Raw genomic sequence first — 57,671 nt, 5'->3', positions numbered from 1 at the left:
GTGGGAATTTGGGGATCACCCATGATGTGATAAGGTTCAACTTTATCAGCAATTTCTTCTGTGGTGGCGATCGCTTCAGCAATGACATCATCGGGTAAATGGTCACGGAATAACTGGTGCATTTCCTCTGATGATTTGAGGTATTCTGTGCCGCTATATCGCATTCTTTTATCTTCGCTGATGAGTTTGCCGGTTTGAATACATAGCAAGGCATCATGGGATTCTACATCAAAACAAGAAATAAAATGGGAGTCATTTGTAGCAATAAATTTAATCCCTAATTCTCTGGCAATTTTGACAATTTCTACATTCACAATCCGGTCTTCTTGAGAACCATGATCTTGAATTTCTAAATAAAAATCTTCCCCAAATACTTCTTTATACCATTTAGCAACTTTTCTGGCTGCATCTGGCCGATTACTCAAAATTGCTTGAGGAATTTCTCCCCCTAAACAAGCGCTAGTAACTATTAAACCTTTACGATATTGTTTGAGTAAATCTTTGTTAATACAAGGACGGGAAAAAATGCCTTTACCTTGTACTCCTTGAAGATGGGAAATTGTGGTGATTTTAACTAAGTTTTTATAGCCTTGAGTGTTTTTGGCTAATACGACTTGATGATATTTGGGACGGCGTTCTTGTTTGTCAATATCACCGTTTAGGATATACATTTCGTTGCCAATTATTGGCTTTATAGTCTTACTGCGGCAGATTTTAATGAGTTCAACTGCCCCATACATGACACCATGATCTGTGAGGGCGATCGCTTTCATTCCTAATGCGATCGCTCGATCTACCAATTCTGGTAGTTGACTAGCACCATCAAGCAAGCTGTAATCACTGTGAATATGTAAAGGAACAAATGACATATTAGTATTTGGTAAAATAAGGGGATTTTAAATTAACAGTTTTTAGTTAATATCTTGTGCTGGGAAGGGAGTAATTAACCGAGTATGATATATCTGAAGTCAAGTAAGCGATCGCTTTTTTAACTATTCTTCTAGTTTCAAATTGGTCTTTTCATAATACAGGTAACTTCACCATAACCAGGATTACCAGTTAAACCTTGTAAATTATTATGCTCTATATCTTCGTCTTGACCTAGCTTACTTGTCCATTTACCATCAGGTAATTGTCTAGCAACGTGGGTTGGTGTTTTATTGGAATTAACGTATATTGCTATTTTTTGAAATCCTGGTTCTAAAGTATCATCTTCACAGACTTCATAACCAAGAGTTTGAAATGCTTGCTCAAAAGCGTTAATGGTCTCCTCTCTAGGAACATCTGGAGGCCAGTATTCTTCATTTTGAGCATCTGTCCACCACCAATTTTGATCGTCTTCTGCTGCCCAAGCAACACAATTGTAATCTGTTGTATCTGGGCTTGTAAGCTTGTATCCGTGGATGACTAGGTTAGGAAAATCTCGTTCAATAAATGTTTTTACATAGTTAACCCAGGCGTTATTACTTACCAATTGTAGCCCCTTTGCTTTCCCCATTCGAGCCATGCTTTAGTCATTTTTTCTGTATTTCCTCTGTACTCTGGAGGTACAGGATCTTCTCTGGAAATAGATTTTAATGCCCAAAACCAGCGTCCAGATTTCTTTTCAAGCTCTCTTAGCAGTAGAGGTATGACGACTTCACCCATGCCTATAATTTGTTGATAGGCAGGGTGCATACACATTTGGTTAGTTGATGATATACCACGATTTTCTTCCCGCCATTGATTGGCAAGTGTGATGAAAGTTGCTTCTATTTCTGCCTGTCTGGAGGCGGTTTGTAGTTTTTCCATATTGCTGCTACTGTACATGATTTAATTTTAGGATATATGGGGTTACTATAGATTACTAAACCTATCGCTTTATGGTGATTCCGATTTTCTATTTACTCGTACTGCATAAACAATAGCAGCTTTGACATCTTTTGTGCCAAGATGTATAGTATAAAATTTTCACACCGATAACTGTTAGCTTGTACAGTTTTTAGCTAAAACATTATATACCACAAACAAGATCCCCGACTTCTTAGAGAAGTCGGGGATCTGAAACTCTCTGAAACTCTCGAAAACTATACTTCAACAATTCTAGGTTCTGAATTTTTGTGACAACACTTGTTGACAAAATAACTAGCTAAATCCAATAATTCCAAATTATCAATATCAAGATCAATATCACTTACTAACACATCTTTCACAGCCGATATTTTGTCATTTTCTCTAGAGATTCTCAAACATTCTTCTAAATCTACTGCTAAATCAAACAATGATGTATCTCCCACATAATTTCTGATTTTGATAGCCACATCATCATCACTAACTAAAAAGTCTTTAATAGAATCAAATAAAGGATTAGATATTTCATCATCTCCCCAGGTTTCTAGCCAATCACCTTCCACATCTTCGACATAAATATGAACAAAATTTAGTCCATAATTTAACCAATCTTGCTGCATATTCCGGGCTGCTGCTAACGCTTCTGTCAGGTTTTCGAGTTGAGCGCTATTATTAGTCTGTTGTTGGTTAACCATAAATGGTGTTTTCAGCGGATTAATGATGTTAGCTAGGACACAGATTTCGATTTCAATATTCGGGAATCAGGAAAAATTCATATACTTCCCTTCCGCAAGATGATCACTGTTATACAGTGCAACATTGACTAACTGATGAATAAAATCATTGTCTTGGGGATTGTAACTGAGAAATAATCCTCTTTCTATTTCCCACAATTGCAGTGAATTTTGCCACTTTTGATACTTGGTGTTATGAAATTCTTCACTGACACTGGTAACTTGAATACAGAGTGGTTTATTTTGGTGATTGCTAACTATCAGGTCTGTTGCCATAGAAAGGTCAGCTATATAACGCCGCCAAAAATCCCCTTCTCGATGAACAACATCCTGAGCTATATATTTAATGATATCACTATCAGCCTGATTAAATTCCCCCGCCATCATTTTTTTCTTCCAAATATAAAATTTGGTATCTGTGGCGTTTATCCATTTAGGAAATAGACAACTGTACCAATATCTTTCATTGGCGGTCATTTGCTCAAACTGGAGTTTTTGGTCTTCCTCTGAAGGTAAAGATTTAATTGCTAACCAAACCTTAGAGTCCGTAATTACTTCTAATAAAAAAGCGACAACGATGGGTTTGGATATCAGTGAACCAAGCTTGATATGTTTAATCCAACGGTTGATATCTCTTAATTTTATCGTGAGACTTGGATCTATTTCAGCGGCTTGCTCGATTAGTAAATTTAGTTTATCCTTAATTTCTCTGGCTTGCAAACTATACCCTATTGTAAAACACTAACACAGCATCTAAAGAGTGATATCCTACTAAATCGGTAAATAAGGTTGTTAAAAACATGATCATTATTTTATCTTAGGGTGTACTGAATAATTCAGCATTAACTAATTGTCGGACTAGAGTAGGACTAGTTGAGCAGATCAGTAAATAATCTTTACACTCAGCACAACTTCGTTAAAAATAGTTTTCAGTCACAATATCATTATCATTTGCATCCATCATTATGTCTCAACCAACCATAGAATCCATTTTACAGGAAAAGCGGCTATTTCCGCCTAGCAGTGAATTTTCAGAAAATGCCCAGATCAAAAGTTTAGCAGATTATCAGCGACTTTACGACAAAGCCAAAGCAGATCCTCAACAATTTTGGGCAGAATTGGCGGAAACTGAGTTACACTGGTTTCAAAAATGGGACACTGTCCTAGATTGGCAACCACCTTTTGCTAAGTGGTTTGTCAACGGTAAGATTAATATTTCTTACAATTGTCTTGACAGACATCTCACTACTTGGCGGAAAAATAAAGCTGCATTGATTTGGGAAGGAGAACCGGGAGATTCACGGACGCTGACTTATGCCCAATTGCATCGGGAAGTGTGCCAGTTTGCAAATGTATTAAAGCAGCTAGGAGCAAAAAAAGGCGATCGCATTGGGATTTATATGCCAATGATTCCCGAAGCTGCCATTGCTATGTTAGCCTGTGCGAGAATTGGCGCACCTCACAGCGTTGTTTTCGGTGGTTTTAGTGCTGAAGCTTTGCGCGATCGCTTGAATGATGCCGAAGCTAAGTTAGTGATCACAGCCGATGGTGGTTGGCGCAAAGATGCAATTGTTCCCCTCAAAGAGCAGGTAGACAAAGCTTTAGAGAATAATGCAGTTCCCAGTATTACAGATGTGCTAGTTGTCAAACGCACAAATCAAACAACACAGATGGCAGCAGGACGTGACCATTGGTGGCACGATTTACAAAAAGGCGTTTCTGCTGATTGTCCCGCTGAACCAATGGACAGCGAAGATATGCTGTTTGTTCTCTACACTTCCGGTAGTACAGGCAAACCGAAAGGAGTAGTCCATACCACAGGCGGTTATAACTTATACAGCCATATCACTACCAAATGGATTTTTGATCTTCAAGATACTGATGTATATTGGTGTACTGCCGATGTCGGTTGGATTACGGGACATAGCTATATAGTTTATGGTCCCCTGTCCAACGGGGCAACGACTCTCATGTATGAAGGTGCGCCCCGTGCTTCTAATCCTGGATGTTTCTGGGATGTAATTGAGAAATACGGTGTTAATATTTTTTATACTGCACCAACGGCAATTCGCGCCTTTATCAAAATGGGTGAACATCATCCTAAAAAACGTAATCTTTCTTCTCTGCGATTACTGGGAAGTGTAGGTGAACCCATTAACCCCGAAGCTTGGATGTGGTATCACAAAATCATTGGTGGTGAACGCTGTCCAATTGTGGATACTTGGTGGCAAACGGAGACAGGTGGGATTATGATTACACCTCTACCTGGGGCAATTGCCACTAAACCAGGTTCAGCCACTCTCCCATTCCCCGGTATTATTGCGGATGTGGTGGATTTAGACGGGAATTCTGTCCCTGATAACGAAGGTGGTTATTTAGCAATTCGTCATCCTTGGCCGGGAATGATGCGGACTGTGTACGGTGATCCTGATCGTTTCCGGCGGACTTACTGGGAACATATTCCGCCCACAAATGGTAATTATACGTATTTTGCCGGTGATGGGGCGAGAAAGGATGAGGACGGCTATTTCTGGGTCATGGGGCGCGTGGATGATGTCCTGAATGTCTCTGGACACCGCTTGGGGACGATGGAAGTAGAATCTGCCCTAGTGTCTCATCCGGCGGTGGCTGAGGCTGCGGTGGTGGGTAAACCGGATGATTTGAAGGGTGAGGAAGTTGTGGCTTTTGTAACTTTGGAAGGGACTTATCAAGCCAGTGAGGAGTTGAGTAAGGAACTGAAAAAGCACGTTGTCAATGAGATTGGAGCGATCGCTCGTCCTGGTGAAATCAGGTTTACTGATGCTTTACCGAAAACCCGTTCTGGGAAGATTATGCGGCGTTTGTTGCGGAATTTGGCATCAGGACAGGAAATATCGGGGGATACTTCGACTTTGGAAGATCGCAGTGTCGCAGTGTTTTGGATAAGTTGCGGGAAGGTGCTTAGTTTAAGGTAGTTTCGCGCAAAGACGCTAAGGAGCAAAGGCGCAAAGTAATCTGGGGTGGGCAATTTTGCCTACCCTATATTGTGTGAAGAAAACTATAACTTGAACTATGATAGGGGTATATATAAGAAAATGAGGGATGCACTAGGACGAAGAGGTGAATCGCTATTTGACCTTTTAATAACAGAATTTCACTCTGATGCTGGTCCAATTTTTAAGCCACAGTTTTTAGGAGAGAAATGGCAGTATGTTGATTTTATTGTTGAGTTAGTAGGTGCTGGTTCTTATATTCCTTATTTTTTTGTACAAGTTAAAACTACTAGGCAAGGTTATAGTAAAAAAGATAAACGTCTGAAGGTGAAAGTAGAAAAGGAATCTATAATTGGTATAGCATCTTATCTAGCACCAACTTATATAGTTGGGATTGATGACATTCAAGAAGTTGGTTATTTAGTTTCTGCTAATGGAGAAAATTCAAAATCTCTCTCAAGTCTATCTACTAACTTTCCTATTAATAAACAGAATAGAGAAATTCTTTGGCACGAAGTAAATAATTTTTGGAGTCAATACAGCCGGAAAAATTTAGTTTCGCAATTTTCTGATCAACAGTGGAGATAAAACAATGCAAACAGAACAACCTTGGTACATTGGTTTACGTTCAGAAGCTTTGGCAGTTGTGTACTTAACTCGTCGTGATGATTTAATTGTTTCTCAACAAAAACAAGGACAAGGAGGTTTAGATTTTTCAGTTACAATCACTAAAGATGGTAATTACACTGGGAGAATTTTTGGGGTAGAAGTGAAAGCAACAGTTTCTAGTTCTGAAGTAATTCAGCATGATGATATTTTTCAGCTAAAAAATAACAAATATAAGAATTTGAAATTTTTCAGAGATTTACCATTTCCAGTGTGCTTGTTTTTCTTTACGCTAGATAATGATAAAGGATATTATAAATGGATTTTAGAACCTATTATTAATGAGGGAAATAACGTGGTATTGAAATTTAATCAAAATGAAGAATTAAAAACCCTGAATGATGAGGAAATAGACAATATTATTGCAATGGTTAATAGCTGGTATGACCATAAAAGCAATTTAGTACCAGTATAAGATTCATGGTTGTTGAAAAAATGATCGCTCGTCCTGGTGAAATCAGGTTTACTGATGCTTTGCCTAAAACCCGTTCTGGTAAGATTATGCGCCGTTTGTTGCGGAATTTGGCATCAGGACAGGAAATATCGGGGGATACTTCGACTTTGGAAGATCGCAGTGTGTTGGATAAGTTGCGGGAAGGGAATTAATTTAGATTAGTTTCGCGCAATCTCTCTTAGAGATCCCGAAGGGTAGACGCTAAGGAGCAAAGACACAAAAAACACTTTGCGTCTTTGCTTCTTGTATTTTCAGTATTTTTGTACTATAATATAACCTGTGTAAAGGTAAGTATCTTAACAATGAATACAATGCTAAATATTAAGCCAAAATTAAAAGTAGTAGTTCCTAAACAATGGAATAATGATAGGATAGGTAAGTTTTGGGAAAAGATTACAGCAAGTTTATTCAGTGAATTTCATTGGGAAGTAATCACCAATATTGAATTTGAAGGTATGCAAACTGATATATATATTAAGGAATTAATGAGCGGAAAAAGAGGATTGGTAGAGTGTAAATTTCAAGAAGACAACATTTCTCCTCGTATAATACATCAACTAATGGGACAAGCAGAAGATGAAGAAGTGGAATATGCTTATTTAATATCAACTTCAGAACTTACCCCCAAAGCAAAAGCTGTTATGGAAAAACATAAAAAAAAGACCCAAAAATAAAAAAATATCATTTAGAGTTTTTTGGTCCTGAGAGACTAGCAGAATTATTTATTAAAATTAACAGTTTTCATTTACCTGATTTTGCAAAATTAAATATAAATACATACAAAATTGATAAACTGACGTTATTATTAACTCACGAAAGAGATTTTTTTTGGATTGCAGATGAAATTGGCATAAATGGTAATGTTGATAGAGCTATTATTTTCTCAACGACAAATAATAATTTATCTATAGATGAATGGAAACAATATTTTTCACAGCACGATCTTTATTGGGGTAATCTTGATATTGCTGTTGTTGATGACAGAAAAAATATATTACAAGATAAAACATTTATAGACAATACTGACATAACAATTTCAGCAATTAATGAAGCAGATAGTTTTGATGACTACCATCGTCCTTGTCGTCCAGATGATTTCTTTGGAATGAATAACACTCAGGATAAGTTTTGGGATTTCATCAAAAAAGTCAGAGATAAAAAAACAAAACTTAGAGTTGTTTGTTTTTCTGGAATAACAGGTATTGGCAAATCATCTTTAGTGCTGAAATTAGCGTCAGACTGTTTATCTATCCAAGAATATCAAAATAGTTTCTACATATATCATGTTGATGTTACCAGTGTTGATCCTTCCCAGTCAACGCTTTTTATTCCCAAAGTTCTTACCAAAGCATTACAGACGGCTATTAATGATAAATTTATTGACCTACCAAATCATAAAATATCTACTATCCTTGAACCTCCCTTCTTTTGTACTGAATCAATTCAATTAGCTCTTGATAAGCTCAAAAATAATAATAGAGTCTTAATTATATTTTTTGATCAATTTGAAGAAATTATAATTAAAGAAAATTTATCATCTCTATTTAATGTTTTTAAGAGATTGGCCTATGATATTGATAGCTTAAAAGAAAATATAATTTTAGGATTTTGCTGGAGAACGGATATTAATATTTCAATGGAAGATCCTCGATATCACGACTGGCAAGAATTAGTAAAAATTAGAAAAGATATTGAATTCGATAATTTCTCATATCAAGATTCCCTGAAACTACTTGATAGGTTTTCAGAATATCTAAACCAAAATGGTAAACGCTTAGATCCAAAAATAGAAAAATGGTTATCTGAAAATTGTCAGAATTTACCTTGGTTGCTCAAGAAATTATGTGGTGATATTTATAATCAAAAGATTGATCAAAGGCAAATATCTTCAGGAAATAAAAAATTAATTACTAAATTTGATATCCAAAAAATATTTGATTCTGACATTCAAAGATACATAAATAGTAGTCCAGGGCATTCTAATTGCTTAGAATATATTGCTAAACAATCCCCAGTTCCTAAAATTGAAGTATGTCAGAAATTTAATTCCGATGTAATTAATAGTCTTATAAAAGCAAAACTAATAATTGAAACTGGAAAAAATTATAAAATATATTGGGATATTTTTCGGGACTTTATCATAGATGGAACTTTGCCTAAAATTACTATAACTTATAGACCTAGAACAAAAATTTCAACCTTACTGAAAATTTTTAGGCTAATTAACCCTACTACAACTTCATCAGAACTGGTGGAAATAACTAAATATAAGAAAAGTACAATTAACAATGCTATTCAGGATTTACAAAATTTCTTTCAAGTAGAAAAAGATATAAAAAGCAAGAAAATAATTGCTCCAAATAATTTAATTAATTTACAGGATTATGAACTCGCTGAACATTTAGCTGACCAAATAGAGGATCACATTGTTATTCGAGAAATTTATGAAAATCTTATGCCAGATCAATATATATGGGAGGATGATTTCAAAAAATTATTGCGAAAGATATATTCTGAGCAAGGTAGTATCAAGCCAGAATCAATAGAAGACTATACTAGCAAAATGCTTTCATGGTTTTGGTTTACAGGGCTATTAGAAAAAAGACAAACTTGGTTAATAGCAAGACCTCTTAGACTTAGACACGGGAAACAGAAAGGGAAACCTTCTGAATGCGACCGTGATAAATCGAAAATATCTAAATCTTATGTGACTCCAGGACACCCAAGCTTATTAGATTTATTAGATTCATAATTCCTATTAGATTAACATCTATTACTCCATAAAATCCACTCCACCCTTCAGACAGATGAACAGGCATAGATTCCGCATCTAGAATATCAAAGCCCGATTGATACCACTCAATTTCTAGGATAATTGATTTTGATACAGGATGATTGGATCAAAGAAATTAGGGATATTTTAGATATGGGTAAAAATAATGATGTGAATAATACAAAATATTACTATATATGCGCGGACAAATTCCCACTCATAACACAAGTACAATGTAAGTTTTGCATCTTGTCAAGTCTTAAAATGTAAAATAGCTCAAAACAAATACAGAGATTCAGATCCCCGACTTCTTTGATTAATCTTTTCATTCACACAATTAATTATGTTTAGAAGTCGGGGATCTTTGACCACAAACTAAAATCCTGTAAATCCTAAAATCCTGGATATCCTGATTCAGACAGTTGACCCTCAAAAACATACCCCACACCTCAAAGAGATGAACAGATATAGACTCAACATCTAGAATATCAAAGCCAGGAATATAGGATTTACTTTTTTCTTGTTTTTATAAATTAGTGCAGATTTATCGAAAATTATTACCAATACACTACAAATTCAACAGATTAATTGTCTTGAATAAGTTAAAAAATGTGTTCCTTGTCACAAAAATCAACCAATTGTGAGGGGATCATGATATGAATTGCTCACTATTCATAAAAACTTATATAAATTAAGATCGCGATATATATACATCACGAAAACGACTGTTCAGAAATCCTGATTAAAAAAGATTGCCAGAACTTGATTTAGTTGCTAATGTGTGTAGGTACGACAGCACTGGTGAATGCTCGGAGCAAATAGAGAGGTAAAATCAATGAGCTTTATCCATCCTGCCAACAGTCTTTTATGTTGATTAAACAATCCTGACAACGAGGAATTTCTGCTGTCGAGAAGCAATAAAGGGGTATTGCAGATGAGCAGAAAAAGTATCTTCGTTCCTGTCGCTGAATTGAAATTTGATTTTTGTTTACCGTTCATCAATCGTCTTCCCTGTTGATTGCCAAGAAGGCAAAAGGAAGATGAAAAATGAAGAATTTAGAGGTGAAAACCGATGAAGATTCAAGGAAAAGTTGCACTCATTACCGGGGCTTCCCGTGGCATTGGTAAAGCGATCGCATTAGAATTAGCCAAACAAGGCATGAAAAGGTTAATATTAGTAGCACGCGATCGCCAAAAGTTAGCCGAAGTAGCCGCCCAAATCGAAGCCCTGGGCGTAGAAACTACAATCATGGCCTTAGACTTAACTCACTCAATCAACGTCAACATAGCCATAGCCCAACTTTGGCGAAGTTATGGACCCATTCATCTCCTCGTAAATTGTGCCGGAGTCGCACATCAAAACTCATTTCTGCAATCAAAACTTCCCCAACTGCAAGAAGAACTCTCCGTCAATTTGATGGGAATGTACACCCTCACCAACTTGATAGCCAAACGCATGGTTAGTCAAAAAAGGGGGATCATTGTCAATGTCTCCAGTTTAATGGGGAAAGTTGCCGCCCCGACAATGGCCACATATTCCGCCACTAAGTTTGCCATTGTCGGATTTACCCAGGCACTACGTCAAGAACTTGCCCAACACAATGTCCGTGTTATCGCCTTACTCCCTTCTCTGACGGAAACAGACATGGTGCGTGACTTGCAATCATTTCGAGGAGTGATCCCCATGACACCCGAACAAGTCGCCCAAGCCCTCGTTATCGGCATAGAAAACGATACCGCAGAAATCCTAGTCGGCTGGCAATCTCACTTAGCCGTATTATGCCAACGTCTCGCCCCTTGGTTACTAGAAATCATCCTGCAACTAGCAACACCGAAAAAACCATTACCTGATGCTGCGGGATAACATTCAATCTAGTTAAGTTTTGTTTCGCGCAAAGACGCAAAGGAGCAAAGGCGCAAAGTGTTTTTTGTGTCTTTGCGTCAAGTAAAGTTAAAAAATGGTAGGTTGGGTTAAGCGAAAGCGCAACCCAACTGAAAATTTGATAATGATAAGGAAGAAATGACACTATCGCTAACCCTGTAATGATAGTGCAGAATCATAATTGATCTTACTGTAGCGATCGCTTGATCATCAAAATAGTTGCTACGAGATAATTATATTATTGTCTGGATCAGGATATCCAGGATTTTAGGATTAACAGGATTTTGATTTTATTTGTGGTGTACTAATATTTTAATTTGTCAGAATCAGGATGTCCAGGATTTTAGGATTTACAGGATTTAATAAAGTTATCAACCTCAATTATTTTGTGATGTAAAAAGCGAAGCTTACCAAAGATATAAACTCAATTTCCTATCGTGATAATTTATTTTGCATCAATAATTAACCCGATAGGAATTTGTCTTAGTTATTTATCACCACCTCTAGCTAAATGTTCATTTAACAAAACATGGCTTGCTAGTCTAGCCATAGATGGACTCGTTTTTCTACAACCAGATGCTGACTGAGATAAAACTGATCCAGCTAATTGTTTAGCCATATAGTAAAGTTCAAGAGAATTAGGGTCATGGTGAAAATTCTTCATGTTCTTTATTTTTTGTAAATTATGATAACGATCATAGCAAATTAGTTTTTAAAAACGAGGATTTTCCAAAATATCAAGATTTTATTTAGATTTGTATAAACGGGATATCAGTTTAAATTGGGGTTTGCTGGTAATGAGGCTTATATTTTAAAGTTTACAAGTCTCGACGAGAGAGAAGAGACCACAGCACAGAAACGTCAGAGAAAGTCACCCACTCACCAGGGAGACGGCCTGTTTTAATATCCCTGTAGTACAACAAACTTCCTCCTTTTGTCCATCCTACCTGATCACCAAAGGTTTGCCAGATTTTCTCATCATAATTTCTAGTTCCACCTAAATCTTGATAATCTTCACGAAAAACTTGCAAGATTTTCTCACATAAACCTTGATAAATCCTTTTCTGCACAGAAAAACCAAACTTACCATTACTGTATCCCACCCACAATTGGTCAATGGTGCGGAGGTCTGTACAGGGAAAATTATCAATGTGTTCAACATCTAAGCAACCTTCCTTTTCCCGTTTTGCAACTGCTAACATTACCCGTCTGGTTTCTTCATCTGCTTCTTTCCATTTCCCAGCTTTGAGTAAATCACGCAGTTTACTATAATCCATCAATTGTATCTCTTGGTTTACAGGTTGTGGTGTGGGTATAATTTGTGGTTGTCTTTCCTGTGCTACAAAAAGTTTATAAGTCTCAACGCGAGAGAAGAGAACAATAAAATATAACCAGTGACCACTACCGACCATCCATAATTCACGCCGTGGGAGGTGGCCTGCTGGTGCTTTATTGTCAAAAGTAATATCACTGTAGTACAACCAACTTCCTCCTTTTCTCCATCCTACCTTGTCCCCAAACTTCTCCCAGATTTCTCTGCTATATCCTCTCGTTCCACCTAAACCTTGATAAATGAGATTTTGCACAGAAAAACCAAATTTACCATCGCTGTATTTTACCCACAACTGGTCAATGGTGCAGAGGTCTACCCAGGGAAAATTATCAATGTGTTTAACATCTAACCAACCTTCTTGTTCCCGATTCGCAACCATTAACATTACCCGTGCTGTTTCCTCATCTGCTTCCTTCAATTTTCCAGCTTTGAGTAAGTCACGCAGTTTTCTATAATCCATTCCACGGGATGATTTTAATTGTATCTCTTGGTTTACGGGTTGTGGTGTGGGTATAATTTGTGGTTGTCTTTCCTGTACTGAAACAAGTTTACAAGTCTCGACACGAGAGAAGAAACAACCCACCAACAACAACCACAACCTCCCCCATCCTTGCGCCTCCCTCCCCCAACAATTTGGGAGGTTTCCTTCTGGTGATGCCTTATCAAAAGTAATATCGCGATAGGATAACCATCTTTGTCCTTTTCTCCATCCTACCGTGTCTCCAAATTTCTGCCAGATTGCACTTTTATATTCTCTTGTTCCACCTAAACCTTGATAAATGCGTGTCTGAACTGAAAAACCAAATTTACCACTGCTGTATTGTACCCACAGATGGTCAATGGTACGAAGGTCTTCACAAGGAAAATCATCAATACTTTTAGTATCTAAATAACCTTCTTGTTCTCGTTTCCCAACTGCTAACATTACCCGTCTTGTTTCTTTATCCGCTTCTTCCCAGTTTCCAGCTTTGAGTAAATTATCCAGTTTCCTATAGTCTATTCCACAGGATAATTTTAATTGTACCTCTTGGTTTACAGGTTGTGCTGTGGGTATAATTTGCGGCTGTTTTTCCTGTACTAGAAAAAGGTTACAAGTCTCGACGCGAGAGAAGAGAATCACCACATCCTCAACCCAACACCACCCAAAACCCCACCAACACACCAAAAAATCCGGGAGGTGGCCTTCTGGTGCTTTTAAATCATAAATAATATCATTGTAGTCAAACATCCCTACGTTTCCATATCCTACCTTTTGTCCAAAGGCTTGCCATATTTTCTCATCGTACCTTCTCTTTCCACCCAAACCTTGATAAATCCTTTTCTGCACGGAAAAACCAAATTTACCGTTGCTGTATTCAACCCACAACTTGTCAATGGTACGAAGGTCTTCACAGGGAAAATTATCAATATGTTGAACATCTAACCGACCTTCATCTTCCCGTTTCGCAACTGCTAAAATTACCCTTGCTGTTTCCTTGTTTGCTTCTTTCCATTTTCCTTTTGCAAGTAAGTAACGCAGTTTTCTGTAGTCCATTCCTACGGCTGATATTAACTCAATATCATCTAATTCTATTAATTTATTATTTTGAATATTAGACTTTTGATTAGGATAACAATTTTCAATAAGAGAGAATATATCCCATCCTACATTTATATACTCAAAACTGCTCATGACTTTAAATATCAAAACCCAGATACAAGCTGGAAATTGACCTTTTGGTGCTTTTATATCAAAAATAATTTCTCTGTAATACAACCAATCATCTGTTATCCTCCATCCTACAATTTCACCAAATACTTCCCACATTTTTTGATCATAATATTTCGAGCCTCCTAAAGCTTGATAAATCTGTTTTTGTACAGAAAACCCAAATTTACCATTACTGTATTTTACCCATAATTGGTCAATGGTGCGAATTTCATCACAAGGAAAATTATCAATATCTTCTATTCTTAACCAACCTTCCTCTTCCCGTTCTCCCACACACAACATTAACTGCAATGTTTCCTCATCAGCTTCTTTCCATCTTCCAGCTTTGAGTAAGTCACGCAGTTTACTATAATCCATCCCTATGGCTGATTTTAATTCTACGTCATTACCATTATTACCACTACTTAGATTAGGAAATAAAGCTACCCATTTCTCTATACTTTGCGGACGGTTTTTAGGTTCTAATTCTAAACCTTTAATAATCGCTTTATTTAACTTATCACTAATTTTTGAATTTATTGTTTTTGGTTCTATTAAATCATTATTTAACATCTTCCTGGCTAAACAAGGTGTGGGAGTATCTCCAGTCAATAAATAAAACAAAGAAGCAGCTAAAGTATAAACATCAATACTTGGTGCTTTCTCTACTTCTACGATTTGCTCCCAAGGTGCAAAAGCCCGATTACCAGTTTGATTAATACTTTGACTATTCACATTTCCGGCTAAACCAAAATCTATTAAAATTACAGTATTGCTATTTTCTCTTAATATCATATTCCCAGGATGTGCGTCCCGGTGAATAATGCCATTTTGATGACAGATAGATAAAGCGTCAGCAATTTGTTTAATATAATCAATAGCAATTTTTTCCGATAAAATGCCCTTGTCTTGGATTAAATGATATAAATTTTCACCCTTAACAAAATCCATGACTAAACATGGTAAATTATCTTCTTCAAAAAAGTCTATAATTCTGACAATATTAGGATGATGATTTTGAGAAATTTTGGCTAATGTTCTTCCTTCCTTGCGAAAACCTTCCACATATTTAGGATAATTAACATCTCTACACAACCAACTATTAGGAGTTTTAATAACAACGGGAAAATTCAAATCTTGATGTCTAGCTTTATAAGTAATTCCAAAACCTCCTTCTCCAATGACTTTTTCTATAATGTATTGGGGACGTTGTTTTAATGGTTTTCCTGGTTGTAACATGATGAAATAGTATTTTGTGTGAATCAGGATTAACAGGATTTAAGGATTAACAGGATTTAGATCCTCAACTTCTAGGATAATTGATTTTGATACAGGATGATTGGATCAAAGAAATTAGGGATATTTTAGATATGGGTAAAAATAATGATGTTAACAATACAAAATATTACTATATATGCGCGGACAGATTTCCACTCATAATATAAATATAGCGAATATTTTGCGTCTTGTCAAGTCTAAAAATGGAAAATGGGTAAAAAACCGACTTCCCCAACAGTTTCTTTTTTCTGGCTTGGCCTTTTGTTTATACTTTTTGCTAAACTTTTGCTAAAATCATATTAGACATCCATTAAAATACCATCACCTTATTTATGCAAACCAAAGAAATAATTATACAAGAACTACAGCAAATACCAGAAATTGAACTAACCCAAATACTTAATTTCGTTCGTGCTATCAAAGAAAAAAACAACTTGAAACCAACTGAATATAAACCTATTTGGGAAGTAGCTGATGATATTATTAAAGACATTCCTGAAGAAGTTTTAGAAACACTTCCTACTGATGGAGCAGAAAAACATGATTACTATCTTTATCAACAAAAATCCATACAATAATAGACAATAAATAATGAAAAGAGTTTTTGCAGATACATTTTATTGGATAGCATTGATTAATAAAAGTGATTCATGGTATCAGCGTGTAAAAAGCTATAGCGTTAATCTTGAAAATATTGAAATTATTACAACAGAGGAAGTTTTAACAGAAACCATAAATTTTTTTGCTTCCTTTCCCACACCAATGAGAGCAGCAGTTTCTCAGCTAGTAGTTCAAATTATTCAAGATCATAATATTCAAGTAATACCTCAAACCCATGAATCATTTATAGCTGGTTTAGAGTTATTTCAACAAAGATTTGATAAAGGATATAGTTTAACAGACTGTATTTCTATGATAACAATGAAAAATCTCAATATCATAGATATTTTAACCCATGATAAACATTTTACACAAGAGGGATTTCTCATCTTGTTTAAAGATTAAAAGTCAAATTATGTATGGGTTTATGAAAAGCGATATTGCTGACATATCCTACCATCTAACCACCCTAAAAAACCCACTCCACACCTCAGACAGATGAAAAGGCATAGACTCGGCATCTAGAATATCAAAGCCCGATTGATACCAAAAGTATGAATTCAAACTTTCATATTTGGACGCTGACACCTACAGATGTCTACAAGACTCTAAAAACTACTCCTTAAGGTATCAGCGAGGCAGAAGCTAATTTAAGATTAAAACAATCTGGTTATCACGAACTTCCCGAACCCCAAACACCGGAATTAGGTTGGGCAATTTGGGCAGTAATTTGGGTTAATATTTTTTTATTTAGCACTTCCCCCAATCAATATTATTAAGTGAAATTTGAAACCGCCAATTTATCTTTTTTTCTCCGGTAAATTACGAGGGGGGATAATTCTTCCCTCATAAAACTCCCTTTCCAACTGACTTAATTTCCACCATGCTGCACCCAATAAAAGAGGAATAAATGTTTCTACCAGCACTAATAAAATTGATTTTGTTTCTACCAAAAAAGCCAACAAAGGACTACTAGCTAAAGCAACGATAGTAAGAACACCACACCAGAATTTTAACTGTTGAACTCTTTTTAAAGCCTGACGACAACTGGCACATTTTTCTGTGTGAGAATGATATCTTTCTAGCAATCCTTCCTTATTCAATAAAAGTGGTGGTAAAGATTCCCCTGGAAATGTTTCCCCATGAAATTGATTTACCCATTTACGTAACTCAGCCACAAAAGTATCTGCTTTTGTCGCTAGATAAAAAGCCTTATTAAAATTAGCACTACCACCTTTATCCGCTAAATAACGTTCTTGATAATGGAGAAAAATTTGATCATCTTCTAAAACGCCATTTTGTCCAATATGGACATACCAACGAGGACGAATTTTAATAAAAAATCCTGGAATTTGAGACTTGAACTTAAAAGGAAACCGGGCAATAATTCGACATTCACCTTTGCGAATGGGGACAGCATAAACAACAGTTAAAATTCTGCCTTTTTCCGCATTAATATCATGCCACATCAAACCAGGAGCAATAAATGTTGTGGAAAGTTTTCCCGATTGTCCCGCTTTTAATCCTTGTTTCCAAATCCCTTCAAAACCATGTTTTCCTGATTCAACTATTTCTAATTCTAAAGGTGCAGCATTGGCACGATTTCCCACTGTAAGATGATGCGTAAAGGCAATATGACTAGGATCAAGGATATTTTCTAATAATGTTAAAGCATCATAAGGAACATCTCGAAAAGTGTTCATGATTACCCATCCTTCTGGTGCTGATTCGATGGGTTCAACTACAGGAACTTTCGTATTTACAGCTTTTTCTGGATTACCAGCATAGACAAATAATAATCCTTGTTTCTCTGTTGTTGGTAAGGATGAAACACAAGCTCTTGGAGAAGTTTCTGCTTTTCCACCAGCAACCTGTTGGGGAATTTTTTGACAAGTTCCATCTCCAGCAAATGACCAACCATGATAAGGACATTCTAATAGTCCATCTTCATTAATTCTGCCTTCAGAAAGAGGTGCAAGACGGTGAGGACATTGATCTATAAATACTTGCCAAGATGAGTTTTTTTGATCCCACCAAATCACAATATCTTTACCCAAAAGAGTGAAAGGTGTGGGTTTGGATTTGTCTAAATCTTGAAGGTAGTGAACTGGATACCATGCTTCTGCTAATTCAAAAGCATCTGGGTTACTCCCTCCAGGTAATATTTCTGTGATAGAATTATCGTTGATCAGAGATTGTGTTTGCACCATTTTCTGTATTGATTAATTTCCCATAACTTCTAATTGAACATTCTAGCAAGAACCATCCCTAATTGAACACTGATAATTCCTAAAATTGTACTACCTGAAAAATAACCAGCAGCAGCTAACCAATTACCACGTTGTAACAAGCCAACTGTATCTAACCCAAAAGTAGAAAAAGTAGTATATGCACCTAAAAATCCTGTAGCGGCAATCAACTTAACTTCTGGGGAAATCATCGCTGTTTTTTCCATAGCTAAAGTTGCGAAAAACCCCATTGCTAAACAACCACTAATATTAATAAAAAAAGTTCCATAGGGAAAACCAAAACCAAAGCGGTTTGTCAACCACAAAGTTAAATAATAGCGACTTAAAGCCCCAGCTATTGCCCCTAAACTAATGGCAATGGGAACACGAATTTCTGTCTGTTGTAACATTATTAGTCTTTTTTTGAATCAGCCTCAAACGGAAAACCGTACTTTGGTGACAGGTTTTCATCACTGTACCTCAAAATTGAACTCGATACAATCAAGAGGTGGCTAAAAGGATGCTGTTGTCCAGACAAAGTTATAAAAATTAATACAGCACAAGTAGGAGAGTTATCAAGATGGGAAATCAACTGAAAACGGCTATTTTACTAGGGACTCTAAGTGGCTTATTGATAGCAATTAGTTACTGGGTAATTGGTGGTACGGGGGGCTTGATTATAGGAATTGGGTTAGCAGCAGCGACTAATTTATTCTCCTGGTATCAATCAGATAAGATTGCTTTAGCCGTATATAACGCCCAGCCTGTCACCGCAGCGGAAGCACCAGCACTGTATCGTATTGTCCAAAAATTATCTAGCCGTGCCAATATTCCCATGCCGGGAGTGTACATTGTTCCTAGTCCCACTGCCAACGCTTTTGCTACAGGACGAGATCCTGAACACGCGGCTGTGGCTGTCACCGCCGGGATTTTAGACATCCTCCCAGAGGATGAATTAGAAGGCGTAATTGCCCACGAACTTACCCACATTATTAATCGTGATACCTTAACTCAAGCGGTGGCGGCTACTGTGGCTGGGGCTGTTTCTTTCCTAGCACAAATGCTCAGTTATAGTCTGTGGTTTGGTGGCGGTTCACGGGATAATGAAAGAGGTGGCAATCCTTTAGGTGTATTAGCTACAGTTATTTTTGCCCCTATGGCTGCAACAATTATTCAGTTGGCTATTTCCCGCACTAGAGAATTCTCCGCTGACGCTGGTGCGGCAAAATTAACAGGTAATCCTCGCGCCTTAGCTAGGGCTTTACAAAGGTTAGAATCTACAGCTAGACAAATGCCTTTGAATGCTAACCCAGCTTTTGAACCATTATTAATTATTCATCCCATTTCTGGGCAGTTTTTGGGAAATCTTTTCTCTAGTCACCCAGCAACTGAAGCAAGAGTAGAAGCTTTACTACAATTAGAACGGCAACTGATTAGTCGTTAATAATCTATCTTTGGTCATAAGTATATTCATAAATCCCCAATTAACTGATGACCAAATTATGATGATTACAGGTGCAATATTCATCCACAAGTAAACTTTACCAACAGGATCTGGCAACTATGACTACTAACAATATTGAATCTATAGAAATCGTAGAAATTAGTCTTCATACCAGCGAAAATGGGGAAATAGATGAAGTTAAACAGGAAACTACAGCATTATTAGAGGCGATTAAGAACCGCGCCCAAGCTGAAGCTGAATCGGCTGGAACTATTACCCGTGAAACCTATTTAAATGCTGTGCGTCAGGTACGAGAAGCTATTGAAAAAGACAAACTGATCGAAAGAGACCGCTTAGAATATTCTTGGGCTAAAATTCAAGAAGAATTGGAGCATAATTGGAACTTACTGCATAAGGATGTCACAGATTTGAGCGACAGATTCCAAAATGCTGCTAAGGCTGCTTGGGAAGCTTTCAATGCCCCTCGTGATTAGGATTGATAATAACAATAAGTAGGGATATAGCATAACTCATTGGTGTCAACTTAGGTTACAGATGGCTTATTTGCTTGGCTTCCACACCCGTCAGGGAATAAATTCCCTGTCTCATAGCTCAAGTCCGTTAAAACGGACTAATGAATTTTCCTAGTATTTAGTCATCTTTTAGATGACTTTCGCTATTAGCAAGGAACTTGAGTTTCTTGCGGGATGAAGATTTTGCGTTAAGTTGACACCAATGAGCATAAATGTATCCCTCATCAAAAATCGGATGGATAAGGATAGTCAAAATGTGATTATAATTATCTGCTTCTGATAAACCTGAAATCTCTCAAGTGATAAAAGAAGCAAATGGACTATTAATTTAACATCAATAATCCCAAAAATCATCAAAATCCTAAAAATCACAGTTTAGACATTTTATCTAACAAAACACTAACCTTTTTAGCCCTTTCTGGTTGACGCTGTTTTTGCAATAATTCCTTTGCTTGAACTAAATTACTTTTCGCTTCTACTTCCTGTTGTTCCTGCATGAGAATATTCGCTAAACGTAAATAAGCATCAGGATTTTTGGGACTACTATCAATTACTCCACAAAATAACGCTTTTGCTTCGGCAATTTGTCCCTTCTGATTTAAAATATCTCCTAACAGCAAACGTACCATATCATTGGTAGAGTTGATAGCAATGACTTTTCTCAAAGCTATTTCAGCATTTTCAAAATCTTTAGCTTGATAAAAATTGATGCCTTTTTGAAATAAATTAGAAGTAATCAATGTTTTGATACTTAAATAACCAAGAATGGCAAGACCAAAAATGACTACGGAAATGGCGATAATATTGGAAGTAGGAAATGTTGCTAACATGAGTTTAAGCTAATAAACAGGAAACAGGAAAAATTAGATATTCAATGAAAAACAATTTCCAGATAAATTGATAGAAATTAGTAATGGCTTGTTTGTCTTGTAAATCAACTCCAGCACCTTGCCACCACATCACAATTAAAGCTACTGTATGAGTGATTAAGATGAAGATAGTGTTAACTTCCGCAAGATTCAATAAAGCTACTAAAATCATACCTCCATAACAGATTGTTAATACCCAAAGTGCGAGACTAAATACTTTTTGTTGTCCGAGTTGGAGGGTGAAAGTTGTGATATTATAAACTCTATCTCCTTCCATATCAGGAATATCTTTGAAAATAGCGATCGCAAATGTAAATACCAAGATAAACACCGTTAAAGCCCAAACTGCACCCGGAATCCCTTGGCTTCTTTGCAATACCCAACTAAAATGCAAAAATAAACCTAAATTAACAATCGTTCCCCGCACCGAAAAAATACACAAAGCAGCCCAAAATGGAAACTGTTTTAACCGAATTGGTGGTAAAGAATAAGCCGTACCAATTGCTAAACTTATCGTTACCATACCCATTAAAAATGGTCCCGTTAGCCATGCTAAAGCCAAAGCCACAATACCAGTAATAATAACAATTAATTGTCCTTGTCCTCTGGTAAATTCTCCCGACGCTAAAGGTAAATCTGGTTTATTGATTTTATCAATGTCAATATCTTCCAATTGATTCAAACCAACAATATAAATATTGCCACAGATACAAGCAATCCATGTTGCTAAAATTTGACTAATATGCAAACCAGAAAACTTTGTCGAAGTGACACCCAGGGTAATTAAATATAAACCCAAAACACTCAAAGTTGTTCCCATAATTGTATGGGGACGGGAAAACTTCCAAAAAGAATAAAACCAACTTCCTGGAAAAATAGCAGAACTTTGTTTATAAAATTGATTCATTTTTTGCTCTTTTTTGTTCGTAAGCACCTAAAGGAATTGAACTTATACCATTTCTTTATGAAACTGCGCCGAATTTCCTAACCTTATCTTTTTCTTCTCTGTGTCCTCTGTGCCTCTGTGGTTCGTTTATCCTTAAATTGAGTACATCTTTAAACAGAATTGGACTTATTTTGTCCCGCGTAATAATCCAAATCTAACTAATCCAGTTTCATAACCTCGACGCATTAAACCTAAAGATAATGCCCCCTGAATTGTAGTCCAACCAGCCATTAATAAACCGATAAATGCTTGGGGTGTAAACGCTGAATCAATGACAACATTCCAAAAAGGTGCAACTGCGGTTGACCAATCAGCCGTGCGAATATTATTTAATGGTAATTGCCAAGCGATCGCTTCATACTCCGCTAAAGAAATCACATAAGGTAAACAATAGACTCGATAAATATCCTCTAAGTGCTTTTGCTCATCCGTTGTTAGTGGTGACTTATCCGTATTCCGATGACACCATGTCACCATAATCAAAGTTCCACCGGGCTTTAACACGCGATAACACTCTTGTAAAAACTTAGTTTTATCTGGCATATGTTCACCGCTTTCCAGTGACCAAACCAAATCAAAAGAATTATCATCAAAGGGCATTTCTTGGGCATTGGCAACCATGAATCTAGTCTTTTGACTCAAACTCATTGCCAAAGACCTTTCGGTGGCTCTAGCGGCTTGTACAGGACTCAATGTAATTCCCGTAGCATTGGCCCCAAACTTATCCGCCAAGTATAAAGAACTACCACCAATTCCACAGCCGACATCAAGAATATTTTCAGCACCTTTAACATCTGCCCATTTTAGCAACTCTTCAATTAAATCAATTTGTGCCTGACGGCGTTCCTTTACCTGTTTACCATCTACACCATAATAACCGTGGTGCATATGTTCTCCCCAAATCTGTTCCCACAGACTGGAAGAAGCATCGTAAAATTCCTGAATTTGTTTGTAAAGTATTTGACTCATGAATTTAATAATTAAAAAATGACAGGAAATTGAAAAAAAACTTATTCTTAGGCTACCATCTATGTTTTTAATTAGATAGGGATATTTTTCTGCCTGGGAATAACTCATTAATTCTACCTTGGTAAGATGTCAAAATAGCCTAATTGCACAAAGTTTATTTATTTTTCATTTTTAATTACTTATGACTGTTGCGCGGACAATTTGTTTGGGCTTTGTCGCTGTCATTCTCTTGGGAGCAATTCTCTTGACAATGCCTTTCTCTACTGGTAATGGTAATTGGAACGACCCAATTGTTGCCCTATTTACTTCAACTTCGGCGGTTTGTGTCACAGGTTTAGCAGTGGTAGATACTGGTACTGATTTTTCGTTTTTAGGTCAGTTGTTTATTGCCTTATTAGCCCAAATTGGTGGTTTAGGTTATATGACAACTACCACATTTTTAATGTTATTAATTGGCAGAAAATTTGACCTGCGACAAAAAGTAGCAATTCAACAAGCTTTAGACCGTCCAGGCATGAGTGGTAGCAGTCAAATTATCCGTTCTATTATTGCGACTACCTTATTATTTGAACTCACGGGAGTATTTTTATTAATGATAGTCTTTGTTCCCGAAAAAGGTTGGCAAGAAGGAACTTGGTTAGCGATTTTTCATAGTGTAAGTGCTTGGAATAATGCTGGATTTAGTTTATTTAAAGACAATTTAATTGGTTATCAATCTTCTCCTTTAGTGATTATCACAATTGGCTGTTTAATTATCTTTGGAGGTATTGGTTATCAGGTCATTTTGGATATGTATTTGTGGTTACGTGACCGCATAGTCAAAAAAACAAGTTGTTTAGTATTCTCTCTAGATTTCAAAGTTGCTACTAGCACAACTTTAATATTATTAGTGTTAGGAACAATTGCAATTCTCTTTGTAGAAATCAGAAACGATAGTGTCTTTGGACAATTAAGTTTATCTGATAAAATATTAGCCGCTTGGTTTCAGTCAGTTAGTACCAGAACCGCTGGTTTTAATAGTATTGATATTGGGAAAATGACTAATGCTGGATTATTCATTATGATTGCTTTGATGTTTATTGGTGCAAGTCCTGGAGGTACAGGAGGAGGAATCAAAACCACTACTTTACGAGTGCTTACCAGTTGTACAAATGCAATTCTTCAAGGCAAAGAAGAGGTATTATTATATAATCGCAAAATTGCCATTTCTTTAATTCTAAAAGCCGTAGGGGTGGTGTTTGGTTCATTAGCTACAGTCATTGTTGCCACAGTTTTAATTAGTATTACCGACCCCAAATTGGCTTTTATTCAAATTCTTTTTGAAGTAGTATCAGCCTTTGGCACAGTCGGACTTTCTACAGGAATTACAGGGACTGTTTCTATTGCAGCAAAATTAATTTTAATTCTCACAATGTATATTGGTCGAGTTGGTGTTTTATTATTAATGTCATCTATATTAGGTGATCCTCGTCCTAGCAGAATCCACTATCCCGAAGAAAATCTCCTTGTTGGATAATCACCAATTACCAATTGATATCGAACTCAGGAAGAACGGAAATTAGATACCACATTCCCCAGTTATTATACTCAAAACGGCTTGATTGTTTGATTCTAAACGTAGGGGTTTAGCTCTGGCTTTACCCCTACACATCTGGGTTCTTTGTCATTTGGCAAAAGTACAGAGTTGAAAAAGATTCAAAGTCAATGGGAATAAAACTATCATGTCATTTATTTAGAAGTAAATGAAGAAACAGATATTAATGATATCCTAACCCAGTGGTGAAGCAAAATGAATTCTTCCAAAAAGCACAGGCAGAGATTACAACATTATTTTAACGCCGAATTAGGGCAATTTGTCGCTCTGAATCAAGATATTTTGGCGGAATTATTGACGTTTATTGATTTCTCTGAAAAGTTCACTTTGGGATTTATTGAGATTAATTTTCCTCCTGATGGAGAGTTATTAATTGAGGCATTAAAAACAAATTCCCAATGTGAGGAAATTCAATTTGTAATTCTCAAATTTGCTGATCCTAATTTGCGCTTTTTACGTGATGAAATTGTCAAAAAATTGCCAAAAATTGAAAAAGAAGCAAATAAAAAGTTAGTATTAATTATTCAAGGTTTAGAAAAATCTATTGGTGTGTTTGGTGAATATCCGCCATTTTTACAAGATTTGAATTTTGTCAGGGATGCTTATAAAAAAACTGTCCCTTATCCTATTTTGTTCATTTTACCAGATTACGCTATTAACCGATTAGCTAAATTTGCTCCTGATTTTTGGGCTTGGCGTTCTGGTGTATTTAGATTTAAAACTTTAGAAAATCTCATTACTTAAACTTTACAAATTTGGGAATAGTAGCCGAAGAAATGCGGGAATATGCCCAAGCACGGGACTTTTATCAACTAGCTTTATCTATCTTTATCGAATTTGGCGATCGCTTTTCTCAAGCTAGAACATACCACAATTTGGGAATAGTAGCCCAAGAAATGCGGGAATATGCCCAAGCACGGGACTTTTATCAACTAGCTTTAGCTATCAAAATCGAATTTGGCGATTTTTAGAGAGATTACCAGAGTGATAAAATAAATACGGTTGTTTTGTTTGCTTTCACAACCGCCCTGAAATGAATTTCAGGGCTAATAGCCAAAGTAAACTAAAGTTTACTAAACAATTTTCAGGTTATTTAGTCATCTTTAGATGACTTTTGCTATGAGACTGGGAATTCATTCCCAGACGGGTTAAAGGTTTTGCGTTAAATAGAAAAATAATAAATTTTTAAAGCACTTCCCATTCATCTCTGTTAATTTGAGCTTGTTTTAATATCTTTGCTAATAAGCTTTTGCTAATATCTCCTTCATGAGGATTAGGAATTATTAACCTCACATCATCTCTAACCATAAATTGATGTCTTGTCCCTGAATATGGACCATCAAAGCCAATTTGTTTCAGGTAATAAATTAAATCCCGGCGACTAATAGGTGCAAAGCTTGGCATCAAGCTACATCCTTTTTCAAAGCAAGGTAAATACCATCTAACTCAGGTATATTATGTCCTAACTGCAATCCTAAAACAATCCATTCTTCTAAAGATTGTTTTAATTCTTCCCGACAATTTTCCAGTGTAGGTGCATTGGCATATAAACCTTGTAATTCAGGGACTTCAGCGTAAAAAGTACCATCTTCTAAAAGTTCATATTTAGCGCGTTTTAAGGCTGATTGAATGTAGTCTGTTATCATTTGTTTTGTCTAATAAGCCTATTTCTCTGATTAAATTGTAATCTGAAAATCAAAATCCTACTTAAATTATATCATCAACCTGATAAACGCCGTAAAAATTCCCTGTGTTCTGGTGAGTTTAATCCTGTTTGCAATACTTCTAAAACCTTAACCATATCTCCTGCTAATAATGCCGTTACAGATAACCATAATCCGGGCATAACTTGACTTTTAATAATTCCCTCTGTATCAGGTTGCAGTAATATATATTCACTGTCATGTAACCCAAACCAATCTAATTTATTTTCTAAACTCTGCCAAACAAGATATTCCTGAATGCCGTTCCGTTTATAGGCTTTTTTCTTATCATATAAATCATAAGCTGCACTGCTGGCGGCAATTTCCGCGACTAATTCCGGTGCGCCTTCAATATAATCATCATCGGTAATTCGAGATTTTCCACCCAAACTTTCATCAATTAATAAAACTCCATCGGGTTGAGGTTCATTATCTTGATCTAATCTGATGGTAGGTTCAATTCCTAATTTAATTCCAGGGGTATAAATTTGATAATTTCCTAACCAAATCATCAATTTAGCATGGGGTTCTGCATGACGTTGAAAACGTAAGGGTGAGGCCACGTAAACTACTCCTTCGATTAATTCAGCTTTTTTAATATCGGGACTTTCAGCATAACGACGTTCAAATTCATGGCGTGATAAGCGATCGCCATTTTCTAATGGTAGAATTTGAGAAGTTGGGTTAGTTTGTGGCCGCTGCATTACCATTTGCTATACCTCCAAGAATTAAGGGAACGGGGAACAGGGGAAAAAGAGAATATTTGAACAATCTAAAACAAATAACATTCAAATTATCTTCCTAATTCTCTAGCTTCTCTGATTGATAAATTACCTAATGAAATTCCGGGTTTCAATTCCTTGAGTTTCGCTTTGATTTCTAATAATTCCTGGTGATTATTTCCTGTGGAACTTTCCATTAATTCAGTCATATTCTTATCTATAGACTGAGAATGAATTTTAATTTGCTGCAACATTAAATCTGCTTTACGTTGAATTATATCATCTGCAAATAATTTAACTTACCTTTGGGGGTTAAAGTCCCCTGCTTCTACAAGCAGCGGGTTTTGCGTCGGGGTAAAATCCCCGTTGCAAAACGTAATTCTAAATTCTAAATTCTGCATTCTTTTAACTTCTTTTGTCTTGGCTACTGTTAATTGCTGTAAAATAGACTTTACCTCAGCTTGTAAAGAATGACCATGCTTTTGAGCGCGAGAATTTAGCCACTGGATAATATTTGGATCTAAGTCATCTAAAATAATTGGATTCATAAGCATTAAGTTATGTGAGGGTACAAACCTTCCAGGACGGGGAAACCCCGCCCCTACATTATAAATTATTTGGCTGGGGGTAAAGTTCCACCACTAGCAGCCGGGGGTTCAGTGTAATCGCAAAATATATTGACCCCTATTTTGAGGATATATAAAACTATAACGGTCGCAATGGCAGGATCAAGAGGTAAACCACTGGATGAAGCTAAACCCACTAAGGAAACTATCACACCTGTGAGTAAAGGAGAACTGCCCGGATTTCTGGTATATTCTCTGAGTTGACCACGAAACCCATCATCACCACAAAGTTCATTTCGCAAGGCTTTGAGGGTGATTTGTAAAAGTGATTTATCTCCCCCCATCATAGCTTGACCATTTTTTTCTTGCCATAAATCTTGAAAAGCCGTTTCCATGTCGCCATTGTGCTTTTCTAAATGATCCATTGCTTCCAGTCCGGGGGTATAATCAGGCATTAATTCCCGCATAGCTTTGATTTCGCTGTTAGTTATTTGCATAGCTAATTTAGGTGGTTTACTTAGTAGTATCAAAATCAACTACATTATGGACAGGGATTATTCATTCCGTATTTAGTGTACCAATTACCAATTACCAATCACCAATTACCAATTATGAATCTTTCATCATTAAAATTTCTTCGCAGTTTACGTAAAGATAACCACCAATTTGCTGTAATTGGGTTAGGTCGTTTTGGTCGTTCCGTTTGTTCAACATTGCATAATTTAGGTTATCAAGTATTGGCTACAGATGTGAACGAAAAGCAAGTTTCTGAAGCTTTGAACGAACAAATTGTTGGTCATGCTTTGCAACTAGATTCAACCGAACCAGCAGCACTAAAAGAAGCCGGAATTTTTGAATTTGATACCGTTATTGTCGCAATTGGTAATTACGTTCAGGAAAGTATTATTACTACTTTAAATGTCAAAGAAGGTGGTGTACCTCACGTGGTGGCAAAAGCCTCTAGTGAAGTTCACCGTAAATTATTACAACGAGTGGGAGCAGATCATGTAGTATTTCCTGAATATGAAGCCGGTTGTGCTTTAGCACGCACACTTACTAAACCGGGAATTTTAGAAAGATTTGATCTTGACCCAGATAATAGTATTGTTGAATTAATTGTTCCTGATGAATTTCATGGAAAAACCATTGCTGAACTTCAACTTCGTAACCGCTATGGTTTAAATATGTTAGCTGTCAGTCATGATAGTAAATTTATCATTAATCCCGAACCAACTAAACGTTTAGAAAAAGGTTCTGCAATGGTAGTAATTGGTTGCAATAAAGATATAAATCGTTTACCAATATAGAGAACAGGGAACAGGGAACAGGGAATAGGGAATAGGGAATAATAATTTTTTCAATTAAGTAGGTGAACGGAAAAAAACCGTAGACGCGGAGCGGCTTCTCGAAGAGTAATATGTAACGAAAAGTAAAAAGTCATCCTGAATCTAATCTCAATTAGATGATCCATTACTTCATCAAAAATTCATAATTTAATGCTTTTCCCTTCTGGTAATATCAGCATGGCATCACCAAAAGAATAAAAGCGGTATTCAGAAGTAATTGCTTCTTGATAAAGATCCAACAATCTTTCTCTACCAATCAAAGCACTAACCAGCATCAATAAACTAGAACGGGGTAAATGGAAATTGGTGATTAAACCCTCCACAACCTGCCATTTATACCCAGGATAAATAAATAAATTTGTCTTCCCCACAAATGGCTGTAAATCTCCCAATTGTGCTGCACCCTCCAAAGCCCTTACCGCTGTTGTTCCCACCGCAATAATTCGCCCCCCAGCAGCCTGAGTAGCCCGAATTTGCTCAACGGTATCAGCAGGAACTTCAATCCATTCTTCGTGCATAGCATGGGTAGTAACATCTTTTACTTCTACTGGGCGAAAAGTACCGATACCCACATGAAGAGTAATAAAAGCCTGATTAATGCCACAACTACGCAATTTTTCTAGTAATTCCGGTGTAAAATGTAATCCTGCTGTTGGGGCTGCGATCGCTCCTTCTTCAGCCGCATACACTGTTTGATACTGTTCATCAGCAGCCGTAGAAGCCGTGATATAAGGTGGTAGAGGAATTTGTCCAAATGTCCCCAACACCTGCAATAAAGGAACTTGCTCCGGTAACTCAAACTGTAATAATCGCCCCCCAGTTTCCGAATCTGACTCAACCACTGTTGCCTTTAATGTTTGTTTATTTCCCTGTTCCCCCGATGTAAAAATAATTTCATTGCCTATCTTAAACCGCTTTCCTGGCTTCACCAAAGCCAACCAGCAATTATGTCGCCGTTCCTCTACCAGTAACACCTCCACACTCCCACTCGTAGACGTATAGCCATACAACCGAGCGGGAATAACTTTAGTATTATTCATCACTAGCAAATCTCCCGGCTTTAACAGTTCCGGCAAATTACGGAAAATGTGATGTAGTGGTGGTATAGTCTTAGCGGTTTCAGGAGAATTTACCACCAATAACTTAGAACTATCTCTAGGAACAGCAGGGTTTTGGGCAATTCGTCCCGGTGGAAGTTCGTATTCATAACCAGACAACGAACAATCTAAATTGATATCTTGTGATTCTGCTTGTAGTATTTTTTGCTTCATATTAATTGAGTAATTGAGTAATTGGTAATTGGGAAAATTATTTCTCCCTGCCCCCTGCCTTCTGCCTTCTGCCCAGATTGGGTAAATCTCCCCATAAAAGAACGGGTGCTTTTACCCTACCGGGAACTCCACCCCATTAACGAAGATAGATAGGTAGAACTAAATTTAATCCCATAACATGATGATGGAATACTTATACTATCTAGGCAATGCCACCCTCACCCTGAGAATCGTTCAATACCTACATGGTAGACCACAACTTCCCCTATCCTTTGTGAGCGTGATTCATCAAATTGATGGTTGGGTAGTCAGAATTAAATTCAAAGAAACAGTCTCAGATCAACAAGACGGCGATTTTCGAGCTTTCTTGAGTGAATTGGGAATTAGCTATCAACCACCAATGAGAGTCCAAATGGCGTTTTGGAGTTTAGAAGCCGGACAAACACCCGTAGACGTAATGCGTCGTTACCAAGTAGCAGTTGTTTCTCATGGTAGCCCGGAAAGGGAAGAAATTGAAGCATTTAGACAACAGTTTGTTCGAGGTTTAGGATATTGTCCAGAAACACTCGCTTAAACAGTTCTAAATTAAGTATCGCAAAGTAAAAATAATTTCGCCATAGCATTTATTATTTATCAAAAGCTGCCTCAATGTATTGTTGCAGTTTAAACTCATATCCAGATATAGATAAACGCTCTAAAAATTTGTCCCCAATAATTTTTCTAGTTTCTGGTTGATAGTGAACCAGTGCTACATCAAAGCGACAAGCATAATCAGCTTTTTGTGGATATTCAGCTAAAAATATTTCCGCCGTCCGCCAAATTTTTGCTTGTTTTTGGGGAGTAATGGCATTTTTTCCCCCCTCATCCCAATTACCAGAACTGCGGGTTTTCACTTCAACAAACGCCACAATTGAGTCTTGATATTGAGCGATAATATCAATTTCTCCCCAAGGACACCAAAAGCGACGCTGCAAAACTTCCCAACCTGTAGATTGTAACCATTTGGCTACCAGGTCTTCACCTATGTTACCAATATCTGCATAATTAAATGGAGAAGGATTAGCCATTAATTAACAATACCATGAATACTAAACATCGCAATTGGATAAGCATACTCAGTTTATTACTTTGGGCAATCATTTCCACCACAGCTTTAGCAAGTTTTGTCCCTACTGCTGTAGCACTGGAATATAACAAAGAAATTCTGATCAACTCTGATTTTTCTGGACGTGATTTAACAGACTCCAGTTTTACTAAATCAAATCTTCGTTACAGTAATTTTAGTAACTCTAATTTAAGTGGTGTGAGTTTCTTCGCCGCCAATTTAGAATCAGCAAATTTACAGGGAGCAAACCTAACTAATACTACATTAGATTCAGCGCGATTGATTAAAGCCGACTTAACCAACGCCATATTAGAAGGAGCATTTGCCGCTAACGCCAGATTTGATGGTGCTATAATAGATGGTGCAGATTTTACCGATGTCCTACTGCGTCAAGATGAACAAAAGAAACTATGTAAGTTGGCAAAAGGTACTAATCCCGTGACAAAAAGGGATACAAGAGATACTTTATATTGTTCTTAGATCAGATCAGATCCCCGGCTTCTTAAACAAGTCGGGTATCTGACGCTTACAGTATTTATATATTTTGTAAAATTTGTGAAAGTGTTAATTTGAGTTCTGGAAATAATGGCGATATAATTAAATCATTACCTCTAAATTGATTAACTATGTATTCATCATCAACTAAAGAATAAATAGAAATAGTCGGTTGTTTAGGATTACCAATAAATCTTTTACCACCGAAAGCACCATAATCAACTATCCAATATTCAGAAATACCCATTGATTCATAATCATTGGTTTTATGAGTATAATCTGTTTGCCAATTACTGCTAACAATTTCTATCACTAAAGGAACTGAAGCAGCTTGAGTAATGGTTGATTCTTTTTTCCACAAAGGTTCATTAGGTAAGTTAGCAGGATTGAGTAATAAAATATCAGGTGAATAGGCAGATTCAGATTTTGGTGTTTTGATTAATGTTGTTTTAGGTATGAGGTAAGAAAGATTAAGTCTATCTAATTCTCCTGATATCTTACGGGCTAAAAAACCAATTACGAATTCATGATCTCCTACTGGTGGGTTCATTTCTACAATTTCTCCATTGTGTAATTCATAACGTGATCCTGTTTCTGGATAGGATTGGATAAACTCCTCAAAGCTGACTGATTTGGTTAAGGTTTGAACCATGATTCACCTCTTGAATGGTGATAATTTGCTGATTTTAATTATACTATATAGAAATCCAATATTACCAGAAATTTTGGTTCTAATGCTCTGAATAAAGTGAAACCCAACATTGGCGTTAAGATAGTAAGAGTTGTTGGGTAACATACGTCAACCCAACCTACAATAAATGTTTACATAAAGGGAACGTTAGAGCCAAAATTATTGATTTTATGTAACCAATTTATGATATAAAATTGTTATTTATCTCCTATAAAATATGCACCAGCAAGAAATTCGACTGAAACCCGGTACATTATGGACAAGTCTTAAAAAAACCACCGAACTAGCTTTAAAATCTGGAGCTTTAAAATCTATTCCTACAGAGTTGGAAATTTTTGAAAAAGATGGAATCAAGTTTGTTATCAGAATTTTAGAAAATATCAACCGCAAAAACGCTGATAAGGCTAAAAAAGATCAAGAAGCGACTAAAACTGGTAAAGAATTTAATCCTTTTTTACCCTACGAAGAAGATTTATTTGTCACAGATATCTCTAATACTCATGTTTGTATTTTAAATAAATTCAATGTTGTTGATTATCACTTATTAATAATCACCCGCGCTTTTGAACCACAGGAAAGCCTACTTACCCTAGAAGACTTAACAGCAGTATGGGCTTGTTTAGCAGAATTTAATGGGTTAGTATTTTATAATGGTGGTAAACTTGCCGGTGCGAGTCAACCACATAAACATTTGCAAATTGTTCCTTTTACAGAAACAGATATTCCCATTTCACCACTTTTGAAAACAGCAAAATTAGAAAATGATCTGGGAACTATTCCAGAATTTCCCTTTTTACACGCTTTCACTACTCTTAAAATGGGAGAAAGTGCAGAAGTAACCTTAGAAAAATATCATACTTTATTGCGAACTGTGGGAATTAAACCTCTAGAAAATAATATGCAATCAGGAGCATATAATCTTTTATTTACGCGAGAATGGATGTTAATTATCCCCCGCAAACAAGAAGAATTTGAGAAAATTTCTGTCAACTCACTAGGATTTGCGGGGGCATTATTAGTTAAAAATCAACAACAAATGCAATTACTAAAAAATATCAACCCTATTAACCTTTTAAATAATGTTGCTTTTCCTAGACAACAAAATTGAATCTTAGACTACAATATGAGTTATTGTATTTCCTTTGCGTCTTTGCTCCTTAGCGTCTCTGCGCGAAACAAAAATCATAAAAAAGAGGAAAAATCATGGAATCTTTAGACATAAAATGGATTCGTTCCCAGTTTCCCGCACTCACACAAACAATCAACGGAAAACCAGCAATTTTCTTTGATGGACCCGGTGGCACACAAGTACCCGGTGGAGTATTAGACGCAATTAGTGATTATTTAGTTAGATCAAATGCCAATGCTCACGGTGCTTTTACTACCAGTATGCGAACCGATGCCTTGATTATTTCTGCCAGGGCAGCGATCGCCGACTTCCTAGGATGCGATAATGATGAAGTAGTATTTGGCGCAAATATGACCACCCTCACCTTCTCCGTGAGTCGCGCTATCGGTAGAGAACTACAACCTGGTGATGAAATAATTGTTACAGACTTAGACCATGCAGCCAACATTTCTCCCTGGTATGCCTTAGAAGAAAAAGGCGTAATTATTCGGACTGTTGATATTAATATCGCCGACTGTACTTTAGATTTAAACGATTTAGAAAAAAAGATAAATTCCCGCACCAAACTAGTAGCAGTAACTTACGCTTCCAACGCCGTTGGCACAATTAATGATATTGCTAAAATAGTCAAACTCGCCCATAAATTCGGGGCTTTAGTATATGTTGATGCCGTTCATTATGCCCCCCATGCACCGATAAATGTTCATCATTTAGACTGTGATTTTCTCGCCTGTTCCGCCTATAAATTCTTTGCCCCCCATTTAGGAATCCTCTACGGAAAAAGAGAACATTTAACCAAATTTTCCCCTTATAAAGTTAAACCCGCATCAGAAGAAGTCCCTTCCAGATGGGAAACAGGAACATTAAATCATGAAGGTTTAGCCGGATTAGTAGCAGCAATTAATTATTTAACAAAATTAGGTTGTCATGTTTCCCCAATCTTAGATAACGAATTACTTTCATCCTTAATAGAAGCCGACAGAGAAGGTTTAACTACCTTCCATTGTCCTCGATTTTTGACTGCACCAGAACAAGAGAATCATGAATTAGTATCAGCTTATCATAGCCGACGAGCCGCATTATTAGTAGCAATGTCAGCCATCCAACAATATGAAAGAGAATTAAGCAAAAAGCTAATTTCCGGATTATTAAAAATCCCCGGTTTAAGCCTTTATGGTATTACCGAACCCAGCCAATTTACATGGCGGACACCAACCGTCTCTATTCGCATAGAAGGAAAAACACCAGAAACAATCGCCAAAATATTAGGAGAACAGGGAATATTTGCTTGGTACGGCAACTTCTATGCAGTTAACCTCACCGAAAAATTAGACGTAGAAACATCAGGCGGCCTATTAAGAATCGGACTAGCCCACTACAACACAGCCGCAGAAATTGATCAACTGCTGCAAACCTTAAATGAAATCGTCTAAAACCTTTAAATTACAGCTATCTTCTTCCTTTGCGCCTTTGCTCCTTAGCGCCTACCCTTCGGGATCTCTAAGAGAGATTGCGCGAAACAAAATTGAAAATAGCTGTAAACCCCACTAACCGCAGTCCTCAACCTCACAAACCCGACGAATATTGAGAATATCACTCATTTTCTTAAGTTGCACAAATAAATGTTCCAACTGAGAACAATCGCGGACATCAATACCCAAATTCATCAAAGCGGGTTGTCCCAAAGAAGTTTTCACTTGAGCATGACGGACATTAATCCCCTGGTCACTCAAACGTGACAAAACATCTTTTAATACTCCTACCCTATCCATAGCCTCAATTTGTATATTAATAGGATAAGTATGAGTACGACTGCGGTTTTCCATAGCTAAATTCCAGCGGACTGGGACTAAACGCTCATACTCAACAGGATCTACATTATGACAGCCTTGGCGATGAATAGAAATTCCTCTTAGTCGCGTCACTACACCCACAATCGCTTCCCCAGGAATGGGAGTACAACAGCCAGCGATATGATGAACCAAACCCTCCATACCAATAATTGGGGAATCACTAGCACGGGAACTAGTGGTTAACATATCCCGTGAAGTTTTTGGCGTTGGTTCTTTGGGAATAAATGGAACAACATCACTTACAGGTTGTCTAGCTTTGACAATTTCCCGCCAGCGGTTCAGTGCTAAGTTTGAGGTAATTTCCCCATAACCCAAACCGGCGAGTAAATCTTCCACACTGTGATAATTACATTTTTCCGCCACAGTTTGCATAGCGTCTGATTTGAGCAAATTCTCAAAACCAGTTTTCCCCAATTCCTTCTCTAATAAATCCCGTCCCCTAGCAACATTTTCTTCCCGGCGCGATCGCTTGTACCATTGTTTAATTCTATACTTCGCAGCCGAAGTGCTAACAAAATTTAACCAATCTAAGCTGGGATGACAATTCTTTTGGGTAATAATATCCACAATATCGCCATTATGCAGACGCGTGGATAAAGGAACAATTCGCCCATTGACTCGCGCCCCCGCACAGTGATTTCCGACTTCCGTATGAATCCGATAGGCAAAATCTATACTTGTAGAACCGGGACTTAAAGGAACAACATCCCCCTTTGGGGTGAAGACATAAACGTCATCTTCAAATAGATTGTCTTTAACACTATCTAAGTATTCCTGAGCATCCTTTAAATCACTTTGCCAATCTAGCAACTGCCGTAACCAAGTAAACTTTTCATCAGTGCTGGTCACAGGAGTATTTTCAGAACCCCCAGTTTCCTTATACTTCCAATGGGCAGCAATACCATATTCCGCGATATGGTGCATTTCCAAAGTCCGAATTTGCACTTCCAACGGGCGGCCAGTCAAGCCAATTACTCCGGTATGCAAAGACTGATAATGGTTTGGTTTAGGCAAGCCAATGTAATCTTTAAATCTACCAGGAATGGGACGAAAAGAATCATGAACCACTGCCAAAGCCCGATAACATTCTTCATTGGTTTGAACAATAATTCGCAGTGCTGCCAAATCGTAAATTTCATGAAATTCCTTTTGCTGCCGCTGCATTTTTTGATAAATGCTATAAAGGTGTTTAGGACGACCACTAATTTCCAGACAATTAACACCAGCTTTGAGTAACCGACGGCGCAAAGTATCCGTAGCTTTGAGTAATTTTTCTTCCCGTGCCGTGCGTTTTTCCGCGACACATTGCTGAGTTTCTCGATAAGCTTCTGGTTCTAAATATTTAAATGCTAAATCCTCTAATTCCCATTTAATTTGCCAAATCCCTAAGCGATTCGCCAAAGGTGCGAAAATATCTCGTGTTTCCTGGGCGCTGCGTTGACGACTAGCTTCGGACATATATTGAAGGGTTCGCATATTATGCAAACGGTCTGCCAGTTTTACCACAATTACGCGAATATCTTGCGCCATAGCCAAAAACATTCGCCGGAAATTTTCCGCTTGACTTTCGGTTTTGCTAGTAAAATTTATTTTCGACAGTTTGGTAACACCTTCTACCAATAGCCGCACTTCTGCTCCAAACCGGGCTTCTATATCTTCACTTGTAACTTCTGTATCTTCAACTACATCATGGAGTAATCCGGCTGCTATCATAGCCGGACTACCACCTAATTCACGGAGTATTTCAGCTACAGCAACAGGATGGGCAATATACGGTTCTCCCGACTTCCGAATTTGACCCCCATGCAGTTCATATGCAAACTGAAAAGCCCGACAAATTAAGGCATTACCGTTATACGTTCGGTCTTCTTCCTCTGTAAGTATCGGTGCTGGTGGTGCAATTAAACATTTGTTAAGCCAATCTGGGAGAACAACATCAACAGGGGGTTTGACAGCTACACTACTCATAAAATTAAAAAGGTAATTGGTGGATAGGTTAAGAGAAAAGCAAAATTGACAGCACGCCTATAAAATAGATGCTGGCTTAGAGATGATGCCCTAATTGCTTGTAGTCATCATCCATAGCAGCTTGCCTGCAAAGATCATAAAAAATACCTATTGACGGCAAACCAAGCCTTAAATCTGATTTTAAGGCTTGTAATTTTGATAATAAACAAAAGAAATTTCGGTTGTATGAGAAAATTTTCTTGACATTAATACTATCTTAACTAGCAACAGATGTCTTTTAATTGTGATAAATATCAGGAATTGGCAACATTTCTAGATGAGTTTCGAGCTAATGTAACGGCAGGTAAACTTAATTTACAGAAATTAAAGCAGAATTTAGCCCAGTTGCAGGGATTTTTTATCCAGCAAATTGTCCCGTTGGTTGATGCTAATTCGCGGGAACAATCTTATAAAACGGAAATAAATAAGCAGTTACGACTCTTGGAAGTAGATATGATGTTTCTCCAAGGGGCAAAGCAATTAACAACATTACAATCTAGGTTGAAAAATATTGAAGAACGCATTGATACTTTAATTAGATATTGTCAGGCTATTACCCAGCCAATAGAAGAAAAGGAATAATTTAGCTACAAATATACTGAAATTTGATGAATTTATTTGACACAGAGGCGCAAAAGAAGAGAGGAACAAGAGTTTTTTCAATCTATACGTTTCGCCTATGATTGTGCCAAAATGAATGTAACTGTTGTTTGTTCATCTATAACCGATGACTTGGTAAACAGGGCATAAATTACAGTGTAGTAGTTGTATTTTTTTACAATACATCTCTCTAAAATTAATTCAATCTGTTTATTTTTTAAAAAATATTATGCACATTTCCCGGTTTAAAGTGAAGAATTTTAAGTTATTTCAAGATATTGAAGTAGTGTTTAATCCGACTCTTAATATTTTTACTGGAGTTAATAATTCAGGAAAAACTACACTACTACAAGCGTTATCTTTATGGCATGAATGTTTTACTAAATTAATTAGAAAAGCCCTTAGAGCAACTGGTAATTATAGAAGAAATGACTATATTTTAGGAACTACTCAAGACAAATATTTTGATCAAATTAATAGTGTTTTGAGTCCTAATTTTGAAGATATTTTTTATCAAAGAGATAAAAACAATAAAATTGAATTATCCGCGACACTTGCCAATGATAATGAAGAAATCACAATATGTTTTAAAATTAGTAGTTCAGGACGTAATTATGTAATTGAGTTACTTGATTTTGGCAGTTATGATTTTAATAAATTCAATAATTTTTTCCAAAATTTACCTTCTCCTTTTAGTTTTTACTATACCTCACCTTCTAGTGCAATTCGCCAAATAGAAAGATTCGTAACAATCCCACAAATTCAAGAATCTATCATCAATCGTGATTCATCAAGGGTTATTCGTAATCGGTTATATCAACTTTATAACTCTTCTGATCCTTCTTTGTTTAGCAGTTTTTTAGAGGCTCTATCTTTTATTCTTTACAATCGAAATCGGAGCATGAATATTTCTACAGTTAGCCAAATTCAAAAAGATGTAACAGTTGTATTTAATTTTAAACATAATGAAATAGACATTGAAAAAGATATTGCACTTCTAGGTAGTGGCAGTTTACAAATTATTGAAATTTTGCTAAATCTTTATCATCCTTCTTCCATTCAAAAAGACTTAAATTTGATTCTTTTGGACGAACCTGATAGTCATATTCATAGAGAAATTCAGAGTCGTTTATTAAAAATATTAGTGCAATTCTCTGAAAAAAATCAAATTTTTATCACAACTCATAACGAAGCGTTAATTCGTAGTGCAAATTTATCTAATTTATTCCATCTTGATGGTCAACCTACAGGCATATATAAAACCATAGATAGCAATAATCTGATAGCAGTAAATTCGCGCTTTTCTGGTATTTATCCCTCTCAAGTTAATCCGGTTATTAGTGCATTAGGAATGGTGAGTGGGTTAGATTTTTTAAATGCCATTGAATCAGATACTCTAATCTTTGTTGAAGGTGCAGATGATGCACAAGTAATTGATATCTTACTCAAGCAGAATATTAGTAATAATAAAAAATATGTTTATTGGGTTTTAGGAGGAGTTAGTGAAGTTTCTGAGAGAATTTTACATTACAAAACCGTTTTTTCGGAAGTTAAAAACAATCAAACACTTTGGGAGAAATCTGTATTAATAATAGACAGAGATTTTTTGATTGACACTCATCAATCTGGACTTAATAATGAGTTTCAGAATAGAATTTACTTGAAATCTCATATTTGGTCTGCTTACACATTAGAATCAACTCTCTTTACTGATATACCAAAATTAGCTCGATTGTTAAACAAATGGTTATTAAAAAAAGGTATAAATGTTGATATTAATATTTTGGAAAATGAGTTACAAACTAATTATTTAAATCATGAACTTATTTTAGCAACCCGCTATAATGATCAGAAATATGAGGACTTAGCATTTTGGTATAAAAATCTTCAAATTAAATTAAATACTGTCTTAGACAATAAATATATGAAAGCTAATGACCAACAACTAAATACTAAGGTACGTCAGCACGTTAATAACTGTTTTACAAATAAATATCTTTTTAAATTGATGACAAAAGATGATGTGGAAACTGTTATTTCCGCTACTTTACAGCCTCATGGAATTAGTTTTGATGTAAAAACTGAATTTATTGAATTAATTGAGCAAGTAGATATATCACTTTGGTTTGATGAGTGGAATTTTTTAAATTCAATTTAGGGTTTTAAGTTACTATTTCGTGTATATTTTAGATAGAGGATAGTTATATGTTCACCAGAATACGCCGTCTTTCAAATCAATTTTTTAATAACTCTCGAACAGTCAATAATGAACCACTCAATAAAGTGAGTTTGATTGTCATTATTTTAGTTGATATTTTCATTTTAATTAACGTTTTTACAGGTTTAAATAATATTAGTGAATGGCATCTTAGCCCAACTCAAGCTTATCCATGTTATTCTGAATGGAATAATTATAAAACCCAAACTACCAAAAATAAAGATTATGAATTTTTGAGAAGTTCACTACCTTATGGTAACAATGAGCAAAGAGTTCGGCAAACATATCAAAATGTAGAAATTGGACATTTGGGTAAAGTTTCCGAAATATGTTTGAACTACGGTGAATCTAAAGATAAACTGAATAATCCTCAAAATCAGAAAATTCTCACCACAATAAATCAGACCCAGGATAAAATTAGTCGTCTTGAACAAGCAAATAATACTATTCGTCAACAATATGATTCAAGCTTATTAGAAAAAATTGCTGGTCAGTCTTCAGGTAATTCCATTAATCAGGTTCGCGCAGAAAAAGCTAAACAGGAATTAGCACAAAATAGCGAGAAGATTTCCACATTGAAACAGGAAATTGCTAACCTGCAAAATCAACTGCTGACAAAACCTGAAAGTATTAATTTTCTGTCTTTTCTCAAAGAGGAAACTAAATTTAATCAAGTTGAAAAAGGTTATAAAGACGCATCATTTTGGTATCCCAGCATTCAATTAGTATTTCAGGCTATCTTTTTACTCCCGTTAATTCTCATTGCCTTATTAGTTAATAACTTCAGCCAACGCAGAGGATATGGATTAATAGCATTAATTAGCTGGCATTTATTAGTTATATTTTTAATTCCGTTAATTCTGAAAATATTTGAATTTCTGCAAATTGGTATAATATTTCAATTCTTATTTGATGTTATTAGTTCCCTGTTTGGTGGATTAATCTTCCTAATTAGTTACGCTTATATTTTGCTAATTCCTTTAGTTGGTTTTGGCATGATTAAATTCTTTCAAACCGTTGTATTTAATCCTAAAATTCAAGCAGTTAACAGAATTCAAAAATCACAATGTATTCGGTGTGCTAAAAAAATTCGTCCTCAAGATAGCCACTGTCCCCACTGCGGTTATTATCAATATATTGAATGCCATAACTGTCATAATTTGACTTATAAAGAATTACCTTATTGTCATCATTGTGGTGCTGATCAAAATTCTGATACCGCAGGACAAAATTAACAATTCAAGAAACTTAGCAAAATTAAACTTATCAACATATTTTCACGCCTATTGATTAGATATTATTGAATTATTGACTTTAAATCTAGGCAGACAATTTATGTCATCAATTACCAATGTCACCGAAGCCACATTTAAGCAAGAAGTGTTAGAAAGTCAAACTCCTGTTTTAGTTGATTTTTGGGCCCCTTGGTGTGGTCCTTGTAAAATGCTAACTCCTGTAGTTGAAGAAGTGGCTGCGGAATACGAAGGACAGATAAAAGTAGTAAAACTGAATACTGATCAAAATCCTACCGTTGCTAGTCATTACGGAATTCGCAGTATTCCTACATTGATGGTGTTTAAAGGGGGACGACAAGTCAAAACAGTTGTTGGTGCTGTTCCTAAAACTACATTATCTGCTACCTTAGACAAGTATATTGCTGCAAAATCATAGTTAAAAACACTGGGAATTTCTGTAATAAATCTCCCTACAAAGGATTAAAACTCCGTATTTACCTCCTCCGTGCCTCCGCGCCTCTGCGTGAGAAAAAAAATTAATCAATAACCAACGAACTGCGTACAAAAAAGCGTTACCCTAAGCGGATAGGATAAAACAGAGGAGAATAGCGTGACTGCAAACACCCAAATCCCAGCATTAGACGTACCCAGCGCCATAGTACAACGTCGTTCCATCAAAACCTTCAAACCAGACCCCATCTCCCCAGAATTGCTCAAGCAACTGGTAGAATTAACCGTAGCTGCACCCAGTAGTTTTAACGTCCAATCGTGGAGAATCGTTTTAGTTGAAGACGAAGCTCAAAAAGCAGCGTTATGTGCTGCTTCTTGGAATCAAAAGCAAATTATCCAAGCGCCTGTTACCTTTGTTTTTGCTGCTGACGCTGCTGCGGGAGAAAAAGATATCACACCCATTTTAGAACAAGGTGCAGCCACTGGGGCTTGGAATGAGGGGACAGTTAATTACTTTAGAGGTGCGATTCCGCAATTTCAAGCTAGTTTAGGAGACAAGCGCCGGGAATACGCCATTAAAGATGCCATGATAGCTGCTACAAATTTAGTATTAGCAGCTGAAAGCTTGGGTTTATCCACCTGCTTTATGAATGGTTGGATTGAGGAACAGGTTAAAGCTATAATTGGGGCTGAGAATGATCCTGATATCGCTATTGCTGTTTTAGTACCTGTAGGTTATGCGGCTGAACCCCGGTTAAATCCCGGTCGTTTACCATTGTCGGTTAATGTTTCTGTGGATAGACTCGATAACCCCTATCAAGGTTAATTAGGGATTTGGGGATTTGGTGGGTATGAATGCAGATATCAGGTAAGTGAAATATATTTTTGTTTCGCGCAGAGGCGCTAAGGAGCAAAGACGCAAAGAAAAAATGTTGCACAGAATCATAAAATTCATTAATTCATCCCTCTTTATCTGCGTTTATCTGCGTTTATCTGCGTTCAATTATTCTTAAAATATTATTCTATCCAGCTTCATTTTCATCCTACCTACTATAAAAACTATATATTTCGGTTTTTTAAATCACAAAGTGATAATTTTTTATTGTACATCAATAAACATAAAAATATTTGGTTTTGATTTAAAAATATTGTAATAGAGCCAAGATCAAAATCTGCTTTTGGCTCTCTCGTTAATTCTAGAAGTTCTGCTTTTAGTTTTTTTGACAATTCATAAAAATTTACGTCTAGTAAATTCAACCTCTCACAGTGATTTAGTTTAGCTACATCCATAATTACTGTTGTGACTATGAAGAAATCACTTGACGGTTATACATTGCAGCAAACTCACACCAGATTTATCAAATAACTTTTTGGTATCAGTGAGTGAGTATCTAGCAATTATTTAAGTTTGGCTAAGGAGTAGTAAATCAGTCTAGGAGAATTTAATGCTGGATTTTTTCACTTCATTGAATGAGCATAATTTACCATATCCAGATCCTTTACATCCTATCGTGGTTCACTTTGTAATTGCGATGGTGCTATTTTCTGTTTTTTGTGATTTCGCTGGTTATGTAACTGGTAAAACTACTTTGTTTGAGGTGAGTTGGTGGAATATGTGTATTGCCACTGTAGCTATTTTTGTGGCAATTATTTTTGGTCAATTTGAGGCTGGTTTAGCAAAACCCTACGAACTCGCTAAATCAGTTTTAAATATTCATACTCTCATCGGTTGGTCACTTTCAGGTATTATTGCCACTATTACTGCTTGGCGTTATGTTTTGCGGAGTCGTAATCCGAAAAAACTCCCTTTTCATTATATAGCTGTGGCAGTTTTATTAACAGCCTTGGTTGGTTTTCAAGTATATCTTGGTGATGAACTGGTATGGGTGTATGGCTTACATACCGTACCTGTTGTGGAAGCGGTAAAGGATGGAATCTTGCCATGAACTCAGAATTATTAGACCAAATTAGTCACCAAATGGGTGCAAATGGTTTACCTTATGCCATTCCGATTCATCCTAATTTGGTACACCTCACATTAGGTTTATTCATCATTGCCATTATCTTTGATATTTTAGGTGTGTTCTTCCCTTTGGAAAAATGGCTATTCAATTTTTTGGGAATTAAGGTTGAACGTTCTCAATTATTTGATGTCGGTTGGTACAACATTTTTGCTGCATCTGTGATTACATTTTTCACGGTTGGTGCAGGTTTTTATGAAATGTTATTAGCAGCCCCACCAGCAGATATCAAAAGTCCTTGGGGAATGCTGGCAATGCCCACAATGATGTGGCATGGTGTGGGTGGTGTATTACTATTAGCGATGATGGTTGGCATGACCTTTTGGCGAGGTTGGCAACGTTACGTTATCGGCAAACATGAAGAGAGAGAAGTGCAAATTTCTTATCTGGTTGTCGGTGTAATTATTATGTTGCTGATGTATTTTCATGGAACATTAGGAGCGCACCTGGCAGCAGATTTTGGTGTTCACAATACAGCCGATAAATTACTACGAGCAGGACAAGACATCAATCAAATCTTTGGTAATAGGTAATGGGTAATTGGTGATTGGTAATTGGTAATTGGTAATTGGTGATTGGTGATTGGTGTAAAAATTCTTGTCTAACAATTCACAACTGACCATTAACAAATGACCACTGACCACTAACCACTGACAACTAACAACTGACCATTATGAAAATTCGGCAATTTCTCAACTTTTTGACCATTGTTACTGGGGCAGTTGCGGTAACTCTTACTAGTCTCTGGATTGGTAAACAGGCTTATTCTTGGCTTCCTCCCCAAGGGGCTGCTGAATCTCATCTGATTGATGATTTATTTAGCTTTTTGGTAACATTAGGATCTTTAATTTTCCTGGGAGTAACTGCTACTCTTTTCTATTCTATTTGTTTCCATCGGGCAAAAGCTACAGATTTAGGTGATGGGCCTCACATTGAAGGTAATGTGACTTTAGAAGTAATTTGGACAGCAATCCCAATTATGTTGGTGTTGTGGATTGCGGGTTATAGTTACCAAGTTTACGAAGAAATGGGTATCCAGGGACCATCTCACCAGATCCACTTACATAATCCGATGAAGATGGAAACTGCTGAAGCTGCGCCAGATGAGGCTTCAGAAGCCGCAGTAGCTGAGGATGTAGAACATATTGATGTATCCGCTAAACAGTGGGCTTGGGTGTTTCATTACCCCCAAAGCAATGTTACCAGTACAGAATTGCATTTACCGAGCGATCGCCGTGTCCGTCTAAATCTGCATTCGGAAGATGTACTTCACGGCTTTTTTATCCCCGCTTTCCGCCTCAAACAAGACATTATTCCTGGTAACGACCTGGACTTTGAATTTACTCCCATTCGCCCCGGTGCGTATGATTTAACCGACTCTCAGTATAGCGGTACATACTTTGCCACCATGCGAGCCAAAGTCATTGTGGAATCACCTAGCAACTATCAGCAGTGGTTAAGCAAAGCTGCCAGTCAAACACCCAGCCCAGCCCCTAACCAAGCGGCTTCCGAATATGCCCTCAAAGTAGAAAACGGCATTGATAGCGGTTGGAAAACCGTTGAACCTGCTGCACCACCATTAGTCAATTTCCCAGGTTAACTTCGTTATTTTCATGACCACTGACAACTAACAACTGACAAATGACTAATATCCCCATTCATGTTGCTGGTGAATCACATCACCACGAACCGCCCCAAACCTGGAGAACATACTTCAGTTTTAGTACAGACCATAAGGTTATTGGTATTCAATACCTCGTTACCTCTTTTATTTTCTTCCTGGTTGGTGGTATCTTCGCTATGATTTTGCGCGGAGAACTCATTACCCCAGAAGCTGATTTAATCGACCGCACAGTATACAACGGAATGTTTACCATGCACGGAACAGTGATGCTGTTTCTATGGACATTTCCCTCCCTTGTTGGTATGGCTAACTACCTCGTTCCTTTAATGATTGGGGCGCGAGATATGGCTTTCCCCCGCTTGAACGCCGTCGCTTTTTGGATGGTGCCGGTGGTGGGTATTCTGCTCATGTCCAGCTTCTTTGTTCCCGGTGGACCGGCTCAATCTGGTTGGTGGGCATATCCCCCCGTTAGTACCCAAAACCCCACGGGAAACTTGATTAACGGTCAAGTTCTCTGGTTATTAGCAGTGGCTATTTCCGGTGTCTCTTCCATTATGGGTGCGGTAAATTTTGTCACTACTATTGTGAAAATGCGATCGCCGGGAATGGGTTTCTTTAGAATGCCTCTCTTTGTTTGGGCAGTATTTAGCGCTCAAATTATCCAATTATTTGGACTGCCAGCTTTAACAGCCGGGGCTGTAATGTTACTTCTTGATATTACAGTGGGAACTGCCTTTTTTGATCCTACTAAAGGCGGAAATCCGGTGATGTTCCAGCATTATTTCTGGTTCTATTCTCACCCTGCGGTATATGTCATCATTTTGCCTATCTTCGGGATTTTCTCGGAAATCTTTCCCGTTTATTCCCGCAAACCTTTATTTGGTTACAAAGTCGTTGCTGTTTCTTCGATGTTAATTGCTGTAGTTAGCGGCATTGTTTGGGTACACCATATGTATGTGAGTGGTACTCCTGGTTGGCTACGGTTGTTTTTCATGGTGACAACCATGTTTGTATCTATTCCCACAGGGATTAAGGTATTTGCTTGGGTGGCAACTATTTGGGGCGGGAAAATTCGCTTAACTACACCCATGTTATTTGCTTTGGGTGGTTTGGTAATGTTTGTATTTGCTGGGATTACAGGAATTATGCTTTCTTCTGTTCCAGTGGATGTTCATGTTAACAATACCTATTTTGTTGTTGGTCATTTCCATTATGTTCTCTATGGAACTGTAACTATGGGAATGTATGCAGCTATCTATCATTGGTTTCCCAAAATGACGGGGAGAATGTTCCATGAAGGTTGGGGCAAAATCCATTTTTGGTTAGCATTTATCGGCACAAATTTGAATTTTTTACCCATGCACCCTTTAGGTTTGCAAGGAATGTTACGCCGTGCTGCTTCCTACGCACCTGAATTAATTGGTTGGAATATTGTTGCTAGTTTGGGTTCTTTTCTGTTAGGAATGTCTACTCTTCCTTTCATCTTCAATATGTTGATTTCTTGGATGGATGGAGAAAAAGCTTCTGCTAATCCTTGGAGAGCAATTGGTTTGGAATGGACTGTTTCTTCTCCTCCTCCTGTTGAGAATTTTGAAGAAATTCCGATTGTTACTTGTGAGCCTTATGGTTATGGTAAGTCTGAATTAATGGCATCTTCTGAACATGAGTAATGGGTAATATAGCGATTCTATTTGATGTGTAAATTTGATTTTTTAACGAACCGCAGAGACGCAGAGGGCGCAGAGGAAGAGAAGGAAGAGAATTTTTTACGTCTTATTTAGAATCGCTATAGTTTTTCTCGTTACTTTTTTCTTAATTACTAGTTTCCTGGTTTTGGAGTTTTTTAACAATGGATAGTTCTGTTTCTCCTGATGATTTAGATCATGTTAGTCATGAGCATGGACATGATGAAGAAGGCAGTAAAATGTTTGGTTTTATTGTTTTTCTGTTATCGGAAAGTGTTATTTTCTTAAGTTTCTTTGCTGGCTATATTATCTACAAAACTTCTGCTGTTAATTGGTTGCCACCTGGTGTTTCTGGTTTGGAAGTAAAAGAACCTAGCATTAATACTGTGGTTTTGGTTGCTAGTAGTTTTGTGATTTTCTTTGCAGAAAAAGCCCTAGAAAGACATGATTTAAAGACTTATCGGCTGTTGTTGTTTTTAACAATGGCTATGGGTGGTTATTTCCTTTTTGGACAAGCTGTGGAATGGAGTCAATTAGAATTTGGCTTTACTTCTGGTACGTTTGGAGGAATGTTTTATCTATTAACTGGTTTTCACGGTTTGCACGTTTTTACGGGTATTCTGTTACAGTTAATTGTCTTGTTGCGTTCTTTCATTCCTGGTAATTTTGATAGCGGCCATTTTGGCATAAATGCCACTTCTTTGTTTTGGCACTTTGTTGATGTTATCTGGATTGTTTTATTTCTACTTATCTACGTTTGGCAGTAAGGATATTTTATTTTTCTGGTATAATACTCAGGGTGGGTTTTACTCACCCTTTTTCAATATCGTTGTTTAACTTGTAGCTTGAAATTCGGCTAATAGATCAATTACTTAATTAAAGCTAAAATCATGAATTTTACAATCAAAAACTCTTTAATTAGCGTTACAGGTAGTTACATAACTACAGATGTGCAGATTATAGATGGTAAAATCGCCGCGATTGCCCCTAATTTAGAGATAATTGGCACGGTAATTAATGGGGAAAATAAACTTTTATTACCTGGGTTTTTCAATGCCCATACCCATTCTTCAGAAATGTGGCAACGAGGAGTAATTCCACCTTTACCGTTAGAATTATGGTTAGCACATCTCTATGATTTTACTCCTTTAGATACAGAACAAGTTTATCTCAGTGCCTTGGGAACAGCAGTAGAAACTTTACTTTCTGGGGGGACAAGCGTTGTTGATCATTTAGTATTAATTCCTGGACAAGAATTAGAAACTATTGCCACAGTAGTTCGGGCTTATCAAAGAGTAGGAATTCGCGCTTTTATTGCTCCTTTAATTCAAGATGAATCTTTGAGTGCGGGCATACCAAATGGAGAATCGCAACCAGATCATGAACTTTATTTTCGTTCTACTGGGGAAACTTTAGCCATTATTGAAGCGGCAGTTAAGCAATTTCATCAACCGGAAAAAGGAATTAATATTTTAGTTGCACCCACGGGAATTCAGTTATGCAGCGATGATTTATTCAGAGGATGTATTGAATTAAGTAATAAGTACAATCTTTGTCGTCATGCCCATTTATTAGAAACAAAAGCTCAAGAGAAACTTGCTGAAGAAAAATATGGTTGTACTGCGGTAAAACATTTACAGAAACTTGGTTTTTTGAACAGTTGTACAACTTTAGCACATTGTGTTTGGTTGAATGAATCTGATATTAATATTCTCGCTCAAACAAAATCTACAGTCGTTCATAATCCTTTGAGTAACCTCCGTTTAGGCAGTGGTATAGCCCCAATTATTAAATATATGCAAGCTGGAGTAAATGTGACTTTTGGTTGTGATGGGGCTTCTAGTAATGACTCTCAAGACTTGTTAGAAGCAATTAAAATTGGTTCGATTTTACATAATATTACAGAACCAGATTATCAACATTGGATTACCCCACTCCAAGCCGTAGAAATGGCATCTTTAGGAGGTGCAAAAGGGTTAAATGTAGAAAATTTACTTGGTTCTATTACTGTTGGTAAACAAGCTGATTTAGTTTTATATGATCTCAATAATTTATCATTACTTCCCTGTACAGATCCCATTGGTTTATTAGTTTTAGGTCGCCCTGTCAATGTTGTGCATAGTGCTTGGGTAAATGGTAAGCAAATTATTAATAATGGCAAAGTTACCACAATCAATGTTGATGAATTGCAACAAGAATTGTTGAATCGTAGTCACTGGGAAACACCATCTCAATCAACAAATGTCGTTAAATTAGCTCCTCATTATCGGCAAGTAATGGGACTAGATTAAGTAAGTTTATGTAGGTTGGTTTGTTCGCGTTAGCGTTGCGGAGCAATCGGAACAAAAACCAACATTTACCGATATTTGTTGGGTTTAACTTCGGTTTACCCAACCTACAATTTTCTCAACTAAGCCGCATTATATTATATACTATATTGATCATAATAATAAATTAGAAAAACAATAATGATCAATAATCAACCTATTTGCATTTCCCTATTCACAGGTGCTTATGGCTTAGATTTAGGACTAGAACAAGCAGGATTTCATACTGTTAGTGTAGTTGAAAAAGATAAAGATGCAGTCAAAACAATTGCTCTGAATAGACCTTATCTCCAAGAAAGTGCTATTCCCAGAGAATTAGAAAAAGTTACTTCCCAAGAATTACTAGAAGAAGGAGGAAGAGTTTTAAATTTAGGTCGTGCTTTACTTCCAGGAGAAATAGATTTAGTCACGGGTGGTCCCCCTTGTCAGCCATTTAGTACCGCAGGAAAACGGGGTTCAGTTATGGACCCACGCGGAAGTTTATTTATGGATTTTATCCGCATTGTCAAAGAAGTCCAACCCCGATTTTTCTTAATGGAAAATGTTAGAGGTTTACTTTCTGCTTTTTTGCGTCATCGTCCTATTAATCAAAGAGGAAAAGATTATCCAGCTTTAGGACTTGATGAAATGAATGGTGCAGCTTTAAAAGTAGTTTTAGCAGAAATGAAAGAATTAGGCTACAACGTAGTTTACAACCTTTTAGAAGCAGCAGATTATGGTGTTCCTCAAAATAGATACCGTGTAGTTTTTATTGGTTCTAGAGATGGTGAAACTGCTACATTTCCTCTCGCTAAATATAGTAAAGATGGTAAAATTTTACCAAAATGGAGAACTTTGAAAGATGCGTTAACAGATTTTGTGGATATTCAACCAGAATTTATTAGTTATTCAGAAAATCGGCTCAAGTTTTTAAGATTATTAGCAGCAGGACAAAATTGGAAAAATTTACCAGAAGAATTACAGAAGGAAGCAATGGGAGGTGCTTATAATTCCGGTGGGGGAAAAGTTGGTTTTTACAGAAGACTATCTTGGGATAAACCTTCACCAACAATCACAACCAGTCCCCAACAAAAAGCTACAGATATGTGTCACCCTGTGGAACTTCGTCCTTTAACTGTGCGCGAGTCTGCCAAAATTCAAACTTTTCCTGATGATTGGATTTTTCATGGTTCGATAAGTTCTAAATATAAACAAATTGGTAATGCAGTTCCGGTGTTACTTGCGAAAGAACTTGGTGAATATCTGATTAATTCAATGCAGGGAAATCAACCAAAAGGGAAAGAAGTTACTGAACACATTTCGCTATTTTCTTGATATAATGTCAACATTTCTGATATAATATAAAATTGTGTACTAAATTAATATGAAATCTTGTATTGACGCTCAACAGCTAGAAATATTCCCATTATTCCAAGCTACAACTACCATAAAACCTACCACTAAATTTACCTTTATAGACCTATTTTCCGGTATTGGTGGCTTTAGAATTCCTCTCGAAGAACTAGGAGGAATTTGTTTAGGTTATTCAGAAATTGACAAAGAGGCAATCAAAGTTTACAAAAATAATTTTATTCGTGATACCAATACTGACGAACAATATTTAGGAGATATCACTAATTTAGACAAGCTACCTTTTGAACTAGATGTAATGGTCGGTGGTGTTCCTTGTCAACCTTGGTCAATCGCAGGTAAATTAAAAGGTTTAAAAGATCCCAGAGGTCAATTATGGAATGATGTTTTTCGAGTTATAAAATCCAATCAACCTAAAGCATTTATATTTGAGAATGTTAAAGGTTTAACTGAACCAAGAAACAGACCAAGTTTAGAATATATTCTTGAAAATTTAACATCATCTGGCTATGTAGTTAAATATCAAGTTCTTAATTCCTATGATTTTGGTTTACCTCAAGATAGGGACAGAATATTTATTGTGGGAATTAGAAATGATCTAGATAACAGTTGGGGTTTTACCTTTCCTCAACCCATAAATAAATATTGGAAATTATATGATATGATTCCTGATATTCAACACACTGATTTTTCTAAAAAGAAATTTTCTCCAGAAGTATTATTTACAGATGGTAAAATTCCTGGTTCTAGAGGTAGATTTCAAAGAATAGATGAATTAAATGATTTTTTTCTATTCTCAGATGTTAGAGATGGACATACTACCATTCATTCTTGGGACTTAATCAAAACAACCCAGAGAGAAAAGTCAATTTGTCAAACAATATTAAAAAATCGGAGAAGGAAAATTTACGGTGATAAAGATGGTAATCCTTTGAAATATGAGATTTTAGAATCTTTAATTATTGACTTGAAGATTGAAGAAATAAATCATTTAGTAGATAAAGAAATTTTACGTTTTGTAGAAAATAAAGGTTATGAATTTGTAAATTCTAAAATTTCATCAGGAATTAAGGGAATTTCTAAAATATATTTACCTCATGCTGATGCTATTGGGACTTTAACCGCAACGGGAACGAGAGATTATGTAGCAACTATATCTCTAGAATGTGATGAACCAAAAATATATAAACATAATTTTATTGAAAAAATTTATCTTCCTCAAAAATATAGACCATTAACGGCAAAAGATTACGCAATATTACAAGGATTTCCAGAAGATTTCCAAATAGCCGATAATGAAAATAAGGCAAAGCATCAATTTGGTAATGCTGTGTCTGTCCCTGTAATCTATCATTTGGCTAAATCTTTACTCAACATTATTTTTTAAACATTGGTTAACACATGACAGCTATTAATATTACAACTCGCGCAGCAATCAAAGGATATCTAGAAGGTTTTATTGATGGTCTTGTAGATGAATATAAAGGACGTAAAATTTTAAAACCAGATAATGCAGCCGAATATTTATCTAGGTCTTCATCTAATGGAGAATTAAAGCCATTTCAAGCAGCACTTATCCCACCAGAATTAATACGTATTAATCAATTTGAAAGAGGCTTGAGTACAAAATTAGGTAATTCTTTTGAAGAATGCGCTCGTTTAATTGCGCTAGAGCATCATCAAGATGTACGTCGAGGTTATGATATTAAAGCTGAAGTAAGTCTTACAGCTTTTGAAGAAGCTGAACTTCAAAAACAAAAATATGAATCTGCTGCAACAAATAAGCAAGGTAAGCCATCTTTAGAGCAGATGATAACAGCAGTGTTGAATGCTAGATGCAGTGATGATTTAGAACTTAAAATTGTTCGCACGGACTTGTATATTTTAGCTAAAGATGGAACAGAATTATTTTTTGAAATTAAGGGTCCAAAGCCCAATAAAGGACAGTGTTTAGAGGTGACACAACGGTTACTCAGATTTCAATTGCTAAGTGGAAAAAATCGTCCTCAAGTGAAAGCTTATTATGCTATGCCTTATAATCCTTATGGGGCAACAAAAGCGGATTATAAATGGTCTTATACCCTAAATTATACGCCTTTTAATGATGCAGTTGTTATCGGTAATGACTTTTGGAAAATAATAGGTGGAGAAACGGCTTATGAAGAATTACTAGAAATTTATCTAGAAGTTGGACGAGAAAAAGGTAAATATATGCTTGATGCTTTAGCTTTTGGATTTTAATGTTTTTGATTAGTTAGTATCGGGTAAACAATGCCTATTTTTTGAGTATTTCCCCAATCTGTCCTGAAAATTATCCCAAAATGAAATATTCAACTCATCACAGCGATCGCCCAACTTGTACAATAAAAGATAGATTATTGCGAATTGTATAGTTAAGGATTATAGCTGTTATGGCTGCTGCCGTTTTCATCGAAAATCTCAAAAAAAGCTACGGTAATGTAGTTGCAGTTGAGGATGTTTCCTTTCAAGTCCAACCTGGAGAAATATTTGGTTTACTAGGACCCAACGGGGCAGGGAAAACAACCACTCTGCGGGCTTTGTGTACGCTGACAACCCCCGATGCTGGCAAAATTGAAGTTTCCGGTATTTCGGTCTTAGATCACCCCAAATTAGCCCGACAAAAGCTAGGTTATGTAGCCCAGGAAGTAGCTTTAGATAAAGTCCTCACTGGCCGGGAGTTACTACAATTACAAGCCGCACTTTATCATCTTCCCGGTGCGCTGATTAAACAGCGAATTAACACTATTTTGGATTTACTGGGTTTACAAGAATACGCAGATAAAAAAACTGGCACTTATTCCGGTGGTTTACGCAAGCGGCTAGATTTGGCTGCTGGTTTACTCCACGCGCCCGATGTGCTGGTATTAGATGAACCAACGGTAGGATTAGATATTGAAAGCCGGGTTGTGGTGTGGGATTTCTTGCGTCAATTACGCACTGCGGGAACTACCGTTGTGATTACCAGCCATTATTTAGAAGAAGTTGACGCTTTAGCTGATAGAGTGGCAATTATTGACAGAGGTTTGGTTATTGCTAATGGTACACCATCTCAATTAAAAGATCAGGTAGGAGGCGATCGCATCACTTTAAGAATCCGCGAATTTTCCCCCAGTGAAGAAGCCGAAACCGCAAAAAATCTTTTAGCGGCTTTACCTTTTGTCCAAGAAATCATCATCAACAGCGCCCAAGGTAACTCCCTAAATTTAGTAGTCACCCCCCAAAATGACGTTTTAATCACGATTCAACAGGCGTTAAATAATGCCAATTTACCAATTTTTGGCATCGCCCAATCTCGTCCTAGTTTAGATGATGTCTACCTAGCTGCCACCGGCAAAACCTTAATGGATGCCGAATTAGCTGCTGTCGCTAATCGTGATCCTAAAGCCGAGAAAAAGCAAAATATGAGATAGAGGGAACAGGGATTTTCTCGTTCCCATACTCTGTATGGGAATGAATTCCAGAAGGCTCTGTCTTCCATATTTAGACGAAAAAGCCAAACAGCTAAATGCTAATTTTGAAGCAAGTGAGGTTATCGGCATCTGGTTTGTCATAGTCCTGAATTTGAGAAAGTTTGCGTAAAATTAACTCTTCCTTATTCAAAACTTAACTTTTTTGTTGTTCACTAAGATTAAATTCACTTTTTGCTGCAACATTAAAACTCCCCCCAACCACCTTGAAGTGAAAAGGCTTGGGGGATTATTTGTTAAAATATCCTAAACTTAGGAATAAATCCTTTGAGCAAAAATCCCCAACAATTAAGTAATATTAGTTACTCTCGCGTTATCCATCTCAGCCATCGGATTGATACAAATATACCTACATGGACTGGTGATCCTTCCGTAGAATTTACCAGTGTTGCCGAAATCCAAGATGATGGTTATTACTTACGACGCTTTGCTTTAGGAGAACATAGCGCCACTCATATTAATGCCCCCAATAGTTTTTATAGTAACGGTACAAGTATTGACCAGTATCCAGCATCATCTCTAATATTACCTGCTGTAGTTATCAATATTTGCAAACAAGCGGCAGTGAATGCTGATTATGTCTTGACTATTAGCGATATTCAAACTTGGGAAACTGAATTTGGGGAAATTCCCCCAGGTAGTTTACTGATACTATATACTGGTTGGCAAGAAAAATGGTTAAATCAAAAAGCGTTTTTTAACCAAGATAAATATGGCAAAATGCACTTTCCCGGTTTTAGCTATGATGCAACTGAGTTCTTAATTACACATAAGCAAATTACCGGAGTGGGCATTGATACTCACGGTGTAGATTCTGGGCAGGATACCAATTTTACTATTAATCGTTTGCTGCTGGAGCGATCGCTAATTGTGATCGAAAATCTCACCAATTTAGATCAGTTACCACCCCAAGGTACTACCTTAATCATTGGGATTCTCAGGTTGAGCAGAGGTTCTGGTTCTCCCGCTGGGATAATGGCATTATTTTAAATTTCTATGCACTTCTGAACAAATAAAGGGGATCTAAAACTAGATCCCCCTTATTGTTTCTAACATAATCCAACTTACAGCGGTTTCCGCTCTTATGAGGTACAAAGTTGAATCATGAAACTCTTGTAGTGCGGGCATCTTGCCCGCTAGATATGTACCTCATAACACCGGGAAGTGCTATATTACTAATTTTTAGCAATACTGCAAGTTAGATTTTGAACTGATTGAGAATTACTGAATGGGAAGTTGCTATTTTTTTAGTCAAGAGTAGAAATTTGATAAATCACACAACTACCCTTGCAACTAACTTTAGCTTGAGAACTGGAGGCTTGAGACTTTGAATTTTAGACTCTTGCCAGCAGTTTTAGATTTCACCATTAACCTGCATTTGATGAACTTGATCTGCCAATTCTTGACAATTTTGGTCATCTAACTTATCAATTGCCAACATTCCCATGAGAATAACTTCTTTTAAAGTTAAGCGAGTTGAATGTGCCTGTTTTTGCACAATCTCCTTAATGATGGGAGATACACCGATTGCTGTACTAGCTCTAGCCACGTTATAAAAGGAAACATTAAAGACTTCGGATAAATCTTAGCACTTTTTGCAAGGTTATTCTACATCCCTGGAATTGATCTACTTTGGTTTCGATAAATCTTTATATGTCTAATCCAGACTATAAATAGCAAACAGACTCAATAATTCTGCAAATCTAACTTTTAAACTACGAGCATAACCCTTATGTAGCAAGCATTTCACAGCTTACTTACTTTGCTGCACATAGTCATGTTACTACAATCACGCAATAAAATTACGTATTTTTTATTTGTGTTAATAGTAAAATATTTTCATAAGTAGGTATAAATAAACATATTTATAAAAAAAAAGAATATGCTATTTTAACCTTATTCAGTAGACTTTCTAGCGGTTTACTTCTATTTTCTTATGAACAAAAATTGATGCTGATATAATTATTTATTAATTTTCCTTACAACTTACATCACAAACCATTCATAATTGTCATCTACCAAAAGTATGAGACTCAAAATTTAGTGGCTCATCAAGGGATAAGACATTAAAAAATGATGTTACAAATTAATATGTAAAAAGCTGTAAAGCTTATACAGTAAGCTGTGTAAATTCAACAATCCCAAATTTTAGTGTTGATTAATCCTGACGGGAGAATATTTTTAACGATTAATAGGATTTAATAGCGTTGTATTGCTTAATAATATTAAATATTGTGAACTAGCAAAATAGACAGAAATCGAAATCTTCCTGAATTCACTTAGTTAATGCTGTCATCAGAAAAAGTAGTGAATACGCACAAGGAACAAAACAACGATAAGTGAAGTTACGTATATTAATGGTAACTTGCATTCTGAATTAACTACAGATGGATTACATTTATAAGAGACTAGGCTGAAAACCCTTGAAGTTGAGTTTTGGAGCGTGGTGGAAAAACTCAACTGTCCTTTAGGCAAGGGATGAAAGCCAGGTAGAGGCTGTCTTCCTCCACAGAAAGTTTTTCTCGTTGACAAAATTATAATATATGAGTTAGCATAATTTTGTGGTGTTTAGGTCGTAACCATGATAATTTATGAGTTCAAAGTCAAAGGAAAAGATAGGCAGTATCGCGCAATAGATGAGGCTATTCGTGCATCTCAGTTCATCCAAAATAAATGTTTAAGATATTGGATGGATAACAAAGGTGCGACGAAATATGATCTCAATAAATATTGCGCGATTTTGGCATCTGAATTTTCTTTTGCGGATGAACTTAATTCAATGGCAAGACAATCTGCTGCGGAGCGTTCTTGGAGTGCAATAGCTCGATTTTACGATAATTGTAAAAAGAAAGTTAAGGGCAAAAAAGCGGAAAACGCGGTCTTGGGCTTTGCCCAAGTGGAGCGATTTTCCAAGACAGGTTTCCCGAAATTCAAAAAGAATTGCCGTTCAGTTGAGTATAAAGTTAGCGGCTGGAAGTTATCTGAAACCA

58 protein-coding genes and 2 pseudogenes (1 of these 60 running past the window's edge) are annotated in these 57,671 nt (G+C 36.5%); 36 read left to right on the top strand and 24 right to left on the bottom strand.

Annotated features, from left to right (window positions below; genetic code table 11):
• The 5 genes from FJR06_RS23080 to FJR06_RS23060 all read right to left on the bottom strand — a co-directional run.
• A protein-coding gene (locus FJR06_RS23080) for a trans-splicing intein-formed DNA polymerase III subunit alpha N-terminal partner DnaE-N (RefSeq protein ID WP_015083676.1) crosses the window boundary here: on the bottom strand, positions 1–869 show its beginning. The gene continues 1,759 nt to the left of window position 1, outside the view; only the first 869 of its 2,628 coding nucleotides appear in the window; its start codon is at positions 867–869; its stop codon lies beyond the left edge, outside the window.
• A gap of 137 nt (positions 870–1,006) precedes the next feature.
• Entirely contained in the window at positions 1,007–1,507 is a 501-nt protein-coding gene (locus tag FJR06_RS23075; protein WP_254434469.1) for a hypothetical protein, read from the bottom strand.
• Complete coding sequence (locus tag FJR06_RS23070) at positions 1,468–1,809, bottom strand: hypothetical protein (RefSeq protein WP_217357543.1); 342 nt, start codon at positions 1,807–1,809, stop codon at positions 1,468–1,470. Before FJR06_RS23070 ends, FJR06_RS23075 begins: the two co-directional genes overlap by 40 nt.
• Positions 1,810–2,066: 257 nt before the next feature.
• Entirely contained in the window at positions 2,067–2,525 is a 459-nt protein-coding gene (locus tag FJR06_RS23065; RefSeq protein WP_168634370.1) for a hypothetical protein, read from the bottom strand.
• Positions 2,526–2,591: 66 nt separating this feature from the next.
• A complete protein-coding gene (locus FJR06_RS23060; protein ID WP_148760846.1) occupies positions 2,592–3,284 on the bottom strand; it encodes a hypothetical protein in 693 nt (230 codons plus the stop codon).
• A 245-nt stretch (positions 3,285–3,529) separates the two neighbouring features.
• Here FJR06_RS23060 and acs point away from each other — a divergent pair.
• From acs to FJR06_RS23025, 7 genes and pseudogenes are all read left to right on the top strand, one after another.
• Positions 3,530–5,508: pseudogene (gene acs / locus FJR06_RS23055) on the top strand (acetate--CoA ligase).
• A gap of 55 nt (positions 5,509–5,563) precedes the next feature.
• A complete protein-coding gene (locus FJR06_RS23050) occupies positions 5,564–6,124 on the top strand; it encodes a DUF4365 domain-containing protein (protein WP_371724282.1) in 561 nt (186 codons plus the stop codon).
• A 4-nt stretch (positions 6,125–6,128) separates the two neighbouring features.
• On the top strand, positions 6,129–6,617 hold the full coding sequence (locus FJR06_RS23045) for a DUF4365 domain-containing protein (RefSeq protein ID WP_168652338.1): 489 nt from the start codon (positions 6,129–6,131) through the stop codon (positions 6,615–6,617).
• A 5-nt stretch (positions 6,618–6,622) separates the two neighbouring features.
• A complete protein-coding gene (locus tag FJR06_RS23040) occupies positions 6,623–6,808 on the top strand; it encodes a hypothetical protein (protein WP_371724283.1) in 186 nt (61 codons plus the stop codon).
• Positions 6,809–6,958: 150 nt separating this feature from the next.
• The gene (locus FJR06_RS23035; RefSeq protein WP_168652337.1) at positions 6,959–7,330 is read left to right on the top strand and encodes a restriction endonuclease; all 372 of its coding nucleotides are present in this window, start codon (positions 6,959–6,961) and stop codon (positions 7,328–7,330) included.
• Between the two features lie 431 nt (positions 7,331–7,761).
• A complete protein-coding gene (locus FJR06_RS23030; protein ID WP_168652336.1) occupies positions 7,762–9,408 on the top strand; it encodes a hypothetical protein in 1,647 nt (548 codons plus the stop codon).
• A gap of 1,093 nt (positions 9,409–10,501) precedes the next feature.
• Positions 10,502–11,293: an SDR family oxidoreductase gene (locus FJR06_RS23025; RefSeq protein ID WP_168652335.1), complete on the top strand. Its 792-nt coding sequence runs from the start codon at positions 10,502–10,504 to the stop codon at positions 11,291–11,293.
• 505 nt (positions 11,294–11,798) lie between these two features.
• Here the strand turns inward: FJR06_RS23025 and FJR06_RS23020 are convergent.
• Together FJR06_RS23020 and FJR06_RS24605 are read right to left on the bottom strand one after the other, a co-directional pair.
• Positions 11,799–11,975, bottom strand: coding sequence for a hypothetical protein (locus FJR06_RS23020; protein WP_160289986.1), 177 nt, complete (start codon positions 11,973–11,975; stop codon positions 11,799–11,801).
• Between the two features lie 154 nt (positions 11,976–12,129).
• Entirely contained in the window at positions 12,130–15,573 is a 3,444-nt protein-coding gene (locus FJR06_RS24605) for a GUN4 domain-containing protein (RefSeq protein WP_371724281.1), read from the bottom strand.
• A gap of 371 nt (positions 15,574–15,944) precedes the next feature.
• Here FJR06_RS24605 and FJR06_RS22990 point away from each other — a divergent pair, with 371 nt between their 5' ends.
• Together FJR06_RS22990 and FJR06_RS22985 are read left to right on the top strand one after the other, a co-directional pair.
• Positions 15,945–16,190, top strand: a complete 246-nt coding sequence (locus tag FJR06_RS22990; RefSeq protein WP_168652334.1) for a hypothetical protein — start codon at positions 15,945–15,947, stop codon at positions 16,188–16,190.
• Between the two features lie 13 nt (positions 16,191–16,203).
• Positions 16,204–16,617, top strand: a complete 414-nt coding sequence (locus FJR06_RS22985) for a type II toxin-antitoxin system VapC family toxin (protein ID WP_039202276.1) — start codon at positions 16,204–16,206, stop codon at positions 16,615–16,617.
• A 395-nt stretch (positions 16,618–17,012) separates the two neighbouring features.
• Here FJR06_RS22985 and FJR06_RS22980 read toward each other — a convergent pair whose 3' ends face one another.
• Together FJR06_RS22980 and crcB are read right to left on the bottom strand one after the other, a co-directional pair.
• Complete coding sequence (locus FJR06_RS22980) at positions 17,013–18,422, bottom strand: Rieske 2Fe-2S domain-containing protein (RefSeq protein WP_168652333.1); 1,410 nt, start codon at positions 18,420–18,422, stop codon at positions 17,013–17,015.
• A 29-nt stretch (positions 18,423–18,451) separates the two neighbouring features.
• Entirely contained in the window at positions 18,452–18,850 is a 399-nt protein-coding gene (crcB, locus tag FJR06_RS22975) for a fluoride efflux transporter CrcB (protein ID WP_168652332.1), read from the bottom strand.
• Positions 18,851–19,020: 170 nt separating this feature from the next.
• On the opposite strand from crcB, the gene FJR06_RS22970 reads away from it, so the two are divergent.
• Together FJR06_RS22970 and FJR06_RS22965 are read left to right on the top strand one after the other, a co-directional pair.
• On the top strand, positions 19,021–19,884 hold the full coding sequence (locus tag FJR06_RS22970) for a M48 family metalloprotease (protein ID WP_015083661.1): 864 nt from the start codon (positions 19,021–19,023) through the stop codon (positions 19,882–19,884).
• Positions 19,885–20,003: 119 nt separating this feature from the next.
• Entirely contained in the window at positions 20,004–20,378 is a 375-nt protein-coding gene (locus FJR06_RS22965; protein WP_148760970.1) for a hypothetical protein, read from the top strand.
• Between the two features lie 407 nt (positions 20,379–20,785).
• On the opposite strand, the gene FJR06_RS22960 is transcribed toward FJR06_RS22965, so the two are convergent.
• The 3 genes from FJR06_RS22960 to FJR06_RS22950 all read right to left on the bottom strand — a co-directional run bounded on the left by FJR06_RS22960 (position 20,786) and on the right by FJR06_RS22950 (position 23,201).
• On the bottom strand, positions 20,786–21,247 hold the full coding sequence (locus tag FJR06_RS22960; protein ID WP_015083659.1) for a M48 family metallopeptidase: 462 nt from the start codon (positions 21,245–21,247) through the stop codon (positions 20,786–20,788).
• A 4-nt stretch (positions 21,248–21,251) separates the two neighbouring features.
• A complete protein-coding gene (locus tag FJR06_RS22955; protein WP_168652331.1) occupies positions 21,252–22,193 on the bottom strand; it encodes a homogentisate phytyltransferase in 942 nt (313 codons plus the stop codon).
• 165 nt (positions 22,194–22,358) lie between these two features.
• Positions 22,359–23,201, bottom strand: a complete 843-nt coding sequence (locus FJR06_RS22950; protein WP_041458679.1) for a methyltransferase domain-containing protein — start codon at positions 23,199–23,201, stop codon at positions 22,359–22,361.
• A gap of 181 nt (positions 23,202–23,382) precedes the next feature.
• Here FJR06_RS22950 and FJR06_RS22945 point away from each other — a divergent pair, with 181 nt between their 5' ends.
• From FJR06_RS22945 to FJR06_RS22935, 3 genes are all read left to right on the top strand, one after another.
• Positions 23,383–24,717 (top strand): TrkH family potassium uptake protein, encoded by a 1,335-nt coding sequence (locus FJR06_RS22945; RefSeq protein ID WP_015083656.1) that lies wholly within the window; start codon positions 23,383–23,385, stop codon positions 24,715–24,717.
• 273 nt (positions 24,718–24,990) lie between these two features.
• Positions 24,991–25,539: a hypothetical protein gene (locus FJR06_RS22940; RefSeq protein ID WP_051155258.1), complete on the top strand. Its 549-nt coding sequence runs from the start codon at positions 24,991–24,993 to the stop codon at positions 25,537–25,539.
• An 11-nt stretch (positions 25,540–25,550) separates the two neighbouring features.
• The gene (locus tag FJR06_RS22935) at positions 25,551–25,766 is read left to right on the top strand and encodes a tetratricopeptide repeat protein (protein ID WP_051155257.1); all 216 of its coding nucleotides are present in this window, start codon (positions 25,551–25,553) and stop codon (positions 25,764–25,766) included.
• A 214-nt stretch (positions 25,767–25,980) separates the two neighbouring features.
• On the opposite strand, the gene FJR06_RS22930 is transcribed toward FJR06_RS22935, so the two are convergent.
• From FJR06_RS22930 to FJR06_RS22905, 6 genes are all read right to left on the bottom strand, one after another.
• Entirely contained in the window at positions 25,981–26,199 is a 219-nt protein-coding gene (locus tag FJR06_RS22930) for a type II toxin-antitoxin system HicA family toxin (RefSeq protein ID WP_015083655.1), read from the bottom strand.
• On the bottom strand, positions 26,199–26,441 hold the full coding sequence (locus FJR06_RS22925) for a type II toxin-antitoxin system HicB family antitoxin (RefSeq protein WP_015083654.1): 243 nt from the start codon (positions 26,439–26,441) through the stop codon (positions 26,199–26,201). Before FJR06_RS22925 ends, FJR06_RS22930 begins: the two co-directional genes overlap by 1 nt.
• Positions 26,442–26,515: 74 nt before the next feature.
• Entirely contained in the window at positions 26,516–27,208 is a 693-nt protein-coding gene (locus FJR06_RS22920; protein WP_168652330.1) for a Uma2 family endonuclease, read from the bottom strand.
• 83 nt (positions 27,209–27,291) lie between these two features.
• Positions 27,292–27,474, bottom strand: a complete 183-nt coding sequence (locus tag FJR06_RS22915; RefSeq protein ID WP_168652329.1) for a hypothetical protein — start codon at positions 27,472–27,474, stop codon at positions 27,292–27,294.
• A 45-nt stretch (positions 27,475–27,519) separates the two neighbouring features.
• Positions 27,520–27,768, bottom strand: coding sequence for a hypothetical protein (locus tag FJR06_RS22910; RefSeq protein WP_168652328.1), 249 nt, complete (start codon positions 27,766–27,768; stop codon positions 27,520–27,522).
• A 65-nt stretch (positions 27,769–27,833) separates the two neighbouring features.
• The gene (locus tag FJR06_RS22905) at positions 27,834–28,283 is read right to left on the bottom strand and encodes a hypothetical protein (protein ID WP_168652327.1); all 450 of its coding nucleotides are present in this window, start codon (positions 28,281–28,283) and stop codon (positions 27,834–27,836) included.
• A 114-nt stretch (positions 28,284–28,397) separates the two neighbouring features.
• Here FJR06_RS22905 and FJR06_RS22900 point away from each other — a divergent pair, with 114 nt between their 5' ends.
• On the top strand, positions 28,398–29,093 hold the full coding sequence (locus tag FJR06_RS22900; RefSeq protein WP_015083651.1) for a TrkA family potassium uptake protein: 696 nt from the start codon (positions 28,398–28,400) through the stop codon (positions 29,091–29,093).
• A gap of 179 nt (positions 29,094–29,272) precedes the next feature.
• Here FJR06_RS22900 and queA read toward each other — a convergent pair whose 3' ends face one another.
• Complete coding sequence (gene queA, locus FJR06_RS22895; protein WP_015083650.1) at positions 29,273–30,403, bottom strand: tRNA preQ1(34) S-adenosylmethionine ribosyltransferase-isomerase QueA; 1,131 nt, start codon at positions 30,401–30,403, stop codon at positions 29,273–29,275.
• Positions 30,404–30,587: 184 nt separating this feature from the next.
• Between queA and FJR06_RS22890 the strand changes: the two genes are divergently transcribed.
• Entirely contained in the window at positions 30,588–30,977 is a 390-nt protein-coding gene (locus tag FJR06_RS22890) for a hypothetical protein (protein ID WP_015083649.1), read from the top strand.
• Positions 30,978–31,029: 52 nt separating this feature from the next.
• On the opposite strand, the gene FJR06_RS22885 is transcribed toward FJR06_RS22890, so the two are convergent.
• A complete protein-coding gene (locus tag FJR06_RS22885; protein WP_015083648.1) occupies positions 31,030–31,470 on the bottom strand; it encodes a YraN family protein in 441 nt (146 codons plus the stop codon).
• Between the two features lie 14 nt (positions 31,471–31,484).
• Between FJR06_RS22885 and FJR06_RS22880 the strand changes: the two genes are divergently transcribed.
• Entirely contained in the window at positions 31,485–31,988 is a 504-nt protein-coding gene (locus FJR06_RS22880) for a pentapeptide repeat-containing protein (RefSeq protein WP_168652326.1), read from the top strand.
• 55 nt (positions 31,989–32,043) lie between these two features.
• Here the strand turns inward: FJR06_RS22880 and FJR06_RS22875 are convergent, their stop codons facing one another.
• Positions 32,044–32,655 (bottom strand): Uma2 family endonuclease, encoded by a 612-nt coding sequence (locus tag FJR06_RS22875; protein ID WP_015083646.1) that lies wholly within the window; start codon positions 32,653–32,655, stop codon positions 32,044–32,046.
• A 256-nt stretch (positions 32,656–32,911) separates the two neighbouring features.
• Here FJR06_RS22875 and FJR06_RS22870 point away from each other — a divergent pair, with 256 nt between their 5' ends.
• Complete coding sequence (locus tag FJR06_RS22870) at positions 32,912–33,802, top strand: DUF4922 domain-containing protein (protein ID WP_015083645.1); 891 nt, start codon at positions 32,912–32,914, stop codon at positions 33,800–33,802.
• Between the two features lie 95 nt (positions 33,803–33,897).
• Positions 33,898–35,256, top strand: coding sequence for a cysteine desulfurase-like protein (locus FJR06_RS22865; RefSeq protein ID WP_015083644.1), 1,359 nt, complete (start codon positions 33,898–33,900; stop codon positions 35,254–35,256).
• A 114-nt stretch (positions 35,257–35,370) separates the two neighbouring features.
• Here FJR06_RS22865 and FJR06_RS22860 read toward each other — a convergent pair whose 3' ends face one another.
• On the bottom strand, positions 35,371–37,644 hold the full coding sequence (locus FJR06_RS22860; RefSeq protein WP_015083643.1) for a bifunctional (p)ppGpp synthetase/guanosine-3',5'-bis(diphosphate) 3'-pyrophosphohydrolase: 2,274 nt from the start codon (positions 37,642–37,644) through the stop codon (positions 35,371–35,373).
• A 270-nt stretch (positions 37,645–37,914) separates the two neighbouring features.
• On the opposite strand from FJR06_RS22860, the gene patD reads away from it, so the two are divergent.
• The 5 genes from patD (at position 37,915) to FJR06_RS22835 (ending at position 43,012) form a co-directional block, all read left to right on the top strand.
• A complete protein-coding gene (gene patD, locus FJR06_RS22855; protein ID WP_015083642.1) occupies positions 37,915–38,265 on the top strand; it encodes a heterocyst frequency control protein PatD in 351 nt (116 codons plus the stop codon).
• A 247-nt stretch (positions 38,266–38,512) separates the two neighbouring features.
• The gene (locus FJR06_RS22850) at positions 38,513–40,441 is read left to right on the top strand and encodes an ATP-dependent endonuclease (RefSeq protein WP_015083641.1); all 1,929 of its coding nucleotides are present in this window, start codon (positions 38,513–38,515) and stop codon (positions 40,439–40,441) included.
• A 47-nt stretch (positions 40,442–40,488) separates the two neighbouring features.
• Positions 40,489–41,736 carry a zinc ribbon domain-containing protein gene (locus FJR06_RS22845; RefSeq protein ID WP_015083640.1) on the top strand — a complete coding sequence of 416 codons (1,248 nt, stop codon included), beginning with the start codon at positions 40,489–40,491 and terminating at the stop codon, positions 41,734–41,736.
• 100 nt (positions 41,737–41,836) lie between these two features.
• Positions 41,837–42,172, top strand: a complete 336-nt coding sequence (trxA, locus tag FJR06_RS22840; RefSeq protein ID WP_015083639.1) for a thioredoxin — start codon at positions 41,837–41,839, stop codon at positions 42,170–42,172.
• A gap of 174 nt (positions 42,173–42,346) precedes the next feature.
• Entirely contained in the window at positions 42,347–43,012 is a 666-nt protein-coding gene (locus FJR06_RS22835; protein ID WP_015083638.1) for a nitroreductase family protein, read from the top strand.
• Between the two features lie 233 nt (positions 43,013–43,245).
• Here the strand turns inward: FJR06_RS22835 and FJR06_RS22830 are convergent, their stop codons facing one another.
• Positions 43,246–43,476, bottom strand: a complete 231-nt coding sequence (locus FJR06_RS22830) for a hypothetical protein (RefSeq protein WP_041458608.1) — start codon at positions 43,474–43,476, stop codon at positions 43,246–43,248.
• A 155-nt stretch (positions 43,477–43,631) separates the two neighbouring features.
• On the opposite strand from FJR06_RS22830, the gene FJR06_RS22825 reads away from it, so the two are divergent.
• From FJR06_RS22825 to FJR06_RS22775, 11 genes are all read left to right on the top strand, one after another.
• A complete protein-coding gene (locus FJR06_RS22825) occupies positions 43,632–44,132 on the top strand; it encodes a DUF2231 domain-containing protein (protein WP_015083637.1) in 501 nt (166 codons plus the stop codon).
• On the top strand, positions 44,129–44,740 hold the full coding sequence (locus FJR06_RS22820; protein WP_015083636.1) for a DUF2231 domain-containing protein: 612 nt from the start codon (positions 44,129–44,131) through the stop codon (positions 44,738–44,740). The genes FJR06_RS22825 and FJR06_RS22820 overlap by 4 nt, the downstream gene beginning before the upstream one ends.
• 140 nt (positions 44,741–44,880) lie before the next feature.
• Positions 44,881–45,807, top strand: a complete 927-nt coding sequence (locus FJR06_RS22815) for a cytochrome c oxidase subunit II (protein WP_015083635.1) — start codon at positions 44,881–44,883, stop codon at positions 45,805–45,807.
• A 41-nt stretch (positions 45,808–45,848) separates the two neighbouring features.
• Positions 45,849–47,501 carry a cytochrome c oxidase subunit I gene (gene ctaD / locus FJR06_RS22810; protein ID WP_168652325.1) on the top strand — a complete coding sequence of 551 codons (1,653 nt, stop codon included), beginning with the start codon at positions 45,849–45,851 and terminating at the stop codon, positions 47,499–47,501.
• Between the two features lie 179 nt (positions 47,502–47,680).
• A complete protein-coding gene (locus FJR06_RS22805) occupies positions 47,681–48,283 on the top strand; it encodes a heme-copper oxidase subunit III (protein ID WP_015083633.1) in 603 nt (200 codons plus the stop codon).
• 123 nt (positions 48,284–48,406) lie between these two features.
• Positions 48,407–49,807: an amidohydrolase gene (locus tag FJR06_RS22800; protein WP_015083632.1), complete on the top strand. Its 1,401-nt coding sequence runs from the start codon at positions 48,407–48,409 to the stop codon at positions 49,805–49,807.
• 177 nt (positions 49,808–49,984) lie between these two features.
• Positions 49,985–51,157 (top strand): DNA cytosine methyltransferase, encoded by a 1,173-nt coding sequence (locus FJR06_RS22795; protein ID WP_168652324.1) that lies wholly within the window; start codon positions 49,985–49,987, stop codon positions 51,155–51,157.
• Positions 51,158–51,206: 49 nt separating this feature from the next.
• Complete coding sequence (locus FJR06_RS22790; protein ID WP_168633248.1) at positions 51,207–52,580, top strand: DNA cytosine methyltransferase; 1,374 nt, start codon at positions 51,207–51,209, stop codon at positions 52,578–52,580.
• Positions 52,581–52,594: 14 nt separating this feature from the next.
• On the top strand, positions 52,595–53,434 hold the full coding sequence (locus FJR06_RS22785; RefSeq protein WP_168652323.1) for a TdeIII family type II restriction endonuclease: 840 nt from the start codon (positions 52,595–52,597) through the stop codon (positions 53,432–53,434).
• Between the two features lie 170 nt (positions 53,435–53,604).
• Positions 53,605–54,624 (top strand): ABC transporter ATP-binding protein, encoded by a 1,020-nt coding sequence (locus FJR06_RS22780; protein ID WP_015083629.1) that lies wholly within the window; start codon positions 53,605–53,607, stop codon positions 54,622–54,624.
• A gap of 324 nt (positions 54,625–54,948) precedes the next feature.
• Positions 54,949–55,671: a cyclase family protein gene (locus tag FJR06_RS22775; protein WP_015083628.1), complete on the top strand. Its 723-nt coding sequence runs from the start codon at positions 54,949–54,951 to the stop codon at positions 55,669–55,671.
• Positions 55,672–56,035: 364 nt separating this feature from the next.
• On the opposite strand, the gene FJR06_RS22770 is transcribed toward FJR06_RS22775, so the two are convergent.
• Complete coding sequence (locus FJR06_RS22770) at positions 56,036–56,230, bottom strand: hypothetical protein (RefSeq protein ID WP_015083627.1); 195 nt, start codon at positions 56,228–56,230, stop codon at positions 56,036–56,038.
• 1,032 nt (positions 56,231–57,262) lie between these two features.
• Here FJR06_RS22770 and FJR06_RS22765 point away from each other — a divergent pair.
• Positions 57,263–57,671 (top strand): annotated as a pseudogene (locus FJR06_RS22765) (RNA-guided endonuclease TnpB family protein); the annotation flags it as partial.

It is taken from the genome of Dolichospermum sp. UHCC 0352 (genome assembly GCF_009711925.1).
Lineage (GTDB): Bacteria > Cyanobacteriota > Cyanobacteriia > Cyanobacteriales > Nostocaceae > Dolichospermum > Dolichospermum lemmermannii.
Note: the sequence above shows the minus strand (reverse complement) of the source record. Positions and strands in the feature narration are given on the sequence as shown.

What these genes read in the sequence shown, in the direction of transcription:
- FJR06_RS23075 (WP_254434469.1), bottom strand. Translation starts at nt 1,507, where the DNA reads ATGGCTCGAATGGGGAAAGCAAAGGGGCTACAATTGGTAAGTAATAAC.
- FJR06_RS23070 (WP_217357543.1), bottom strand. Translation starts at nt 1,809, where the DNA reads ATGTACAGTAGCAGCAATATGGAAAAACTACAAACCGCCTCCAGACAG.
- FJR06_RS23065 (WP_168634370.1), bottom strand. Translation starts at nt 2,525, where the DNA reads ATGGTTAACCAACAACAGACTAATAATAGCGCTCAACTCGAAAACCTG.
- FJR06_RS23045 (WP_168652338.1), top strand. Translation starts at nt 6,129, where the DNA reads ATGCAAACAGAACAACCTTGGTACATTGGTTTACGTTCAGAAGCTTTG.
- FJR06_RS23040 (WP_371724283.1), top strand. Translation starts at nt 6,623, where the DNA reads ATGGTTGTTGAAAAAATGATCGCTCGTCCTGGTGAAATCAGGTTTACT.
- FJR06_RS23035 (WP_168652337.1), top strand. Translation starts at nt 6,959, where the DNA reads ATGAATACAATGCTAAATATTAAGCCAAAATTAAAAGTAGTAGTTCCT.
- FJR06_RS23030 (WP_168652336.1), top strand. Translation starts at nt 7,762, where the DNA reads ATGAATAACACTCAGGATAAGTTTTGGGATTTCATCAAAAAAGTCAGA.
- FJR06_RS23025 (WP_168652335.1), top strand. Translation starts at nt 10,502, where the DNA reads ATGAAGATTCAAGGAAAAGTTGCACTCATTACCGGGGCTTCCCGTGGC.
- FJR06_RS23020 (WP_160289986.1), bottom strand. Translation starts at nt 11,975, where the DNA reads ATGAAGAATTTTCACCATGACCCTAATTCTCTTGAACTTTACTATATG.
- FJR06_RS24605 (WP_371724281.1), bottom strand. Translation starts at nt 15,573, where the DNA reads ATGTTACAACCAGGAAAACCATTAAAACAACGTCCCCAATACATTATA.
- FJR06_RS22990 (WP_168652334.1), top strand. Translation starts at nt 15,945, where the DNA reads ATGCAAACCAAAGAAATAATTATACAAGAACTACAGCAAATACCAGAA.
- FJR06_RS22985 (WP_039202276.1), top strand. Translation starts at nt 16,204, where the DNA reads ATGAAAAGAGTTTTTGCAGATACATTTTATTGGATAGCATTGATTAAT.
- FJR06_RS22980 (WP_168652333.1), bottom strand. Translation starts at nt 18,422, where the DNA reads ATGGTGCAAACACAATCTCTGATCAACGATAATTCTATCACAGAAATA.
- crcB (WP_168652332.1), bottom strand. Translation starts at nt 18,850, where the DNA reads ATGTTACAACAGACAGAAATTCGTGTTCCCATTGCCATTAGTTTAGGG.
- FJR06_RS22970 (WP_015083661.1), top strand. Translation starts at nt 19,021, where the DNA reads ATGGGAAATCAACTGAAAACGGCTATTTTACTAGGGACTCTAAGTGGC.
- FJR06_RS22965 (WP_148760970.1), top strand. Translation starts at nt 20,004, where the DNA reads ATGACTACTAACAATATTGAATCTATAGAAATCGTAGAAATTAGTCTT.
- FJR06_RS22960 (WP_015083659.1), bottom strand. Translation starts at nt 21,247, where the DNA reads ATGTTAGCAACATTTCCTACTTCCAATATTATCGCCATTTCCGTAGTC.
- FJR06_RS22955 (WP_168652331.1), bottom strand. Translation starts at nt 22,193, where the DNA reads ATGAATCAATTTTATAAACAAAGTTCTGCTATTTTTCCAGGAAGTTGG.
- FJR06_RS22950 (WP_041458679.1), bottom strand. Translation starts at nt 23,201, where the DNA reads ATGAGTCAAATACTTTACAAACAAATTCAGGAATTTTACGATGCTTCT.
- FJR06_RS22945 (WP_015083656.1), top strand. Translation starts at nt 23,383, where the DNA reads ATGACTGTTGCGCGGACAATTTGTTTGGGCTTTGTCGCTGTCATTCTC.
- FJR06_RS22940 (WP_051155258.1), top strand. Translation starts at nt 24,991, where the DNA reads ATGAATTCTTCCAAAAAGCACAGGCAGAGATTACAACATTATTTTAAC.
- FJR06_RS22930 (WP_015083655.1), bottom strand. Translation starts at nt 26,199, where the DNA reads ATGCCAAGCTTTGCACCTATTAGTCGCCGGGATTTAATTTATTACCTG.
- FJR06_RS22925 (WP_015083654.1), bottom strand. Translation starts at nt 26,441, where the DNA reads ATGATAACAGACTACATTCAATCAGCCTTAAAACGCGCTAAATATGAA.
- FJR06_RS22920 (WP_168652330.1), bottom strand. Translation starts at nt 27,208, where the DNA reads ATGGTAATGCAGCGGCCACAAACTAACCCAACTTCTCAAATTCTACCA.
- FJR06_RS22915 (WP_168652329.1), bottom strand. Translation starts at nt 27,474, where the DNA reads ATGTTGCAGCAAATTAAAATTCATTCTCAGTCTATAGATAAGAATATG.
- FJR06_RS22910 (WP_168652328.1), bottom strand. Translation starts at nt 27,768, where the DNA reads ATGAATCCAATTATTTTAGATGACTTAGATCCAAATATTATCCAGTGG.
- FJR06_RS22905 (WP_168652327.1), bottom strand. Translation starts at nt 28,283, where the DNA reads ATGCAAATAACTAACAGCGAAATCAAAGCTATGCGGGAATTAATGCCT.
- FJR06_RS22900 (WP_015083651.1), top strand. Translation starts at nt 28,398, where the DNA reads ATGAATCTTTCATCATTAAAATTTCTTCGCAGTTTACGTAAAGATAAC.
- queA (WP_015083650.1), bottom strand. Translation starts at nt 30,403, where the DNA reads ATGAAGCAAAAAATACTACAAGCAGAATCACAAGATATCAATTTAGAT.
- FJR06_RS22890 (WP_015083649.1), top strand. Translation starts at nt 30,588, where the DNA reads ATGGAATACTTATACTATCTAGGCAATGCCACCCTCACCCTGAGAATC.
- FJR06_RS22885 (WP_015083648.1), bottom strand. Translation starts at nt 31,470, where the DNA reads ATGGCTAATCCTTCTCCATTTAATTATGCAGATATTGGTAACATAGGT.
- FJR06_RS22880 (WP_168652326.1), top strand. Translation starts at nt 31,485, where the DNA reads ATGAATACTAAACATCGCAATTGGATAAGCATACTCAGTTTATTACTT.
- FJR06_RS22875 (WP_015083646.1), bottom strand. Translation starts at nt 32,655, where the DNA reads ATGGTTCAAACCTTAACCAAATCAGTCAGCTTTGAGGAGTTTATCCAA.
- FJR06_RS22870 (WP_015083645.1), top strand. Translation starts at nt 32,912, where the DNA reads ATGCACCAGCAAGAAATTCGACTGAAACCCGGTACATTATGGACAAGT.
- FJR06_RS22865 (WP_015083644.1), top strand. Translation starts at nt 33,898, where the DNA reads ATGGAATCTTTAGACATAAAATGGATTCGTTCCCAGTTTCCCGCACTC.
- FJR06_RS22860 (WP_015083643.1), bottom strand. Translation starts at nt 37,644, where the DNA reads ATGAGTAGTGTAGCTGTCAAACCCCCTGTTGATGTTGTTCTCCCAGAT.
- patD (WP_015083642.1), top strand. Translation starts at nt 37,915, where the DNA reads ATGTCTTTTAATTGTGATAAATATCAGGAATTGGCAACATTTCTAGAT.
- FJR06_RS22850 (WP_015083641.1), top strand. Translation starts at nt 38,513, where the DNA reads ATGCACATTTCCCGGTTTAAAGTGAAGAATTTTAAGTTATTTCAAGAT.
- FJR06_RS22845 (WP_015083640.1), top strand. Translation starts at nt 40,489, where the DNA reads ATGTTCACCAGAATACGCCGTCTTTCAAATCAATTTTTTAATAACTCT.
- trxA (WP_015083639.1), top strand. Translation starts at nt 41,837, where the DNA reads ATGTCATCAATTACCAATGTCACCGAAGCCACATTTAAGCAAGAAGTG.
- FJR06_RS22830 (WP_041458608.1), bottom strand. Translation starts at nt 43,476, where the DNA reads ATGGATGTAGCTAAACTAAATCACTGTGAGAGGTTGAATTTACTAGAC.
- FJR06_RS22825 (WP_015083637.1), top strand. Translation starts at nt 43,632, where the DNA reads ATGCTGGATTTTTTCACTTCATTGAATGAGCATAATTTACCATATCCA.
- FJR06_RS22820 (WP_015083636.1), top strand. Translation starts at nt 44,129, where the DNA reads ATGAACTCAGAATTATTAGACCAAATTAGTCACCAAATGGGTGCAAAT.
- FJR06_RS22815 (WP_015083635.1), top strand. Translation starts at nt 44,881, where the DNA reads ATGAAAATTCGGCAATTTCTCAACTTTTTGACCATTGTTACTGGGGCA.
- ctaD (WP_168652325.1), top strand. Translation starts at nt 45,849, where the DNA reads ATGACTAATATCCCCATTCATGTTGCTGGTGAATCACATCACCACGAA.
- FJR06_RS22805 (WP_015083633.1), top strand. Translation starts at nt 47,681, where the DNA reads ATGGATAGTTCTGTTTCTCCTGATGATTTAGATCATGTTAGTCATGAG.
- FJR06_RS22800 (WP_015083632.1), top strand. Translation starts at nt 48,407, where the DNA reads ATGAATTTTACAATCAAAAACTCTTTAATTAGCGTTACAGGTAGTTAC.
- FJR06_RS22795 (WP_168652324.1), top strand. Translation starts at nt 49,985, where the DNA reads ATGATCAATAATCAACCTATTTGCATTTCCCTATTCACAGGTGCTTAT.
- FJR06_RS22790 (WP_168633248.1), top strand. Translation starts at nt 51,207, where the DNA reads ATGAAATCTTGTATTGACGCTCAACAGCTAGAAATATTCCCATTATTC.
- FJR06_RS22785 (WP_168652323.1), top strand. Translation starts at nt 52,595, where the DNA reads ATGACAGCTATTAATATTACAACTCGCGCAGCAATCAAAGGATATCTA.
- FJR06_RS22780 (WP_015083629.1), top strand. Translation starts at nt 53,605, where the DNA reads ATGGCTGCTGCCGTTTTCATCGAAAATCTCAAAAAAAGCTACGGTAAT.